The sequence below is a fragment of the Bartonella sp. AA81SXKL genome (assembly GCF_042196945.1).
In the GTDB taxonomy this organism is placed as follows: Bacteria; Pseudomonadota; Alphaproteobacteria; order Rhizobiales; family Rhizobiaceae; genus Bartonella.
In genome coordinates this window covers 115,344-173,014 of record NZ_JBHIRH010000001.1, presented here as the reverse complement: position 1 = coordinate 173,014, position 57,671 = coordinate 115,344, and the positions used below count along the sequence as shown (strand labels likewise).

The following is a 57,671-nucleotide window of genomic DNA, read 5'->3' as shown; positions in this document are numbered from 1 at the left end:
AAGATTTTGTTATTACTGAAACACCTTATACGGGTGATGGGGTGATGATCAACTCCAGCTTTTTGGATGGTTTAACACCCCAACAAGCTTTTGAAGAAGCTGCTAAAAAGCTTGAAAAACAAATGCTCAATGGGCAACCGCAAGGGAAGAAAACAGTGCAATTTCGTTTGCGTGATTGGGGGATTTCACGTCAACGTTATTGGGGGTGCCCCATTCCGATGATCCATTGTACAACTTGTGGGGTTGTTCCTGTTCCACGTGCTAATTTACCAGTTGTGTTGCCTGATGATGTTACTTTTGATCAACCGGGCAATCCTCTTGCGCGGCATGAAACATGGCAAAATGTTACTTGTCCTTCTTGTGGTCAACTTGCCAAACGCGAAACCGATACCATGGACACATTTGTTGACTCTTCTTGGTATTATGCACGCTTTACGGCTCCTTTTGCGCAGGAACCTGTTGATAAACAAGCAACAGCTGAATGGTTGCCTGTGCAACAATATATTGGTGGAATTGAGCACGCGATTTTGCATCTTCTTTATGCGCGCTTTTTTATGCGTGCTATGAAATTGGTCGGTCATGTGACGGTAGATGAGCCTTTTAAGGGGCTTTTTACTCAAGGTATGGTGGTGCATGAAACCTATCGAGATGATCAAGGGTGGGTTTCTCCAGCGGATATTTCCATTTTTGAAAAAGATGGAAAGCGGTGTGCTTATAAATTAACCGATCAAAGTGAAGTGACAATTGGTTCGATTGAGAAAATGTCAAAATCAAAAAAGAATGTCGTTGATCCTGATGATATTATCGCATCCTATGGCGCTGATACTGTGCGCTGGTTTGTGTTGTCAGATTCTCCTCCCGAGCGGGATGTCATTTGGACAGAATCTGGTGTTGAAGGTGCACATCGCTTTGTACAGCGTGTTTGGCGCCATGTGGCTGTGAGTGCTTCTATTTTAAAGGATGTGGCGCCTTGTGCAGGGCATCAGGGGGCGGCTTTGGAACTCTCAAAGGTCGCACATCGCACGCTTTGCGCTGTAGAAGATGATTTGGAAAAATTCGCTTTTAATCGGGCTATTGCACGCCTTTATGAATTCTTGAATATTATGGCGCCGTTGTTAAATAGGATAGAAAGTGTTGACGATGAAATGAAAGCTTCTTTACGTCAAGCCATGGATTTTTTTCTTGCTATGATTGCACCAATGATGCCCCATTTAGCAGAAGAATGTCATGCTGCTTTAGGGGGGAAAAAATTAATATCTGCGCTTGCTTGGCCTGTTTATGATCGTGCGTTAACCGTTGCGGAATGCTATACTTTGCCAGTACAAATTAATGGTAAAAAACGTGGTGAGGTGAGCGTTGCAGCAACTGCTGATGAGGTGATGATTAAAGAAGCGGTTTTGGCTTTAGATTTTGTAAAGGCACAGCTGCTTGAAAAGCCTGTGAAAAAAATCATTATTGTTCCACAAAGGATTGTGAATGTCGTTCTTTAAAAGTTTTCTGCTTGTTGTTTTAGCTTGTGTCTTTACACTGTTGTGTGGATGCAAAGTTGAACCGCTTTACCGTCAAGAGTTGCAGAGTGCAATGACAATGAATTCTGCTTCTGGGCACTCTTCTGAACAATTTTCTTTGGGGTTAGCGCAAAAGCTTGCTTCTATTGTTGTGGAAGAACCTTCGGATCGTTTTGGTCAAATGGTGCGCAATCATCTGCTGTTTCTTTTGTATGGAAATGGTGGTAAACCTTCTCTACCTGCTTATCGATTGGCATTGCAGATATCCGTCTTTACAAGAGAATCGATGCAGATAGAGGTTGATTTCGAGAAAAAGAGAAAGGGACGACCTTCTGTTGGAACTGTTATGAGCAGAGCTTCTTATACTTTGCAGGATATGAAAAATACTCTTGTTGCAAAAGGAACAGCAATGATGAATGCATCTTTTGAGCGACTTCGTCAAGAATATGCAACGCTGCAAGCAGAAGAAGATGCAAAAAAACGTGTTGCGGAAGAGTTGGCTGAACAGATCCTTTTATTACTTTCAAAAGATCTTTACAATAAAAATTCTAGATATTAAGCAATATTTTGACCTGTTTTTTTCCAGTCGTCGAGGAATATTTGCAACCCTTTGTCGGTGAGAGGGTGTTTGACCAGTGCTTTTAAGATTGCTGGTGGAACTGTTGCAATGTCAGCACCACTGAGTGCTGCTTCTTTGACATGATTAACGGTGCGGATTGAAGCGGCCAAGATTTGTGTTTTAAAGTTATAGTTATCATAAATTGTGCGAATTTCATGAAGCAGTTCACTTCCATCATTTCCACAATCATCAAGTCTACCAATAAAAGGTGAAACGAATGTTGCACCTGCTTTGGCGGCTAATAAGGCTTGATTGGCAGAAAAACAAAGTGTGAGATTTGTTTTTAGTCCTGCTGCTGTGAGGGCTTTACAGGCTTTTAATCCATCGAGTGTTAAAGGAAGCTTGATACAAATATTGTCGGCAACCTTTGCTAAAACAGCTGCTTCTTTCATGATGCTTTCAAATTCCGTTGCTGCAACTTCAGCAGAAACAGGTCCGCTAACGAGAGCACAAATTTCTTTTGTAACATCAAGAATATTGCGTCCTGATTTTAGGATAAGAGAGGGATTGGTGGTAACACCATCAACAAGGCTTAAATTCTGTAACTCTTGAATTTCTTCGATATTGGCGCTATCCACAAAAAACTTCATATCTAACCTCTTCTTTTTAGCTTTTATCTTATTTTTTGTTATGCGCTATTGTTGACTGTAAAAGCAAGAGAAAGAATTAATATCTGTGTAAAGAACAAGAATGCTATGGTGTTAATCATGTACCCGTTTTCGGTAAAGAAATATGATTTATCGTTTCCACACCCATTTCATAGTGTTACTCGTGATAAGGCATAGAATTCATTGCGTATCAACATTTTTGCGTATTGGCATCTTTGCGTAGCGGTGTTTTTATATTTATGGAAATAAGCTAGCATTATCAAACACTTTGCTCATTTCCTATTTGCGATTGCTCTTGATATTTGAGAGAGCATCATAAGATACCTCCCTTTTTCAGGGGGGACATTTAACCTCATTTTTGATAGAAGCGAATGGATTTATTTTATCGTAAAACACCATTGAAGAAGGCATGTAAATTTTACACATGAAGTGTTTTTTTATGGTCAATACATTGATTTATTCTGTGTTACCCATTCTTCAACAATACGCTTTTGTGCTACTTGTATTGTTGCTTGATTCTCAATCAAGCTGAAAGATGTACGCATGTGTTTCCACGTTTTGGCACAAAGCCAAGGTGAATATTGTAACGGTTCCATTTGCGATATTATTCTCCCTGTAATTAAAATCATGGGAGACTCTCTCATTAATAAGGATTTACAAATGTTCCTCGATGGGGTTGAAATGAGAAAAATTCATCGTATTGAGGGTTTTATTACAATAGGTAAAATGATGATTATATCTTTATAAATCAGTTTGTTGAAGATAAATTGAGATATGAGGCGGTAAAAAAATAAACGTGTGTGTTGGGAAGAAGTTACACTATGGGATAGCTTTGTTGAAGAGCGCACTTACAATATCATGTTGAATGCTTATAGTGATGAGCTTTATTTGCACAGAAGAATGGCGCTGTTTTTTTTGCTATAGAGTTTTTTATTATAGACGATGAGATTGGTTTTTTTATTGGCACTTTGGTGATGAAATGAGTATTAAAAAGAATTTTTGTGAGAAAAATGTTGTGATAGGGGGGAGAGATTGAATCCTGCAATGAATTTTATAAGAGTGTTTAAAGATAAGGTGTAGACCTGTTGGTGCTCAAGAGGTCGTAGATTGGTTTAAAAGATGCATTCAAACGTGATAGAGGAAGAGATTGTATCTGTATTGGTTCCTCTTCCTGTTGCTCACGCTTATAGTTATAAAGTTCCCTCTTCTATGGAGGTGAACGTTGGTTCCTTTGTTCGGGTTCCGGTGATGGGGCGTGAGCTTTGCGGTTTTGTTGTGGATGTTGGAGAGAAGACAGCAGATGGGCAAAGGTCTGGTTTGGTGGCGCGTGAAAAATTACGCTCTCTGCTTCATGTTTTTGATTGCCCCCCATTAAAGGCAGAAATGATCACATTTTTGCGTTTTGTTAGTCGCTATACAATGGCGCCTTTTGGTCTTGTTGCACGATTGGTTTTGTCTGTACCGGCTGCTTTAGAGCCGGAAGCGCAGATGCTGGGTTTGCGATATTGTGGTGGAAATGTAGAACGTCTCACACCAGCGCGGTCACGGGTTTTGGAATTGGTGCGCAGTGAGAAGATATGGACACGTTCTGGTCTGGCACATGCGGCTGGAACTTCGGTTTCTGTTGTTGAAGGTTTAAAAGCGCTAGGAATTTTTGAAGATGTTAAGGTTCCTGCTCCTGATCTTGTGGGCATGCCTGATCCTGATTTTTGTTCCCCTCAGTTGCAGGGAGCGCAAAATGAAGCAGCAACAATGTTGCGGGAAGGTGTTTTATCTTCTCAGTTTCAAGTTTTTTTGCTTGATGGTGTTACGGGATCAGGAAAGACAGAGGTTTATTTTGAAGCGGTCGCTCAAGCCTTCAAAGGGGGCAAGCAGGTTTTAATTTTATTGCCGGAAATTGCTTTAACACAGCAGTTTTTAGATCGTTTTTATGCACGCTTTGGAGCTGCGGCAGCGGAATGGCATTCTGATTTGACGCCACGTCGTAGAGAGCGCGTTTGGCGGCAAGTTGCAGAAGGGCGGGTGCGTGTCGTTGCGGGGGCTCGTTCAGCGCTTTTTCTTCCCTTTCATGAGCTTGGCTTGATTGTTGTCGATGAAGAACATGATAGCGCTTATAAACAAGAAGAGCGCATTTTTTACCATGCGCGTGATATGGCTGTTGCACGGGGCTCTTTTGAGCGTTTTCCTGTTATCTTATCTTCAGCAACACCGTCGATTGAAAGCCAAGCCAATGTTTTAAGAGGGCGTTATCAAAAGGTACATTTACCTTCCCGTTTTAAAGAAGTAGCACTTCCACAGTTGCGGGTGGTTGATATGCGCCAAGGAGGGGTGCAAAAGGGGCGCTTTATTTCTTTTGCTCTTGAAAGGGCTTTAAAACAAACGCTTGATAAGGGCGAACAAGTTCTTCTTTTTCTTAATCGTCGTGGTTATGCACCTTTAACTTTATGCCGAATTTGCGGACATCGTTTTCATTGTACTGATTGTTCAAGTTGGTTGGTAGAACATCGTGCGCAAGGGCAACTGAAATGTCATCATTGTGGATATCATGAACCACTTCCTCAAGCCTGTCCTGAATGCGGGACATTAGATCATCTCGTAGCTTGTGGACCGGGTGTGGAAAGAATTGCAGAAGAAACACAAATGCTTTTTCCTCAAGCGCGATCATTGATCCTTTCAACGGATCTCAAAGGAGGGATTGGGCAGTTGCGAAGCGAATTACAAGCCATTGCCAATGGCGATGTGGACATTATTATTGGAACACAGTTGGTTGCTAAAGGACATCATTTTCCCAAGCTCTCTCTGGTTGGTGTTATTGATGCTGATCTTGGTCTTGCCAATGGCGATTTACGCGCAAGTGAACGTACCTATCAGCTGCTTTCTCAAGTTACCGGAAGAGCAGGGCGTGTGGGATTGAAAAGTTTAGGATTATTGCAAACTTATCAACCAGATCATCCGGTCATCAAAGCCTTACTTGCATGCCAGCCAGAAGATTTTTACACACGTGAGATTGCAGCACGTCAGCATTATCATTTGCCCCCCTATGGGCGGCTTGCCTCTTTGATTGTTTCTGCACAACAGCGCCAAGCAGCAGAACATTATGCGCGCGCATTGCGTCAGGCAGCGCCACGGGAAAAAAATATCTCGGTTATGGGACCAGCAGAAGCGCCTTTGGCTTTGGTTCGGGGACGTTATCGTTTTCGGCTTTTGTTGCAGGGACAGCGTTCTTTTGATATACAAGGGTTTATACATGCAATGCTTAGCGGTACACCCAAAATGCCCAGTTCCGTTCGGGTTCAAATTGATATTGATCCGCAAAGTTTTTTCTAAAACCAGTATCGCATAAAGTAAAGATCTCTTTGCTTAAGGTGCTTTACTTGAACTCTTAGTATTATTCAGAATAAGCATCCAGGCAGCAAAATATGATATATGTACATTGCATTAAGTAGAGCCACGGGAAAAAATATCTTTGTGATAGAACCAGCAGAAGAGCCTCTCTTCTTTGAGGGCGCTATCATTTCGGCTTTTACTCCTTTTTTGTGTTAGGGACAGTATTCTTTTGATAGGCGGATTCTTTTTATAAGGGCTGAAAATGCTTAGCTGTACACCAAAAGTATCCAATTCTATTCGGGTTCAAATTAATATTGATCTATGCTTCTTCTAAAATCAGTGCAATATAGTGCCATATAAAGTGAAGCTACGCGGGCTTAATGAAGGGCGTGATTTTGATAAAAAAATTTGAAAAGAGAGAATTTGTCGATATTTGAAGCTTATCCGGTATGAAAAATGATATATTATCATTATAAATCAATGTGTTGTATATTTAAAGAGTGTGCTTACAAGAAAATATTACTTGGTGAAATTTTTTAAAAGGAGTGGGTATTTGAAGAAAAAAGATCAATGTTTTCTTTAATTTTTAGGAGGATATTCATTGTTTTTTTCTTTCTTATCAGTTTGAAATAATAGACTTTTTCAATCGCAGCTGCATCTCATTAAAGGTCTTGTGGTGATAAAGGGAGTGTTTTTTAGAGAAGAAGTGTTTTATTATGGTGGCAAGGGCATTTGAAGAAAAATCAAAGAGAGTGAAAAAATCGCTCAGAGAATGTCAAAAAGAGGCATAAAAAAACTGTGATGCCATCCTGTATATCTAAAAAAAATGCTTTTCAAAAATATTTTGAATATTTTATTAAAATTTTTAAAAAGCAGCGATTTGTAGTGTTGCGAGTCGGCTATGTCTATGCTAGAAACCAAGTGATTTTTGTTCTAGGTTTTAAGAAAAAGATTCTTAAGATTGAGAATGTCTGTTTCATTTCATCTGATAACTATCAGAGAGTCGCTCAAGGGAAAGAGGCGGTATTTCGTGTCGGATTCATTTTCTCTCATACCGCTGCCGTTGGTAGATCAACGCTATGCGCAAGCGCTTTTTGATTGCGTTCAAGAAGCCGGAAACGTTGAAAAGGTTGAAAAGGCAGTAGAGGATCTTTTGCTTGTTTTGGAGCATAAGGATTTAAAACGCTTTGTGCTTAGTCCATTCTTTTCAGTTAAAGAGCAAATTAAGGTGATGCAATCTGTTTGTGCAAACATCAAATTTGCTGATAAAAATGCAGGGCAGGTCATTGGTAATTTTTTACGCGTTATTGCCACAAACCGTAGGCTTAGTGCTGTATTTGGTATTTTACGTGCTTTCCAGCATTGTGTTGCACGCGCTCGTAGGCAGGTTACTGCGCAAATTGTTTCTGCGCGCCCCTTAAGTTCTCAACAAAGACAAGAGTTGTGTGAGGCTTTGGAAGGTGTTGTTGGAGGAAAAGTCTTGCTGCACATCATTGTGGATCCAACAATTCTTGGTGGATTAATCGTTCGTGTGGGGTCGTCTCAAATTGATACGTCTCTTCTCACAAAATTGTCTTCACTTAAGCTTGCATTGAAAAAAGAGGTCAGCTGATGGATATTAGACCATCTGAAATTTCAAAAATTCTAAAAGAGCAAATCAAAAACTTTGACCAAAAGGCTGAGGTTTCAGAAATTGGTTGGGTTCTCTCTGTAGGGGATGGTATTGCTCGCGTTTATGGTTTGGATAATGTCCAAGCAGGGGAAATGGTCGCTTTTCCAAACGGTGTGCGTGGTATGGCACTCAATTTGGAAGTTGATAATGTTGGTGTGGTCATTTTTGGCTCAGATCGTGATATTCGTGAAGGTGATTGTGTAAAGCGGTTAGGCGCTATCGTCGATGTTCCTGTGGGCCCCGCTTTGCTGGGACGTGTGGTTGATGCGTTGGGAAACCCTATCGATGGGAAGGGTCCCATTAAAGCAACGGAGCGTCGTCGTGTTGATGTTAAGGCGCCAGGGATTATTCCGCGTCAGTCAGTGCATGAACCGATGTCGACCGGATTGAAAGCGATTGACGCACTTATTCCTATTGGACGGGGGCAGCGTGAATTGGTGATTGGTGATCGCCAAACAGGAAAAACAGCAATTTTGCTCGATACATTTTTAAATCAAAAACCTTTTCATGAAAAAGGGGCTGGACGAGAGCAAGACAAAGTTTATTGTATTTATGTGGCTATCGGTCAAAAACGTTCGACGGTGGCACAATTCGTTAAAGTTTTAGAAGAACGTGGAGCGCTGGAATATTCTATTATTGTTGCAGCGACCGCTTCTGATCCAGCACCACTGCAATTTATTGCACCTCTTGCTGGGTGTGCTATGGGTGAGTATTTCCGTGATAATGGGCAACATGCTTTGATTGGTTATGATGACTTGTCAAAACAGGCGGTGGCGTATCGTCAAATGTCTCTTTTATTGCGTCGTCCTCCAGGTCGTGAAGCTTATCCGGGAGATGTTTTCTATCTTCATTCGCGTCTTTTAGAGCGGGCTGCGAAGTTGAATGCGGAAAATGGATCTGGGTCATTGACAGCTTTGCCGGTTATTGAAACGCAAGCAAATGATGTTTCTGCCTATATTCCTACAAATGTGATTTCGATTACTGATGGGCAAATTTTTCTAGAGACTAATTTATTTTATCAAGGAATTCGTCCTGCTGTAAATGTTGGTCTTTCTGTGTCGCGTGTTGGTTCTGCCGCACAAATTAAAGCGATGAAGCAAGTTGCTGGCTCGATTAAAGGTGAATTGGCGCAATATCGTGAAATGGCAGCTTTTGCGCAGTTTGGCTCTGATTTGGATGCGTCAACCCAGCGTCTGTTAAATCGGGGTGCGCGCTTGACAGAGCTGTTGAAGCAGCCGCAATTTTCTCCACTCAAAACAGAAGAACAGGTGGTGGTTATTTTCGCGGGTGTGAATGGCTATCTTGATGCTTTGGCGGTTTCTGATGTTGCGCGGTTTGAGCAGGGACTTTTGGTGCTTTTGCGTAGTGATTATCAAGATCTCTTAAAGGCAATTGCTGAGCAAAAGCAAATAACAGATGAGCTGAAAGATAAGTTGATAACTGTTCTTAATACTTATGCGAAAAATTTCTCGTGATGAATTGATGGAATGCTTGAATGGCTTCACTAAAAGATCTTAGAGACCGTATCGCTTCGGTTAAAGCAACACAAAAGATTACCAAAGCTATGCAAATGGTTGCAGCGGCAAGGTTGCATCGTGCTCAAGAGGCAGCGCAGTCTGCACGCCCTTATGCGAAGAGAATGGCTGATATTTTGACCAGTGTTGCTGCTGATGTAGATGGTGTTGATGCGCCTACTCTTATGCGTGGTACGGGGCGCGATGATGTGCATCTTTTGGTGGTGTGTACTGCTGAGCGCGGTTTGTGTGGTGCTTTTAACGTGCAAATTGCTCGTCGTGCACGTGAACAGATTAAGGCATTGTTGGCGGCTGATAAAATAGTAAAAATTATCACTGTGGGTAAAAAAGGCGCGGATATTTTATCGCGTGATTACAAAGGCTTGATAATTGATCATATCGATTTGCATGCTGTAAAGCGAATTGGTTTTGCAGAGGCAGTGATGATTAGTCAACGGATTGTTGATTTATTCAATGAAGGTGCTTTTGATGTTTGTACGCTGTTTTATTCTGAATTTGTTTCCGTAATTAATCAGCGTCCAACAGCTTTGGATTTGATTCCAATGGTTGCTCCAAAAGCAGCTGTTGGGGCAATAGATATTGTGGAGCAAACCGATCATAACAAAGGTTCACAATCGATTGTTTATGAATATGAACCTGATGCTGCGTCTCTTTTAGAGGCTCTTGTACCACGTAATCTTTCGGTGCAAATCTTTCGGGCTTTGCTAGAAAATGTTGCTGGTGAAATGGGCGCCAAGATGACAGCTATGGATAATGCATCGCGCAATGCGGGTGAAATGATTAGTAAATTGACGGTGGCTTATAATCGTCAACGTCAAGCACAGATTACGACAGAATTGATCGAAATTATTGCGGGCGCTGAAGCGCTTTAAATGGAGAAGGTAAGGATTGATGGTAAAAGCAGTAACCTCAAGCAAAGGAACAGAAAAAGGTGAAAAAAAGAAACCAGCTGCTCGTTCCGGCGTGAAAAAAGCCGCTTCGAAATCTCAAGTGGATGTAAAGGCTTCCTCTGTACCTGCGCGTGATGCAGCTAAAGATACACCTGTAAAAAAAGATACATCCGCAAAAAAAGAAGAGCATGCAAAAGGCGCTGTTGGTGAAATCAAGCAGATTATTGGTGCTGTCGTTGATGTGCAATTTGAAGGTGAATTGCCAAATATTCTCAACGCTTTGGAAACAGAGAATTTAGGCAATCGCTTGGTATTAGAAGTTGCGCAGCATTTGGGTGAAAATACCGTGCGTACGATTGCTATGGATACGACTGATGGTTTGATGCGGGGCCAAAAGGTTGTGGATACAGGCACACAAATTAGCGTTCCTGTAGGAGAAGCAACGTTGGGACGTATTATGAATGTGATTGGGGAACCGGTGGATAATGTGGGACCAATCGCTTCAACCAAAACACGTTCTATTCACCAAGAGGCACCTGAATATGTTGAGCAATCGACTGTTTCGGAAATTCTCGTAACCGGTATTAAAGTCGTGGATTTGTTAGCCCCTTATTCTAAAGGGGGTAAAATTGGCTTGTTTGGTGGTGCTGGTGTTGGAAAAACCGTTCTCATTATGGAGCTTATAAACAATATTGCAAAGGCACATGGTGGCTATTCTGTATTTGCTGGTGTGGGAGAACGTACACGTGAAGGAAATGATCTTTATTATGAAATGATCGAAAGCCGCGTGAATGTGAATCCAAAAGAGAATAATGGTTCAACGGAAGGGTCAAAGTGTGCCCTTGTTTACGGGCAAATGAATGAACCACCAGGAGCGCGTGCGCGTGTGGCTCTTTCAGGATTGACAATTGCGGAAAGTTTCCGTGATGAAGGACAAGATGTTCTCTTCTTTGTGGATAATATTTTCCGTTTCACGCAAGCAGGAGCTGAGGTATCTGCTCTTTTAGGGCGTATTCCTTCTGCTGTTGGGTATCAGCCTACCTTGGCAACGGATATGGGGGCGTTGCAAGAACGTATTACCAGTACAAAAACAGGCTCTATTACTTCCGTTCAGGCAATTTATGTTCCGGCAGATGACTTGACGGATCCGGCGCCGGCAGCATCTTTTGCTCATTTGGATGCAACAACTGTTCTTTCGCGCTCTATTGCGGAAAAGGGGATTTATCCAGCGGTTGATCCGCTTGACTCTTTCTCGCGTATGTTGGATCCATTGATTGTGGGGGAAGAGCATTACACTGTTGCTTGTCAAGTGCAAACCATTTTACAACGTTATAGAGCGCTTCAGGATATTATTGCTATTCTTGGAATGGATGAACTTTCTGAAGATGACAAATTGCTGGTGGGGCGGGCGCGTAAAATTGAACGTTTCCTTTCGCAACCTTTCCATGTTGCGGAAGCCTTTACTGGTTCGCCGGGGAAACTCGTTCCTTTGGAAGATACAATCAAAGGCTTTAAGGGGCTTTGTGCTGGCGATTACGATGATTTGCCAGAAGCTGCTTTTTATATGGTTGGTTCGATTGATGAAGCACTTGAAAAAGGAAAGCGTCTCATGGCAGAGGCTTCTTAGTAAGAAGCTTCTTATTCAAGAGAAAACTGTCATGGGTATTTTTCGTTAAAAAGGACGAGTCGTTGGAGAAAACGGAGAGTCCTTATATCGGGTATTGTGGAGACTTTTGTGGAAAACAATAGAGAAGAGCATTTTTTATTTGAGCTTGTATCGCCTGAAAAAATTGTGTTTTCAGAGCAGGTAGTGTCTGTTGTTCTTCCTTCAGCCTCAGGTTATTTGACAGTTATGGCGCATCATGCGCCATTGGTGGCAAGTATTGTGTTGGGCAGTGTTCGTGTTCGCACCTCTTTGGGTGAAAAATTATTTGTTGTATGCGGGGGCGTTGCAAATATTACCTTTTCAGGTTGCTCTTTATTGGTAGAGCACGTTGTGGCTGTAGAGAATCTTTCTTTTGATGTATTAGAACAGCAGATTTTGCAGATTCAAGCGACGTTAGAAGGAGGGACAAGTGATGAGGACAATCATAAAATAGAGGCTTTTTTTCAGCAGTTGTCAGCTGATGGTGTTGTGTTGATAGAAGCGTAGCAGAGTATACAGGAAAAGATGACATGAGCGGAAAAAAGAGTACGGTTGTGTCTGCTAAAAGGAGTGCAAAACCTTTTCCTCATCCTGGTCGTGTCTTTGCGGGACCTTTGCCAAAGTGCTTTGTTTATATTTTTGCTTCTCTTATTTTGCAATGGGCTTATGGTTTAGGGGCTAATATTGTTCAGTCTAACATTGTCCATCTTACGGGTGATTTTCATGCAACTTTGGCCGAGACGACATGGCTGGTAGCGGCTTATATGGCGCCAAATGTGAGTGTAGCGATTATGTTGATCAAAATCCGCTATCAATTTGGGCTGCGCGCTTTTGCTGAACTGTCAATCCTTGGCTTTGTTTTGGTTTGTGTGTTGCAGCTCTTTGTTACGGATTTGCGTTCTGCGCTAATTATTCGCTTTTTTGCTGGGATTGCTGCTGCGCCTTTGGCTTCGCTTGCGCTGCTTTATATGATGGAGGCTTTTGCTCCAGCAAAGAAGTTTACTGTTGCTCTGAGTTTGAATTATATGAATGCAGCTTTAGCAGCACCTTTATCACGTTTGATTTCTCCTGATTTGCTGGAAAATGGTGGTTTTTCCAGCCTTTCCGCTCTGGAAATGGGGTTGGTTCTTATCAGCTTGGTCTGTATCTATACTTTACCTCTTACTCCTGTTGTGCGTAGTAAGGTTATTCAAAAATTAGATTGGATAAGCTATGGTTTGATTGCTCTTGGTCTTGGATTAAATGCTGTGATCATGTCTGTTGGTGTATTGTATTGGTGGTATGAAGCGCCATGGATTGGTTGGGGGCTCGCACTTGCTATTTTCTCTTTGGCTGTTGCTATTATTATTGAGCTTAATAGAGAAAAACCGTTGATTGATCTCCGTTGGATTTTCAGTAAAGAAATGATACAATCTGTTTTTATTTTATTGATTTTTCATGTTTTTTTGTTGGAGCGATCCAATTTGCCCGTCGGTTTTTTTAATCTTTTTGGTTTGCTCAATCGTGAAATGGCGCCCATGTATCTTGCGGTGACATTAGGGATTCTGTTAGGGGGGGCTGTTTGTGTCTTTTTTTTACGGGCGGGGCGTGAAGATTATTTTTATTTGTTATCTTTGGGTTGTTTGGCACTTGGCGCTTATTTAGATAGTCGTGTCAATCATTTAACGCGTCCGCAAGATATGATGTTGAGCCAAGGATTGGTGAGTTTTAGTTATGCACTTTTTTTGCCTCCTGCTCTTTTCAAAGGGTTTGTGATTGCTGGTGAGCGAGGGCCGCGTTATGTTTTGAGTTTTATTGCTGTTTTTTTGCTAACGCAAGTGACAGGGGGATTGATGGGATCGGCTTTTTTTGGCACTCTACAGTTTTATTTTGCTCATAAGAACTTTGAGTCTTTAACACAAAATATTGTTGTGACGGATCCGCTTATTTCTGGTGAGATAAATACTTTATTTTCGCCTTCTTATGGTGCTTCTGTTCCCCATGGCTTTGGAAGTGAGCAGGCGACTTCTCTGTTGATAGAGAAATTTAAGTTAACAGCAAATATTTTTGCTTATGATGACGTTTTTCGGCTTTATTTTTATATTTCAATGGCTGTATTCGTTGTTTTTCTTGTTACAATGGTTGTTAAGTCATGCTCTTTGCGTGCGTTAGAAAAGTAGAGTGATGTTATAGAAGAGGGGTGCAAAAAATGATAAAAGCATTACGGTCAAAAGCTACGATTGTTGCATTCCTATCGGGCATTACGGGTGTTTTGCTAATTTTGTGGGCTTGGAGACTTCCTCCTTTTGTAAATAACATTCAAATAACGGATAATGCTTCCATTAAGGGTAATGTTACTCTGGTGAGTTCACAGATCTCTGGGGTGATTGCACGGATTTATGTGCAAGATTATCAACGTGTTGAAAAAGGAATGCTGCTCTTTGAGCTTGATGATTCTCTTTTTCGTCAGCAGCTTGCACGGGCACAGGCTGTTCTCGATTCAAAAAATGCAAAACTGGCAAGTATTGAATTGCAAGCTCAGATTTTACAGGGAGAAGTTAATGCTGCAGAAGCGGAATTAGCGCGTTCACGAGCATTCTCTAATGTTGTTTCTGATAGTAAAAAGTTAGGCTTTGGTGATGCGGCAGTTTCTGTTTCTCGCCCTCTTTCACAACTCTTGGCAGCCCTAGAAACAAAACGACAATTGCAAAAACAATTAAATCTTGAACGGCAAAGTTTACAGTCAGAAGTTTCGGGAGCGAAGGTGAGTGTTGAGTTGGCAAAACTTAATCTCGATCATACAAAGATTTTATCTCCTAGAACAGGCTATGTTGGATTGGTTGGCGCTAGGGTAGGGCAATATGTTATGCCGGGGACACAATTGGTCTCTGTTATTTCTGATGATATTTGGATTATTGCTAATTATAAGGAAACGCAACTTTCTCAGATGCGTGTGGGACAACCGGTTGTTTTTTCTGTTGATGCATTGAACAACAAAAAGTTAACAGGGCGTGTGGTTCGTTTTGCACCTGCTACAGGCTCAGAATTTTCATTGTTAAAAACGGATACGACAATTGGTAATTTTATCAAAATTGCGCAACGTATTTCAGTACGGATTGCTTTAGATCCTGGGCAGGAAGGGATTGAAAAACTCATTCCTGGCATGTCCGTGGTTACCTATGTAGATACTTCGCAGCGAGTCGATTCTGGAGGATGAAATTTTGGGTTTTTTCAGTTTAATTTTTGCGTCATTTACTTATAGCAAGTGGTTGTTTACGTTGGAAGATTTCGTTTGGTTTGCTATACTACATGTTTTAAAGCTCTTAGGCTTCTTATACTTTTATGTCATGATGTAAAATAATGTTCCTTAGAATATTAAAGCGCATGCATCTTTACTCATTTCCATTTCTTTTGAACTAACTCAGTAGGGGGATGGAGTATTGGAAGCTTTGCCTGTGGTTTTGCACAACACTGTCCTTTGAGGTGTGGTGTCACCGCATGTTTGGAAGATGGGGGTAGGGGGATGCCAGATAAAAAACTGGATTATAGACTGCTCGGATGGGTGGGAAACTTATCCTGTTGGGAGAGGGCATAAAGTTAGGAGGAAGACGTAAAGTTTATATTTTGTAAACCATAAAAAATGCCCGCTTTGAGTCGGGCATTAAAAGGGAAGGTTATTGGTTGTGTTATTAATTTTTACGGATCAGCAAGAAGCTTACTAAAACGACTCCTGCTGCTAATGCGAGGGTTTTTTTAGGATTTTCTTTCGCTTTTTTCTTTAATTCTGTAGCATGTTCGTTGAGGTGATAAAGTGCGTGACGGCCTTTTTGTTTCCATGTATTAAACAGCTCAGAAATGTTTTCAAAGCTATCATTTTGAAAACTCCAATGATTTACGGGGACCAGCTCTCTTTTTAATTGTGCTATACGTTTTTTAATTTTAGCATTTTTTCTATGGGGTGAAAATAGACACATTTATTGACTCCTTCATGTGTTAAATTGTTGTGTGACAGTTGGAATTGTGTTTGGGGTTTTGCTATAACGGCTTGAAAATTGAAAGGTTGCATTGATAATGCCGTGCGTGGGTGAGATGAGAGTTAAGAGTTTGGGTTTAATGAGGCATTTCTTAATGTACTCGAGTTCATTTCGTGATGGTGTTTGTTAAGGATGTAAGGTAAAAATTTTTACAAAATGGTGTAAGATTCATTCATAAAAATGGTGGGCGATGTCTTCATTTTTTTGTTTGTTTAAAGTGTTGGGATAGCTTTTGGCACTTGAAATAGTTTATAAGGAGTTTTTATCTACCTATTCTCTTGTGGCTGTAGGGAGTGGTATTGATTGATTCAATTAAGAAGATTTAAAATGATGAAATCTTATGATATTTGGGTTTTCCATTCAAATTTGTAAAAAATAGATTATTATAAATCAATATGTTGGATTAATTTGGTGATGTCTTTCATGCATTTTTAAAAATAGCGCTTTGATGGGTGTTATTTGTTGTGTTGTAAAACACTGTTTTGTGATGACATTGATGTCAGGTATCGGCATGCAACTTAAAAATACAGTATTGTCTCTGTTTTGTTTCAGTTTCTTTTTGAAGCAACCAAGTGTAGAAGTATAAACTTGAACAGAAGTAGTAGAACTTATCCGGTACGTCTATAGAATGAATACACCTATGAGTTGTATTGCATCAGTGTTAGTAGGTCGAACCTTTTGAGAGCAATCTGTTAAGATTGGTGGGCGGTGTAATTTTCGTCCTTTGAAGCGCGGAGGAAATCAATGTAAATAATGATTGATAGCGCAGGTTTTAAAAATTTGAGGACTTGATGAGTACGACCTATTTTTTATCTAAACCACTTGAGCGTCGTCGATCTGTTGGTGTTGCTGTTGGTGATGTGATCATTGGGGGGCAGAGCCCGATAGTTGTACAGTCGATGACCAATACAGATACCGCTGATGTTGATGCAACTGTTTCTCAAGTAGCTGCTCTTTGGCAAGCTGGCTCACAATTGGTTCGAATTACTGTTGATCGCGATGAAGCGGCGGCGGCTGTACCAAAAATACGGGAGCGATTGGAGAGGTTAGGATTTTTTGTACCATTGGTTGGGGATTTTCATTATATTGGTCATAAGCTTTTATTTGAGCATCCTGCGTGTGCTGAAGCGCTTGCAAAATATCGCATCAATCCTGGAAATGTTGGTTTTGGTGCAAAAAAAGATCGTCAATTTGCAGAAATTATTGAGATTGCTTGTCGGTATCATAAACCTATTCGCATTGGCGTGAATTGGGGCTCTCTTGATAATGCGTTGTTAACACGGCTTATGAATGAAAATGCACAGCAAGAAAATCCTTTATCGGTTGCTGAAGTGATGCGGGAAACAGTTGTGCAGTCGGCTTTGCTTTCGGCTACTTTAGCAGAAGAGTTAGGGTTGGGGCGTGATAAAATTATTCTTTCTGCTAAAGTGAGTGATGTCCAAGATCTTATTGCTGTTTATACCACCTTGGCGGCGCGTTGTGATTATGCTCTTCATTTGGGATTAACGGAAGCTGGGATGGGAACAAAGGGCATTGTTGCTTCTTCGGTGGCTTTGGGTATTTTATTACAGCAAGGGATTGGCGATACGATACGAATTTCCTTAACACCAAAACCTGGTGGTGATCGGACACGAGAAGTAAAGGTGGGGCAAGAACTTTTGCAAGTGATGGGTTTTCGGCAATTTTTGCCTGTTGTTGCGGCTTGTCCTGGTTGTGGGCGCACAACCTCAACGGTCTTTCAACAATTGGCGCAAAAAATTGAAGCAGATTTATACAAAAATATGCCTGTTTGGCGTAAAAAATACCCTGGCGTTGAAAGTTTGAAGGTTGCTGTGATGGGATGTATCGTCAATGGACCGGGGGAATCAAAGCATGCGGATATTGGAATATCTTTGCCTGGAGTGGGGGAAAGTCCTGCGGCACCTGTTTTTATTGAGGGACAAAAGGTAAAAACTTTGCGGGGTGATCACATTGCTGAAGAATTTGAAGCACTTTTGAGTGATTATATTCATACACGCTTTGGGCAAGGTTGAGGTAAAAATCGCATAAGGTTGAAGTAAAAATGGTGTGTCGTTTTTTTTAACAAGCTGTCTTCAATGTGAAGATGGCGCTGTTGTATGCTGCTGCTTTAGCTATGGTCAATACTGTTGTTGGTTGCTTATTATTTTAGGTAAAACCAGATGATATGCCTGTTTTAGAATCAGAAGCTTATGAAAGATATTAATGAGTTTGAGTGTGTTAAGACTATTAAGCAAAACGATATGAATACTTTAATAGATCCGTAAATGTTGTTGCTGGTTTTTTGGCTGCTCTTGAGACAGTAAAATATTTAACGGATTCTTCAAATATCAAATTATAGAAAGAACATTGTTTATTGATTTTTCAGGCATTTTCCCAGCATTTTTTGGGGTATCAAATTGATAGGATTGGAAATCCTTATAGCGATTATAGTCCTATTTGTCGTAAAATGTAAGCTTTTATATTGATATAAAATGATGTATACGGGTGCCTTTTTTGGCGTTATTGGGGGAGTGCATGACAAGTATATTAGCGTTTGGCTTTTTATTTAACGGTATAAGGATTTTAACCGGCGCCTTTATTGTCTTTTATATGCTTGAAAAAGGCTTAACGCTTATTGATATAGGTGTCATTAAGTCGTTTCAGGCTTTTATTATGATGGTTACCGATATTCCTCTGGGATATTTTGCTGATCGAAAAAGTTATAAAATATCGATCGTTTTGGCAGCGGCTTTTGCTGCCACATGGCTCTTTCTCATGGGATTTTCTACAAGCTTTTATGGTTTTCTTTTGGCAGAAACTTTTAATGCCTTATCGCTGACATTAATTGCTGGAGCCTATAATGCTTTACTTGTTCAATATGCAAAAGCAAAATTGACATCTACTAAAAAAGTGCTTGGTTCCAGCTCTCAATATAATTATATCGGCATGTTTATATTCAGTTTAATCGGCGCATATTTTGCTGATTATTCTAGCCAATATATATGGTATATCGCGGCGTTTTTAATGTTTATGACGACACTATTTGGTTTGTTTTTTCTTGATGACTTGAAGGGGGAGAAAAAACCAAATAAAGCGAATTCTCTCATTTGTGAAGCTAAGGAGATATTGTCTATTTTTATTAAAGTTCCTTATATCTCTTTATGCTTTTATTTTTCATTGATCTTTTTCAATATATTCTCGCAGTATTGGCAGTGGATATTTAAAGATTATGATATTAATGTCACTTATTTTGATCTTGGTGTGACATTTTCACTGATATTGTTCTCTCAGCTCTTGGCTAGTTTTCTCTTTACAAAACTAAGTGAAAGAGTGAATTTTATTTTACTACTGTTTCTTTCGGCTTCACTGATTTTTACCGTTGCTTTCTTTGAACCAAGAAAAGAAATGGCTGTCATTTTAGTTTGTATGATTTTTTATCTCATTAAGTATACATATCTTCGTGTAGAAGTTGTTTTGCATGATAGTATTAGTGATCATTTCAGGGCTACATATGAATCTTTCTTGTCAACCGTTGGGAGATTTAGCTTATTGGTATTTTTTTACATGAGTGCGTATATGGTCAATATATTTGGCTTTTTCTCACTCGTTTATATTTTTGCTATTTATTTATTGATTTACTTGTTGGCAGTACTTTTTTTAGAAGGAACTCTCAAAAAAGTTCAGTGAAAATATTAACTTATTACGATACGTGTTTTATAGGGTTTCATAGTGGGGCAAAGCTTTGATTTATTAAGGCGCATCGTTGTTTTTGCATGTTGAATGAGAAAGCTGAATAGTGTCAGTTATTCTTATTTAAAATCTATGTATGTTGAAGCAATCAAAGTCATCTGCTTGTACGTTATAAGTGGGCTTGGCATAATAATCATTAAAATGGCATAACAATCATTACAAAAGAAATAAAAATGCTGCTCATGAATATTACACAAAGGGTTGCTGACAAGATTGGACGCTGATAAAGAACATGATTGTGCCGGATTATATACTTATTAAGGAATGGTGATGGAGCAGTTTTCTCATTTTCATTGGTTCCTTACTGGTAACACTTTATCTCATTAGAGCTAATTTAAGCAGTCGGACAATTTATAGCCTGTTCAAATAGGCTTTCCTCATGACTGATTTTATTGTTGATATATTTAACGCGTTTTATTGCTGTTTTCTTTAAAATATCAATTATCTTGTTGAGATAATTTTTTACGTTGTACATTCTCATTTTTGAGTATTTTCTCTTTGATTGTGGCGTTAGCTCTGTATTTTCTGATGTTAGAAAATTTCTGATCCAGATAATAAACTTATCTATGGAAACTTTGAATGACATCCCCCCTCTTTGAGAGGGAATAAAACCAAGTACAGAAATATTGTTGAGTACAATTTGCTACAAATAAGCCACAAGAAACCAGCACATATTGATATATTTGATAGGAATCTGTTAAGCCGTACAAATTATGGTTATTATAAAGGTAAAGCGATGAAATCGTTATCCATAACGTGTGTTGTAACATTTATAACTCTTTTTTCTGTATTGGTATTGTTGGGATGTACGCGTGTAGATAGTTTAGAGCAGTACAATAAACTTTACGAAGAATATATAAGTGAAAAATACGAGGCTTTTGAACATTTTCAAAAGCAGGAACAAGCAAGAAATTTCGTCTATAGCCGTGGTTATCAAAATATAGCGCCCAAATTTGATATTATATGGCATCGACACATACTTATTGTTTTATGTGGACGCTTTGTTAATTTATTACGCAGTGATTATAATGAGGAGATGTCATGGGCAATGCTACCCAATGTCATAAGCAGTTTGCGTTATGACTATAATTGGAGAGAAAGCGATTTTATCTGGGCTTATAATATGTCTATGAATTCTACCGACCCCATGATTGATTATGCGAAAAAATTTCTTAATTCTTCAAGTGGAAATGGTATTAGCCCAACAACACAAATTATTGACCTTGTGTCTAGTATGAGAGCTGGTCATGATGACAATACTAAACAAATAGCGCGTTTTTGCAGAGAACTCCACACGATATATGATATGATGAAACCAAGAGGAATTTACAAATGATATTGAATGGGTAATGAGAAAAATTCTCTCGAAGGGTATTAAATGGCTATAATACTCTTGATAATTGCGGCATTTTCTTGGCCATGTTGCTTGTTTTTTTATTATGGCTTCAAAAGGTGGCCATATTTTCCAGCGTTGGCAACAGGCATAGGTTCACTTACAATGATGCTTTTCATCTTAATAAGAAAATTGCACTTAAAGGAGGAAATTTGCACTTGGATTGAAAAAACGACTTATCACAAATTAGATTGCGCTATTATATATAATAATAAGGACTTTTTTATCTTTCTGTTGCAAAGATCATTCTCTGTTTAATCTTATCAATTCTCTTTTTGTGTGATGAATTGAATAAACGAGATAAAGAGCGTGATGAATTAAAGTTGTACAGTGATCATGATTATTATTAAATTGAAGTTATTACACACTTTTGTAAATAAAAATGTTTCTGCTTTTGAAGGAGCATGCCGACACAATCATTCACTTTGCTAGCCCCTAATGTTGCGACAGCCCTTGGCTTTTAAGACGGTTCATAAGAGGCATTTTTTTAGTCTTTTCTTTGATGTTTTGCCCTACGCGGCTTTTCCCGCTTGTGACGTGCAAGCAAGTGATTTTGATTGATTCAATATACACAGATTTGAAATGAGAGAATCTTACGGTATTCAGGGTTCTTATTCAAGTTGAACAACCGCAAATTATCATTATAAATCAATGTATTATATCTTTCCAGTTTAAGAGAAGAGAGATCGGTAATAATACTGCTTTGGTCTTTCGTTCTATTGAAATTAGTGGTTTTATTTATCCTGTTATGCTATAATATACTGTCATTTGAGGGGTGGTGAAGGTATCCTGTTTGATACATTAAGTATTTTAAGAAGTACATGGTGAATATTCTTAAGTCTTGCTTATCGCGTCTTTAGTTTAAGTGAATCGCATGTGTGGAAAGCGAGAGAAACCTACTCGGTAGGACACTAGACTGTTTACAGAGCAGATTGTATTAAAAGACTTTGTTCTTTGAGGGTGGCATAAAAATCAAAATAGCCATTATGTTCATTTTTTTCTGATATTTTAAATACGAGCTTCAAAAAAATAATGCTTAAACTAAACAACGAGCATTTTTGTAAAAGTGTTTTTAGAGAGCAAGCAATACACGACTGAATTTACAGAATGTAACCATATTTGATTTTTTACAACAAGATAGCGTGGAAAGGCATAAAAATTACGACTCTTTACTGAGGGCAGTGTACTCCTAGGGTTGGCAATAAACAACAGATGACTTTGATAAGGCTACAAAGCCAATCGGCATTTTTATTGTTTTTTGCGGGTTTATAAAATGCCTTGTTGTATACTTATTCTGTTTATTTTTGCCTTATCGTTAGAAGATTAAAGACATAAAGGAGAAAACGAGTTTTCCTCTTTCCGGTTGTTTTTTATTCGGCTTTAAAGCATCCACTGTAATATCTTTTAAAACATGGTGATTACGCATTTTCACATTTTGTTTCTTTTAGTCTTTAATGGAAGGCATTTTTCATGCAAAATAGGATACCCAGAATGCATTTGTGTTATAAATTCACGCGGCTTGTTTTAATGAAATTCCTCTCAAGATTTGTCGTACCCATTTCATGATAAGGACTATAATGGAGATTAATAGTAACGTTTCTTGGAAAAGTCTATTATGCATTCAATAAATATGACGGTGTACACTATGTACAATAGGGTGGATGAAGTTTAATTTTGGCGTATTGCACTAAAGTGTGCTGCTTGTTGGAGGGGGAGTGCTTTAGCGCCAAAAGGATGTAAGAATGCTTCTGCTTTACTGATGAGTATATCTCGCTTTTTTTGGGTTTCTTTAATGCCGTAAAGATGAACAAAAGTGGCTTTTTGTGCCGTTTCATCTTTCCCAGCCGTTTTTCCTAGGGTTTGCGTGTTGGCGGTGACATCAAGAAGGTCATCGGTTAATTGAAAGGCTAAACCAAGATAGGTACCAAAATCAGTAAGCTTTTCGGTTAATTCTTTAGATGCATTGCCAATGATGGCACCTGCTTGGCAAGCAAAGCTTATCAGGGCTGCTGTTTTCATGTGTTGTAGAGTTATGATGTCAGTACTTTCTTGCGGTCTTTTTTCAGCTTCAAGGTCCAGCATTTGTCCACCTAACATACCGCCAAGTCCTGCCGATTGTGCAAGAGACGTGATCAGCTTGATTCTAATATCTGTAGATAGATTACTAGCTTTATGGGCAATGATTTCAAAGGCAAATGTTAAGAGGGCATTGCCTGCTAGAATTGCTGTTGCTTCATCAAATGCTACATGGACAGTGGGTTTTCCACGCCGGAGTATATCGTTATCCATAGCGGGAAGATCATCATGAATGAGCGAATAACAATGGATACATTCTAAGGCACATGCAACATCAAGAGAATGTTCTACAGGGACGTCAAAAAGTGCAGCACTTTGAATTACAAGAAAAGGACGCAAGCGTTTTCCACCGTTCAGCACACCATAGCGCATGGCTTTGATTAAGTTTTTAGGGCGTGAAATTTCACCATTTTGGATTTGATCACTTAACAGGGTATCAAGCCGTTTTTCAACGGTGTCTCTATGTTTTGCAAGAAGGGTGGTAAATTCGTGCATTCTTGCTTCCTTTGTTTTTACAAAAATGAAATTATGAAGTTTAAAGAGAAAGGTTGTCGCTTTTTCTTGTTTTCATAAATTGGCGTCGTTTTTTATTAAAAATCAACTTCTCTTTTTATCCGTATCTCTACTGTATGCGCAAATCCCTTTTTAAACCAAATAAAAATTGAATGAAGGGCTTATAAAAAAGCTTTCATTGGTGTATAAAATTTTTAAATTTTGCAGTGTTTTTGATATTCATTTGATTATTGTGACACCATTTTTGATAACAGGAAGGTCATTTTTGGTAAGAGGAGGATCATTTTGACATTGCCTCTTCTTTTTTATCAGTGTATAATATCCTCAAATTTTATGGTGTTTTAAATGAAGCATTGTCATTTTTGACATTGCTTTTTCTGTTTTAATGGATTTGGAGTGTCTTTTTATGGCTGTACCTAAACGAAAAACCTCTCCAGCGAAGAGGGGCATGCGCCGTTCGGCTGATGCTCTGAAGGCGCCGACTTATATCGAAGATAAAAATTCTGGTGAATTACGTCGTCCTCATCACATTGATTTGAAAACGGGAATGTATCGTGGGCGTTCCGTTTTAGTGGTTAAAGACTGAGCGTTTTCTTTCTTTTCCAGTGGTGAACTTCTTTTATTTCGTCGATCAATGCACGCTTGGGGCGTGCATTTTCGCTTTAAGATCAATGTTGGGGTTCCCTTGCGTCGCCCTCTATTGATATGGAAAAGGGAATGTATCGTGGGCGTTCCGTTTTAGTGGTTAAAACTTTAGCGTTTTCTTTCTTTTCCAGAGGTGAACTTCTTTTATTGCATCGATCAATGCACGCTTGGGGCGTGCATTTTCGCTTTAAGATGAATGTTGAGGTTCTCTTGCATCGTCTTCTATCGATGTGGAACAGGGAATGTATCGTGGACGTTCTGTTTTAGTGGTTAAAACTTTAGCGTTTTCTTTCTTTTCTAGTGGTGAACTTCTTTTGTTTCATTAATGAATGCATTGGGTAAGATGCGTTTTTCACTTTTTCTTGAGAACATGTGTGGGATAAAGTTGTGCTGTAGAGAAATGATTCTATTGTGGGAGATGATTTTCTTGTTTTCTTGAGAGGCTATAAAGGGCTACTTGTATCAGTGTCTTTTATGATGACTTCGTTAAGAGCTTGGGTATTGATATAAGTTAGCTCAGTAATAGAATCATTTTGTATCGCACTTAATCTTTATTGACTATAGAGAGAATCCTATTAGACCGTAAAATATCATCGTTTAAGGCGGTTGATCTATGTAAGGATTTAAGCATATCGGTGTTTTCCGGTGTTTTTTATGAGAATATTTAAGGCAATGGTTTGTCTATAGGCTTATATTGTGACATGTGATTCTCCTTAAAAAAAAATAGAGATCGACATCACATTGATTTATAAAGATCATTTGTTGTTTTGCGCCTTGAATGGAAGGTCTATCGTAGGATTTTCTCATTTCAAATTTTTCCCTATGTTGAATCAATGATAATCACTTGCTTTTCGGTCACAAGTGGGGCTGGCATGTGGGTGAAAACTCTATAAAAAAGGAAAAATGTTTATAATGAATATTTTCAAATGTAAGAATTGTTGTAACATTGGGGTTAAGTGTATGCTGATGCCAGCGCGCTTTCTTATGAGCAGAAAAGAGAAAACCGTTACAAGACAGAAGGTGTACACATTCAATAATCTTTAGTACTTTTTATGATAAAAGTGCATGAGACTTTTCTATGAATATCACGCTGTATTTTCATGTTTTTGAACTAAGAATTGTCTATATATTTTTCTTATTTTTGTGAATATAAGGGATTTGTTGCGAACAGCTTGTAAAAATAAGTAAACTTAAAACCAGATATGTTATGTGTGGGGGTGAGCAAAGTATTTTATCAAAGCCGGTACGATTCTCCAGTTCATAGCTGGTTTATGAATGATTTTATAGTGTTGCTTACCTAAGTTTATGATTTTTTTTGTTATCTGTTCATCACTAGACAACATATTGATTTATATATATAATTCATTGTTTTTCATATTGAATTAGAACCCCGAATAACGTAAGATTCACTCATTTCAAATCTCTCTATCTAGAATCAATCCAAACCACTCGTTTGCACGTCACAAGTGGGATGAGTGTGTGGATAAAATTTGTATAAGAAAGAACTAAAAATGGTTCTTATGAAGAGTCTTAAGAGCCAAGGGTTGTCACAACATTGGGGGCTAGCAAATATAATGATGGTGCCGGCTTGCTTCTTCACAAACGTAAAGATGGTGGTGCTCAATGGCTTTATCGTTATACCATTCATGGTCGGCGCCGTGAAATGGGCTTGGGTGCCTTGCGAGATGTTTTTTTTTAACAAGCCCGTGAATTGGCAACTGGGTGGTGGGCTGTTTTACGTGAGGGGCGTGATCCCATTAAAGAACGTGAGAAACAAAAGCGTGAGGCAATGCGCAATCTCCATTATTTAAAAGATATCGTGTTGGATGCTTTTGAAAGCCGTAAAGCTGAATTAAAAAATGATGGTGAGGCTTGTGATTGGTTTTCACCCTTACACCTTTATATTCTCCCCAAATTAGGCTGTCTGCCTGTTTCAGAGATTACGCAAACAGAGATACGCAATACCCTTGCCTCTATTTGGCATGCAAAAGCTGGAACAGCTCAGACAGCACTGAAGCGTCTTAATCTTTGTCTTAAACATGCGGTTGCATTGGGTGTGGATGTTGATTTACAAGCAGTGCAAAAGTACGCGCGCTCTTAGGCAAACAACGTCATAAAACCACTCATAGACCAGCAATGGATTGGAGAGATGTTTTTGCCTTTTATCAGTTACTCTGTAAAACATAACATAACTGGCTTTGCGTTTGCTTGTCCTGATAGGCGTTCGTACTAATCCTTTGCGTCATATTCGTGAAGATCAGATTGAAGATGATAACTGGACAATTCCTGCTGAGAATATCCAATCTTTAGCAGTCTGTTTGAAACAGAGATTAAGACTTTTAAGAGTTCTATGAATCATTCTAGATTTTTTGTGTTCGATTGGAGTAAGAATATTGCGTATATCTCCTCTGAAATAGAAACCTCATTTGGGAAAAATATGAAATTGGAAGGGCAATGCCAACGTTCATTTTTATTGTGATTTTTTAAGTTAGTTTTACAGCTTTCAAAAGTATTTGGAATGCCTTTTACAGAATGGAGATGATGGTTTTAGTTCATGCTTTTTTTATCGCGTTCTTTAATGGGGAATGCTTCTCATGCAAAATAGAGCGCCCAAGACAAAATATCTTATGTTGTACCGTCACGCATTTTTTTTAAGCAATATTTTTCAATATTTGTGGCATCCATTTTATGACGGTGTTTTTGAATGTTACAATGGTTTTGTAGAAGGGGATAAATGGTAAAGTTTCGGTGTAGTGTATAAACGGCACTATGATCTTTACGCTTAAATAAAAAAGCAAGCCCCGCCCTTACACATCTTGCCAGATTCCAATGTTGGTATATCCTTTGGTGCTTGAGACAGTGTCTCGCTCTTTTTGTACAGTTTTTACCCACAGATCAGCTCCGCTTGTGATTGACAAGCAAGTGATTTGATTAATTCAACATGAGAGAAATTTGAAATGAGAAATCTTACCATATTCAAGATTCTAATTTAATATGAATAATGCTAGATTATGATGATTAATCAGTTTGTTATCTATGAAGAAAGAAAATAAGGAGGAGGAATTTGTCGAAAAGTTAGATTGTTTATAGATTGGCGCTGGTTAAGAAACTTTGTCCTTAAGGGTAGAGAGGATGTTAAAAAATAAAACCAGCTTTTCGCTGGTTTTATCGAAATATCATCATTATGATGAAAGAGTGTATTATGCAGCGTAGACAGCTTTACTGTTTTCATCTGTTTCTTCTCTCTCAGTTTTAAACTCGCGTTCCGGCTTGTTGGAGAGATGCATCTCTATGAGATTGATAGCTTCTGTTTCAGAAAGACTATTAATAACCGCAATTTCGCGGGCCATTCTTTCAAGAGCAGCTGTATAAAGTTGGCGCTCAGAGTAAGATTGTTCAGGCTGTAGATTAGAGCGGAAAAGATCACGGACTACTTCGGCGATACAAATAAGATCTCCTGAGTTGATTTTAGCATCATATTCTTGTGCACGACGTGACCACATGGTCCGTTTAACGCGTGCTTTTCCGCGTAAAACTTTTAAGGCACGTTCGACAGAATCACTAGCAGATAATTTACGCATTCCAACGGAAAGGGCTTTTGCAATGGGGACTTTGACATCCATCTTATCTTTCGCGAAATGAATGACAAAAAGTTTTAATTTATGTCCTGCAACTTCTTGATCTTCAATCGCTATAATTTGTCCTACTCCATGCGTAGGGTAGACGATATATTCAGAGGTTGCAAATTCTTTGGTCTTGGAAGACGTTCCATGTTGGGATGCCATATTTTAGTTTACTCCCTTATGATCAACAAATGTATCGGAAAACAGGTTATAAACCTGAGGGTTGAGTTTTCTTTAACCAAGTATATTGTACCAATTAAGTGAGCATAAAAGCCGAGTACTTTTAAATCAAAAAAAAAATACACCGCTTTACTATAACAAGCAAAGAAAAATACTTAGAAAGATGATCATGTTAAAATAACACTAACATCAAAATTTAAAAGAATCAATCATTTCGCTTAAGGATTTTTTATTTTTACAAGAGAAGTCTTTCAATCGTTGAAGGAGGAGAGTGTACACTTTATCATTACTCTTCGCCACTTCCTGGATTTTCTGAAAAATACTTTTCTAATTTATTTGGAACACCATCCATTTCTTTTGCTTGAGGAAGAGGATCTTTTTTGGTGGTTAGATTAGGCCATTTGTTTGCATAATGAAGATTGAGTTCTAACCACTTTTCTAACCCTGGTTCTGTATCAGGTAAAATCGCTTCTGCTGGGCATTCTGGCACGCAAACACCACAATCGATGCATTCATCGGGGTGAATAACAAGCATATTTTCCCCTTCATAAAAACAATCAACTGGGCAGACTTCAACGCAATCCGTATATTTGCAGTGAATGCAGTTGTCGGTTACTACGTGGGTCAAGATCAAACTCCATTTGTTACTTTAATTCTCTTTAGAGGAAAGTGTGTGCGTGTTTTTATGATTGGTGAGTTGATCGCGTAGTACAGCTAGTTTCGCAAAAGGTGAATCAGGATTAAGGCGCTTTTCTTTTTGAAAGGGCTTATGATTTGCATGTTTCCCTTGGGATTTGTGGAACTTATGAGAGCGTTTTGCTTGTGATGGTGCTTTTTGAGGGGAATTTTCATTTTTGTATTCCGCTTTTTTTACAGCGTTCTTCGATTTATTTTGCCACTTATTTCCTAATTTATCACGTTTTTTTTGTGCATGGTGGGGAAATTGATGCTTATAATGCCATAACAAAATAACTTTATCTTCTTCTGTAGAGCGAGGGGATTTGGCAAAATTCCCAACAGGTTCAGCTGTTGGTAAACGATTGGTTTTATGGAGATGTTTTTCAATACCAGAGGATGAAATGTTTGGGTATGAGATATTTTTTTCTTCTCGTGTTGTTTCTAAATCGCTTATTGTTTGCCATTGACTTCCAACGCATTCTGCTGCGGGAACATCTTGCATTGTCTCATTGACAGGGGAAGAGGCTTGGTGTGCAAGGAGATTTTGTTCAAAAACAGTATTGCTTATGCTGTACGATTGATAACCAAGTCCTTTGAGGATTTCTTCCATATCATTTCCATTGGCCCCAAGAATGGACATCATGGCTGGTGTAACAAAAAAACTTTTTCCATCATAGGCGCCATCTGGTTTGGGATCACTTCCTTGTTTCCAATGAAGTGCGGGACGGATGAGATTGGCAAGACGTTCTAAAATATCAATCCGTACAGCACGTTGTCCTAAGATTCGGTAGCCGGCTAATTGATAAAATTGGCGGTTATAGGTAGAGTCAACCATCAAAGAGGTTCGACCAGCAGATAATGCTGAAAAAATTTCACCCAAACCAGTTTGATCTTGTCCCGCATTTTGAAGATTCCACAGGAGAGTAATGGCTTGAACCGGAGCAGGTTTAAGCATTCCGGCAACATAGATATGAAAAGCGCCAAAACGCACGCCTAGACGCCGAAGAACGGCACGTGATTCTTGCGCAAGGTTTTTGACAATGTCTAAGACTTCGCGGCGTGGTAAAATCCCTAAAGAGTTAAAAAGTTGTAAAGCAAGACTGTTTGTTGAATCTGTTAAATTATCAGCATTGCGCAAATCAAACAGGGGTTTTAAAGTCGTTTCAAAATGAAAGGTGACAAAGCGTTCTAATCGTTTCACAACGTTATTGCGGGATTCTTCCGTGAGTTGTTCATCTGCTAAAACAATTAGTTTTGGTTTGAAAAAATCTTCTGTTGCTACAAGTTGTCCTACGGGTTGACCAATCCAGCGCACAATTCCATCAGAACTGAGGGTAAAATCTCCATTTGCACAAGCACAAAAACGTGTCGCGCGTTTGGAAAAAGCAAGAATCAAATTCTCATTCTCTGTTGAAATTTGCTTCTCAGCTATTTGATCGGTACTGTTTTTGTTGGCATAAAAACGAAAACCTTCAAATTTACCCCTTCCGTGTTTTTCAATGAGAATATCATCTTGAAGAATCTCATTCTGTTGAACAATCTTGCTATCCATGATCATTTTCTTTCTCAGTGTGACACTGGTCAAAAGCTTTTTGCGACAATTTCATAATGGTGCTCTTTCTTTAACACGTTTGTTGCGTTTGCTTCAATCACTCTTGTCATTTTTTGCTGTTTCTTTGCGCCTTTAAAACTTGAATGATTCTTTTTTCATTCAGTTTTCATTCAGTTTGGATGCTTTATATTTGCAAATTACACTTATTAGTTGTATTGTAAAGCTAAAAGCATAAATAAATTCTTCGATTTAAAAGGAAACGGAACCGATTATCAAAAAACGGCATTTCTTTTGCATGATCACTTTAATTTTTTTGCTGTTTTGTCATGAAAAGTGAAGAGAAAGTTTTTTCAAATATTTCATAGGCTAAAAGGCATATTGTAAAGGCATTTTGCAGGTGAAATTGTGTCTTATGACAAGAAGTTTTACCATGACAGTAAAAAAAACAATTGCGATTATAAAATTACACGTTAAAGTAGTGGTCACAGAAGTTAACAACTTTTGCGTTCTTTTTAAGCGAAGAACAATGATGTCGTTGCCAAATCAATTTTGATAATTTTAATCGCAAGGGGTTATTATGGGTAATCTTTCAAATGCTGTTTATAAAAGCAGCAAAAATTATAGCGATGCAGACAAAAGCTTAGGACGTAATATGATGCGTTCTGCTATGCAAGCACCTTATCTTGAACGACAAAAAGAGCATGATTTGGCTCTGCGGTGGAAAGACAAACGTGATGATGACGCCATGCATCAAATTGCAGCGGCTCATATGCGTTTAGTGATTGCTATTGCTAATCGCTTTAAACGTTTCAAAATGCCATTGGGGGATTTGGTACAAGAAGGGTATGTGGGACTATTGGAAGCAGCTGCACGTTTTGAACCTGATCGGGAAGTGCGTTTTTCAACATATGCAACGTGGTGGATACGCGCTTCTATTCAAGATTATATTTTGCGAAATTGGTCAATCGTTCGAGGGGGAACGAGTTCTTCGCAAAAAGCACTTTTCTTTAATCTTCGGCGTTTGCGTGCAAAACTGATACAAGATGATAGTGCTTTGTCAAAACAGGATATTTTTCGCACAATCGCTGAAAAACTCGGTGTTTCCGTGCGCGATGTTGAAACGATGGATTTTCGTTTTTCCAGTTCTGATAATTCCTTGAGTGTTTCTGTTTCTGAGAACAGTGATAATCCCATTGCTAAGATGGATGTTTTGGTGGATGATAGTCCTCTTCCTGATGCTTTAATTGAGCAAGTCATTGATGGTCAACGGCGTACACAATGGCTTTACGATGCGTTGCAAATTCTCAACGAACGGGAGTTGGAAATTATTCGCTTTCGTCGCTTAAATGAAGAGGGTGCGACTCTCGAAGTTTTGGGTGAAAAGTTAGGAATCTCGAAAGAGCGCGTGCGTCAAATTGAAGCTAGGGCTTTGCAAAAATTGCGTTCTGCTCTCCTTACGATTCATTCAGAAGATGCTTACGATATATAAGCAGTGAAAGGCTTTTTGGGGGGAAAGAGAATATATTAAGTGGGGGCATATGAGAATATGATAAAGTCAGTTTTAGGGGATGTCCGGATTTGTTTAGAAATATGCCTCCTTGGGAGCGCTACTACAGAGGAAGATAGGGGGCTGTTAGTTGGAGGAAATATATATCAAACGGAGACCTATAAAGGTATGATGAAGTTGGATTTTAAAGTGTTCCTCTTTATTTTCGAATATGCTTTAAGGGGGAGGGCGTGATACAGACAGAAAAGAATCAAAACTGTAACAGATGAGAAGAAAGGCTTATTCTGTAATAATTTTCACTTTTGTACCTGCCGGTAAAGTTTGCGTTGGTGAGAGGGCGTTGAGGATGCGAAAGAGTTTTTCTTTATATGGTGTGTATTGCATTTTATCTGCAAGATTTGCAACGGTTTCTCCTTGTTTAACACGGACAACACGGATTTTTAAGGGCTGCAATTTTTTTAACTGTGAAGATGAAAGAGAATGAAAGCTTTGTAGCGTTTTTTGGGCAACCTCTGCAAAATTTCGAGAATTATGTGGAGCGGCCGTCAAAAAACGAAAGATGTGGTTGTTGAATGGAATGACAACCACATCAAATTGCCATTGATCATTGGTAGCATGGGCCCTTGCTCCAAGTAAATTTTGGCTTTGGGATTCTTGACGCATAAATTCTTGATTGGGGAGCCCTTGAATTGTGATGGGGCGGATAGATGATTGGTCTAGACCGATAATCCAGCCACTTTTCAAATAATCACTCGCAGATATTTCAGCAGGATGTGGAATAGCGTCAAAACGAATCGCAATTTTATCTGGTCCACTGGCCCAAACAGTATGTGCTGAATGTTCTATTGTAAAATTGTTTGGAACAGAAAAAGCTATGCGCAATTGTGGGTGAATAAATTGGTTGCCTCGTACAAAACCTGTATAAAAGCCTCCTCCAAAAATTATGCCATCAATGCTTTTGAGAAAAGAATCGTGATCAGATATTTTACTATTCCCTTTACTGATTTTACCCGCTTTTTTTATCGCAAGCCGAATGCGTTGAGGGGTAGTTGGGTGAGAGGCTAGAAAATCTAGAGAGGCATTTTGGGAGCCAGAGATATTACGAAAAGCACTATAGGCTTCCATTGTTTGAAGAAAGCGTGGTGAAGCAAAAGGATCATATCCTGATTGTTGGAGCATTTCGAGCGCAATGGAATCAGCTTCCAGCTCTTGATTGCGGGAAAATTGCGCGAGTTGTTGCTTGTTTTGCATAGGGTTATGAAGTTTTTTGCCAATAGAAGAAAGAAGACGTGAAGACATGTGATTTGTCATCTTTAATTGGGCTTCTTTTTGCAGGCGTAAAATGCCATGATTGGCTCTGATATGTGCTATCTCATGGGCTAAAATGGCTGCAACTTCTGAAGAATCATTGGCTAATGCCAGCATACCACGAGTGATGTAGATCGAGCCGTTGGGGAGCGCAAAAGCGTTGATAGTTTCTGAGTTTAAAATTGTTACAGAATAGCTTTGATGAGAACTATGGGATGCAACTGCCAGTTTACGGACAATCTTTGCTAAAAGGTGTTCAAGTTTTGCATCATGATAAGCGCCACCATACATTTGCAAAATACGTGGGTGTTGCAGAGCGCTTAATGTGACATAGATATTGTGGTTGTTGGTACGTTTGATCGTTTTAGAAGAAGTGGAAGAAAACCTATCATTTTGAGAAAAGGGTGTATGACAAGCTGAAAGGAGAAACGTTAAACTTATGAAAGTTGCTTTATACAGGCAAGAGCGAAAAAGAAAATTGCGGTGAAAAATGGGGTGCGTTGGACCATGGTGCACATTATTTCTGCGGAGTAATTTGGCAAATTGCATTTGTATCTTTATATCGTATGTTTCTTTAAGAAAGGCATTAGGGATAAGGATTCGTTTGGCTATATCACGCTTTTTGTTTATAAAAAATGACTCTCACTTATAAAAAGATGCACTGTAAAGAAAATTTTGTGAAAGGCAAAGTATGGCATGACAACATTTACGATATTATTAAATGGGGATGTTCATATCACTGATCGTTTGCTTAATCAAATTCAAAACAGTCGGGTAATTGCTGCTGATGGTGGTATGCGTCATGCGGCAGCGCTTAATGTGACGCCTGAGTTGTGGTTAGGGGACTTTGATTCATCAGATGAGAACTTAATACGTCAATATAGTCATGTTCCGCGTGAAGTTTTTCCCTCTGATAAAGATATGACAGATAGTGCTCTGGCATGTGAAAGAGCGTTGCAAAATGGCGCTAAAAAGCTTATTTTGTGCGGTGCTTTGGGAGGGGAGCGAAGTGATCATAGCCTTTCTCATATGACGCAAGCGTTGATGATGGCTGAAAGGGGTATTTCAGTGTTGTTGACAAGCGGTTTGGAAGAAGGTTGGCCGGTTTTGTCAAAACCTTGTTCGTATGATTTGCCTAAGGGATGTTTGTTTAGTATTATCGGTTTTTCTGATTTAAAAGGTTTAACTCTTAAAGGGGTAAAATGGCCAGTTTGTGACAAAAATGTGTCATTTGGCTCTTCTTTAACACTTTCTAACCGTATTTGTGGAACCTTTTCTTGCCATTTAGGTTCTGGAAAAGCTATATTGTTAGCGTCTGTGCCTATTCCATAAAGCTCTTCCAATATATTTTGAATAAGGCAGGGGGAGGACTAGTGATTATAAGTGCCGACATAAACGATATATTATGTATTGATCTTGAGAAGGAAAGGTTTTGATATGTTAAAATCAATTTTTAAAGTGGCAGTTGTTTCAGCCATTGGTTTCAGTTCAGTTGCTTGTACCACAAACGATGAACGCGTTGCACGTTACGGCGTAGGAGGAGCAGCAATCGGTGCTTTGGCTGGAACTGCTATTGCTGGAAGTACGCCTGGAGCAGCACTTACCGGTGCAGCATTTGGTGCTTTGGCTGGAACAGTAACAGGTGCAGCTGCAAATCAAAGAAAACAACAAAGACAGGCATCACAATTGTGCACGTATCGCGGTCGTAGAGGGCATGTTTACCAAGCACCTTGTGGACAGAGAGTTCCTGTACGGCAATTGTGTGCTTACCGTGATGCAAGAGGGGTGATGTATAAAGCACCTTGTCCGCACCGCGTTCGTTAATGGCGGTGCCGCTTCTGCGGCTTGACCGCATTTTCTTAAATTTTGGAAAAACGCCTTTGCTCAATCAAGCTTCTTTATCGGTTGAGCAAGGGGCGCGTATTGCGCTGGTCGGCCGTAATGGTTGTGGAAAATCAACTCTGTTAAAAATTGCCGCGGGAATATTAGAGCCTCATGGTGGCGAAATTTTTCGCCACCCGCGAGTGACGCTCCGTTATGTTTCACAAAATCCGGATTGTTCAGGATTTGAAGATATTAACGCTTATATGGAAGCGGGGCTGGACGATATATCTGATGTCCAGTGGATCAATACGCTTCGCACAAATTTAGGGTTTTCGGGGGCGGAAAAATTGGAAACGCTTTCGGGAGGCGAAAAGCGGCGTGTTTCATTGTTACAGGCCATTGCTGCAAAACCCGATATTTTGTTCTTAGATGAACCAACCAATCATCTTGATTTACCAACCATTGAATGGCTGGAAGCTGTTTTATCTTCTTTGCGTTCAGCGATTGTGGTGATTTCCCATGATCGGCGATTTTTAGAAAATGTTACGCGGTCAACGGTATGGCTTGATCGTGGCACAACCAAAAGACTGGAAAAGCGTTTTTCAGAATTTGAAAGTTGGCGTGATAAGGCGTTGCAAGAAGAAGCCATTGAGCAGCATAAATTGGGGCGCCAAATTGCTCGTGAAGAGCAATGGTTACGTTATGGCGTAAGTGCACGGCGTAAGCGTAACGTACGGCGTTTAGGCGAATTAAACAACTTAAGACAGCGTCATCAAACCTATAAAGGGCAGCCTGGAAATGCACTTTTGACAGCAGCGAAAAGTCATGAGTCTGGGCAATTGGTGCTTGAAGCAAAGAAAATTTCAAAATCCTATGGTGATCGCATTATCGTGAAAGATTTCTCTTTGCGCATTCAGCGTGGTGATCGAATCGGGTTGGTAGGACCCAATGGTATCGGAAAGACAACGCTCCTTTCTGTATTAATTGGGCAAGAAGCCGTGGATGGTGGAACGGTGAGGCATGGCTATAACCTCTCTATGGCATTGCTTGATCAGCAACGTATTTTAAATGAAGAAGAAACTTTAGCGCATTATTTAACGGGAGGAAGAGGTGATACTCTTGTGATCAATGGGCTGGAGCGGCATGTCGTTTCTTATATGAAAGACTTTTTATTTTTACCGGAACAAGCTCGCACTCCCCTTAAAGAATTTTCAGGGGGAGAAAGAGCACGCCTCATGCTTGCACGACTTCTTTCTCGTCCTGCAAACTTTTTGATTCTTGATGAACCGACCAATGATTTGGATATGGAAACTTTGGATTTGTTGCAAGAATTTATTGCTGATTTTGCGGGGACAGTATTGTTGGTCAGCCATGACAGAGACTTTTTAGATCGTACTGTAACGCATATGTTGGCACCTCAAGGTGATGGTCATTGGGTTTTGTATGCGGGCGGCTATAGTGATATGATGGCGCAAAACCAGCATGCTCTTCGCTTACAACGCAAAAGAACAGAATTATCGCAGCGTAAAGCACCTTCAAAATCTCATGCGGGAGAGCTTTCAAAACAGGATACATCAATAGATCATAGCTTGATAGGGCGAGAGAAAAAAACACGAAGTAAATTGTCTTATAAGCAGGTTTATGCATTGGAAAAATTGCCTGAAGAAATTGCTGTTTTACAGGACGAAATCAAAAAAATTGAGCAAGAGCTCTCTGATCCAACCCTTTATTGCCGCGATAAAGAACGTTTTGAGCGTTTATCAACAGCGTTGGAAAAAAAGAGAAATACTTGCACACAAAAGCAAGAAGAATGGCTAGAACTTGAAATTTTACGCGAAGAAATGGAAGCGTGTTCACGATAATATCTAAAAAACTTTAAAAGATTTGTATTGCATCATCGCTTTTCTTTGATTTGTTACAAGAGTTTGTGGCTGATTTAGCGGGAACAGTGCTGTTGACGAGTTATGGCAGAGACTTTTTAGATTGCACTGTAACATATAGCATTTCAAGGTGATGGTCATTGGGATTTCTATACGGGGGAGCAGTGATATGATAGCGCAAAACAAGCATGCTCTTCGTTTACAAGGCAAAGAAACAAAACTACCTTTGCCGTGAGTTTTTTCAAAATTTCGTATATGGAAGTACGCCAGTTCCATTGCATACTTTGCCAGTCCCCAATGTTGCTACAGCCCCCTTGGAACTTGAGAGCATTCATAAGAAACATTCCCTTATCTTTACCTTATATCCTAAATACACCAACCTTGCTTATGACGGAAAAGCAAATGATCTTCATTGATTCTAACGTGAGAAGTGTTGTGATGAGGAAAGCTTACTGTATTCGACGTTATGATTTAAGTTTAAAAATGATGATTTGTTAGGATAAATCAACGTGTTATTATAACATTTCTAGGAGGAGAAAATGATAGCAATTAAAACAAAGCGAACAATTTCTACATTGATCGGTTTAGAAGATGCAGCTGAACTGTCTTCTTATTCCCTCCGTAATGCGAATCATCTGCGTCCTTTTGAACCTGTTAGATCTGATGGTTACCACAGCCTAACAGCTTGGGAAACACGAGCTAATGCATTTGCTTATGAAAGTGCACAAGGACAAGCATACCGATATGCCGTACGATTAAAAAATGAAAACACAGTCATTGGTGTTGTGAATTTTACAAATGTGGTTCGGGGTGTTTTTCAAGCTTGTCATCTTGGTTTTTCTCTTGATGAAAAACAACAAGGTAAAGGTCTTATGTTTGAGAGTTTATCGGCTCTAATACGGCATATCTTTCATGTTTATCATCTGCATAGAGTGATGGCAAATTATAGACCTGAGAACATAAAAAGCGAACGTTTATTAAAACGCCTTCATTTTGAAAAAGAAGGCTATGCCAAAGACTATTTGATGATTTCTGGAAAATGGAGAGATCACATTCTAACCTCTCGAATCAATGATCTGTATGAGTCGGTTAATAGATTCGAATAAAGTTTTATTAAAAGTTCTATCAAGGGGCTTTTTATCAAATGTGTAAATATGCCGAATTTCTGCCTATCCTAAAAGATAAAGATCCTTAACCAGCTCTTCTTTTGTAAACAGCTCAGACTCTCATTTAGCGGATTTCAACTGCTGACCGCTTTCATATGTTTCTTTTTGTAGATAATGAATTGATTTATCATCATAATTCATTTTGTTCAATTTGAAGGAAGAGAGTCCTCAATATCGGAAGACTTTCTCATTTCAAATTTATTGATGTTTAATCATAAAAACACCTCTCTTGCACATCACAAACTGGGTTGGCATAGGTTGGCATACAAGTGAGGGTTTATGTGGATAAAAATGATTGAAGAACAAGAATAAAAATTCTCTGTATAAATCCTTTTAAATGTGAGGGCTGTTGCAATATTGTGTATTCTGTGATCGATAGTCTCGTTACAAGTTACACAAACGGCTTATTGTTTGGGTGAAATTTTTATACATTCATTTGTTTTTTGCCATTTTTTTTGTATTTTCTTTTCTTAAAAAAATTTCCAATGTTATCAATGGTTTTAATTCATACCAAGCGCATTTTTATAAAGTTCAATGATTGCTTCTTCTTCCATTCTTTCATGCTCTTCTTTTTTACGCAGCCGTATAATGCTTCGAACAGCTTTACTATCAAAACCAGAGCCTTTAAGTTCAGTGTAAACGTCTTTAATATCATCAGAAATGGTTTTTTTCTCTTCTTCTAGTCGTTCAATACGTTCGATAAAAGAGCGTAATTGGTTTACGGATATAGCGTGTGTTTGATCGGTTACTGTATCGTTCATTGTATTTTTCTCCAAGTTATATATTTTAAGTTGTTTTTCGACGACGAATTTATGTTAAAAAAGCTTGAAAACAATAAAGTAAATCAAGCTACACAGCTTTTTTACAAATTGACTTTAAATATTTTGTAAAATTTTTAAGATATATGCATTGATAAAAGGGCTATAAAAAGAAAAATATAAAAATATACGTTTTAGACTTGAAAAGCTTTTGAAAAAGAAGTGTGTAATTTGTTTTGAGAATTTGACATTATAGAGGAAGTTTTGTGATTTTAAAAAAACGATATTGGGTGCTTCAGAAAGGATTTAAGGTTTTTTTCTTGAGCATTTTGCTCTTGTTTCCCCTTGTTGTTTTTGCAAAAGCTGACTTTAGGGTTTGTAATACAACCCAACAGTCTGTAGGGGTTGCTCTTGGATATCGTACATTTTCAGGATGGGTGAGCGAAGGTTGGTGGACGGTACCCGTGACGGAGTGTAAAACCTTAATTGAGGGGCCTCTTGCTTCACGGTTTTATTATTTTTATGCGGAAGGGGCACAAAAAAAGGGGAACTGGGCAGGCTCTGTAACCATGTGTGTGCAAGATAGCCAATTTACCATTCAAGGCGTTCATGATTGTTTCCCTCGAGGATATCAAAAGGCTGAATTTAAAGAAATCGATACCGGAAATCAAACCAGTTGGATGATCCAGTTGACGGATGAGTCTTTGTTAAACAATTCAGTTATACCTTCTCTTTCAGGAAATTCTCCACCGTGAAACGTGCACGTAAAGTGAAAATTATTGCGACTCTTGGTCCTTCTTCTTTTTCTCGTTTGATGATTGAGAAGCTTTTTAGGGCAGGAGCAGACGTTTTTCGTCTTAATATGAGCCATACTGATCGTGATATGATGGGTGATTTGGTCAAGTCTATACGAGAAGTTGAAAAAACAGTTCGACGCCCCATTGGTATTTTGGTGGATCTTCAGGGGCCAAAACTGCGTGTGGGGCGTTTTGCTAAGGGTCAAGAAGATTTGCGTGTTGGACAAAACTTTACATTAGATAATCGCGATGTTCTTGGTGATGCACAGCGTGTTTTTTTCCCTCATGAGGATGTATTTTCGGCGATTAAACCAGGGGACCGGTTGTTGATTGATGATGGAAGGGTGGAACTGCGTGCGCAAGTTTGTGATGGTCATTCTGTACAGTGTCGCGTGGTTGCTGGAACCCGTATTTCTGATCGAAAGGGTGTCAGTTTTCCCGATACAATTTTGCCTTTTGATTCAATGACGTCAAAAGATAAGGAGGATCTTCAGGCTCTTTTACAGCAGCCTGTTGATTGGGTTGCTCTTTCTTTTATTCAACGTCCAGAAGATATTATGGCGGTGCGTCAGTTGACGAAAAGCAAGGTGTCTTTGATGGCTAAAATCGAAAAGCCTCAAGCCTTGGAGCATATAGAGAAAATTATTGAGGTATCCGATGGTATTATGATTGCACGGGGTGATCTTGGAGTGGAAATGCCTTTGGAAAAGGTCCCTGCACTTCAGATGGAGCTCATAAAAGCTTGTCGTTTAGCAGGAAAGCCTGTTGTGGTGGCAACACAGATGCTTGAATCAATGATTACATCTCCTGTTCCGACACGCGCAGAAGTGTCGGATGTTGCTACAGCAGTTTATGCAGGAACAGATGCGGTGATGTTGTCTGCTGAATCTGCTTCTGGTCGCTATCCTGAAGAAGCTGTGCTTATGATGGACCGAATCGCGCGACAAATCGAACAAGATCATACTTATGCCGCTCAGGTTGGAGCACAACATCCAGCACCAGAATCAACAGGAACGGATGCGATTTCTCTTGCTGCACGTCAGATTGCTGAAACACTTGCGCTATCCGCTATTATTGCTTATACGGCTTCAGGAACCACCGGGGTGCGTGCCTCTCGTGAACGCCCTAATAGACCCATTATTGCTTTATCGCCCATTGTGGAAACAGCACGGCGTTTGGCTTTAGTTTGGGGGCTTCATTGTGTGGTCACGCAAGATGCACGGAGTTTAGAGGATATGGTTGATCGTGCAGCAGCCATTGCATTTCAGGAAGGTTTTTGCAAAGGGGGAGATCGCTTCCTTGTGACAGCTGGGGTTCCCCTTGGAACGCCCGGTGCGACAAATCTCTTGCGTATTGCCTCTGTCTCCCAAGATGGAACGAAAGGGATTTGAGCCGTTTACGCATGGTGTTTTTTCATGCGCCTTTGAACAGGCTTTAAAAACAACGGGTGTGCGCCTCTTGTGAATGCCTCCATAGACCCATTATTCTTTTATCTCCTATCGTAAGATAGAAAGGTATTGCGTTAGGTCGTCCAGTTTGGGGATGGGAGCAGATGCGGTGATGTTGTCTGTTGATTTTGTTTTAGTTCTGAGGAAGCTGCTTTTACGGTAGGCATTTAATGGGAGCTCCTCCTTTTATTTCATTGAGGCATATTGGGGATTGCTTTATTGATGTTTATACGAGCGAGATGTTTATTGATAATGAGAATTTATTCTTTTTCTTTTTGGATAAGAGCCTTGAAATTGTTCTCATTTTAAACTTTTGCCAACAGAATTGAATAAAGTTAAAATTATGTGCCTAAAAAATCGTACTGGTATGTTATGAGAAAAAGTGATGGGTGAATGTGTTTTTAAAATATGCTTTGTCGAAGCATTTGCAAAATATTGATTTATAATGATAATTTATCGTTATTAAACTTGAATTAGAACCCCGAATTCCGTAAAATTCTCTTCAATTTATTTATGTTTTGTTAATCATAACTCTTTGTTTGCACGTCACAAGCGGGTGGGGCATGTGGGTAAAAAGTGTACAAAAATGCCTCTTATGAATCGTTTTACGAGCCAAGGGGGCTATCGCAATATTGAGGGCTGACTATAATGATGATGCCGATTTGCTCTTTCTTTTATTAAGCTTGGAGATTTTGAGGGGTGGGGAGAGAGGTATGGATGAATTGTTTGTTTGTTATAAGGATAAAGATGTCGGTAGAGAATGTTTTCAAGAGCTATTATTGTTGTTTATAATGTTTGAGCTTGTATGAGATTAACATACTCTTCGAGTTTGACTTTTTTCCTGCTCTAAAGGATGAAAATACTTAATTCACGCTGGTTTATAAATGATACGGTTCTTTTCGGTGGGTTTCATCGGATGGACATTTCAGGTGCAAAGACTCCATGGTGCTTGTATTATCAAGTGGCGGTGTTTTACGGTATAATAGATAAGGTTATTTTTTAATATATATTGAATATGCTTGATATTATCTAGGGGAAAGAATTTTTTGGCATGCATTCATAGGGAACATGAATATAGCTCTTTTTTTCGAAGGGTGCTTTATTTGTTTGTTGCTGTTGTCATTTATATGATTTTTTTACAATGATGTTGGTTTTGTTATCTTATTGCGCGGTTAAAAGACATCTCATTTGAAATGTGGTGATATAAGGCAGCTTCCTTGATATAGGAAGTGTTTGTGCGGAGGTGAAATATTCAGGGTAGGGCTTTCTCGTTGAGGTTTAAGTTAATCCCATAAGTCGTGAGTAGCTGGAATCCTTCCTATAAAAAACCAGACTGTTTACACACTGGTGTGGGTTTAAGAATTTTTATCCTGTGAGATGTGGCGGACAAGTCAAACCTCTGGTTTATTACGCGCTGATGTACTTTTTAGAAATCTTCCTGTTCTTGTTCTTGAATGTTTGTGCAGTTTTGATCATCTTTGAGCAATTGGTTGGTGAGATTTTCAATGCGTTGTGTGGTGTCACGCATAATTTTCCCCATGGTGCGGTCTCTTTCGTTGTGGAGTCGTAAAAGAGTATTGTAGTCTTCTTGTAATTTTTTATTTTCTCGTTTTATTTCTTCCATTTCATCGATAATCATTATGCCAGCCATAACCGATAAACGATGGTCGCCAATTTCACCAAAATTGTTCTTTAAATGTGTGATATATTGATCCAATTGAGCAGCAAGCGCAATAAGACGACGTTCTTGTCCTTTGTCACAAGCCATGCGATAAACTTTACCATCAATGGTAACGGAAACAGTTTCCATACATTCAAACCTTTATCTATCAATGACAACACGAATTGTTTCCATTGCTTTAATAAGACGTTTGGAAACTTCTTTGTTTACGGACTCTAAGCGTTCAATTTGGGCTTCAGCTTTGTCAAGCGCTTGGGCAAGATGGCTGCGGTCAGCATTCATTCGTTGGATTTCTTCTTCCCATTCGTTATTTTTATTAATAACCGCATTGCGGTTTATTATGGTAATCTCTAAAGTTCTAAGTGCCTTTTCTAGGTGCTCTAAAGCATCTTGTAGAACTGTAGTCTCTTGGTTCATTGCCTTTATCCTTTGGGTAATTGTATCCTTTATCAATGTGTTATGCAAAAACGAATCACTTTCACTCTTGTGTTGTGTGCATTTTATTTTTAAGTATGTAGGATATTTTAGCAAGCAAAGCAGGGGATAGATATAAATTAAAAGCTGGATTTTTTGCGCGTATTGGCATAAATGACATGGATATACAGAACGCGTGAGGGGAATGTTATTAATATTATTGAAGTGGTGGCAAAAAGTCTCACGCTAATGGTTAGAAAATAGTATTTCTTGAGAATTTTAAGAGAATACGGAAAAAGCAACAGAATAACGTATTTAACGAAATGGTCGATTATTCATGACAAACACCCACCAACAGAATCAGATGGCCAATGCTATCCGTTTTCTTGCTATTGATGCGATTGAAAAAGCAAATTCTGGTCATCCGGGCTTGCCAATGGGAGCAGCCGATATTGCTACGGTTCTTTACACAAAATTTCTTGCTCACGACCCCAAAAAACCTCGCTGGCCTAACCGTGATCGTTTTGTGTTATCAGCAGGACATGGGTCTATGTTGCTTTATGCTCTCTTGTATCTTTCTGGTTATGAAGATATTGGCATTGAAGATCTCAAAAATTTTCGCCAATTAGGAGCAAAGCTTGCCGGGCATCCAGAATATGGGCATGTGGCAGGAATCGAAACAACGACTGGTCCTCTTGGACAAGGGTTGGCTAATGCCGTGGGGATGGCTCTTGGAGAGCGTTTGCAAAATGCCCGTTTTGGTGATCTTATCAACCATTACACTTATGCGTTGGTGGGCGATGGATGCCTTATGGAAGGGATATCTCAAGAAGCACTTTCCCTTGCTGGTCATTTGAAACTCAATAAGCTTATTGTGTTGTGGGACGATAATAATATTTCTATCGATGGAGAGATTTCCCTTGCTGACAGTACAGATCAGATTGCGCGTTTTAAGGCATCTGGTTGGGAGACACATAAAGTCAATGGGCATGATCAAGCAGCAATTGCGCGGGCTATTGAGGCGGCACAAAATTCCGATAAACCAACTTTGATCGCTTGTAAAACAACAATTGGCTTTGGAGCACCCAATAAAGCGGGTACCAATAAAGTTCATGGAGCTCCTTTGGGCGCACGAGAAATCACTGAAACCCGTATCGCGTTAGGGTGGGATGCTGAGCCTTTCGTTATTCCAGCCGATATTCTTGATAATTGGCGCTTGGCTAGTCTCAATGCTGCTAAAAAACGCCAAAAATGGGAAGAAAAATTTGCTGATCTTCCTGTTTCAGAGCGTGTGGAGTTCGAAAGATTGATGCGGGGCGATCTCGTGGGCGGATTTGATGGTGCTATTGATACTTATAAACAAAAACTCGTTGAAGAGCGCCCTGTTGTTGCTACGCGTAAAGCTTCGGAAATGGCTCTTGAAGTGATTAATGAAGTCGTTACTGAAACTATTGGTGGTTCGGCTGATTTAACCGGATCTAATAATACAAAAAGCAGCCAGATGAAAAGTATCTCTGCTGAAGATTTTTCAGGGCGCTATCTGCATTATGGAATTCGCGAACATGTAATGGGAGCTGTGATGAATGGTCTTGCCCTTTATGGCGGCTTTATTCCTTATGGGGGAACCTTTTTATGCTTTTCTGACTATATGCGTCCTGCTATGCGTTTGTCTTCTCTCATGGGGTTGCGGGTGATTTATGTCATGACTCATGATTCTATTGGTCTTGGTGAGGATGGTCCGACCCATCAACCCGTGGAGCATTTGGCTTGCCTGCGTGCAATGCCTAATCATTTTGTGTTCCGTCCTGCCGATGCTATGGAGACAGTCGAGTGTTGGCAATTGGCTTTGAAAGCACGCGGGACACCTTCTACCTTGGCTTTGAGTCGACAAAATCTACCGCTTTTGCGTCAGGAGTATGAAGAAGAAAATCTCTGTATGCTTGGTGCTTATGAATTCCTAACAGCTAGCGATGATGCACAAGTGACGCTGTTTTCTTCTGGTTCAGAATTGCAAATTGCAGTGGAGGCACATGCGGTGTTAGAAGAAAAAGGCATCCCAACGCGTGTGGTTTCTGTGCCTTGTTTTGAACTTTTTTCTCAACAATCTCTCTCCTATCAGCGTGCTCTCATTGGAGATGCACCGATTAAAGTTGCCATTGAAGCTGCCGTCGCCCAAGGATGGGACCGTTTTATTGGCTGTGATGGTGTGTTTATTGGTATGGAGGGCTTTGGGGCAAGTGGAACAATTGATGCCCTTTATGCGCATTTTGGTATTACTTGGGAAAATGTCGTTGCCACCGTTGAAAAAGAGCTGGAAAAGATCAAAGAAGAAAAGACAAAGTGACAGCTTGTGTTGTCATGAATGGGGTGGTTTTAGGGCATCATATTTTGTGCATTATTGTGGATAAGTGAGTGAGTGATCAAGATATTGACAATGTGGGAATTAATGATTTGGGATTGGTGAAATACCCATTTATTGTGTTTTAAATGTTGTGCTTAAAAAATTTATGAGGAAACATGTGAAATGACAGTTCGTGTTGCAATTAATGGGTTTGGTCGTATTGGTCGCAATATTTTACGTGCACTTGTGGAAAGTGGACGACAAGATATTGAAGTGGTTGCAATTAATGATTTGGGATCGGTGGAAACAAATGCCCATTTATTACGCTATGATTCAGTTCATGGGCGTTTTCCTGATATCGTTAAGGTGATAGGGGATGCTATTGATGTGGGAGGTGGTTTAATAAAGGTATGCGCAGAGCGTGATCCTGCTCAATTGCCTTGGAAAGATTTGGATATCGATATTGCTTTGGAATGTACGGGTATTTTTACTGCGCGTGATAAAGCAAGTGCTCATTTAGATGCGGGGGCAAAGCGTGTTCTTATTTCTGCGCCTTCTGAAGGAGCAGATCTTACGGTCGTCTATGGGGTTAATCATCAATCTTTAAGCAGCGAGCATCGCGTTGTTTCAAATGCTTCTTGTACAACCAATTGTTTGGCGCCTGTTGCACAAGTTTTACATAACACGGTGGGCATTGAAAAGGGCTTCATGACAACAATCCATTCTTATACGGGTGATCAACCTGTGTTGGATACAATGCATCGGGACCTTTATCGTGCACGTGCGGCAGCTCTTTCTATGATTCCTACCTCAACAGGAGCGGCAAAAGCTGTGGGATTGGTCTTGCCAGAATTAAAGGGATTGCTTGATGGTGTATCGATTCGTGTTCCGACCCCTAATGTTTCTGTGGTTGATTTGACATTTATCGCTAAGCGTTCCACAACAATCGAAGAAATTAATACAGCTATTGCTATTGCTGCACAAGGTCCTTTGAAGGGCATTTTGGATTATACAGAAGAGAAACTTGTGAGTTGTGATTTTAATCATAATCCTCATTCAGCTATTTTCCACAATGATCAAACAAAAGTGATTGATGGTAAGCTCTGTCGCGTTTTGGTTTGGTATGATAATGAATGGGGCTTTTCTAACCGTATGAGTGATACGGCAGTGGCTTTTGCTAAGACAATATAAGAGGACCTCAGGGTCCTCCTTTTTATAGGGAAAAGTCTCATTTTTGTGCAATTTTGAGAAAAACAGATAGAGGCTGTTGTTCTCATGCGCTAGAGAGAAGAGGCTATTGAAATATTGATGATGTGTTTTGTTTTAATACTGGGTCAATACGTGCTTTTAAAACCTGCATGAAAGAGTAAACTTTGAAAAAGTAAGATATGAACGAGACACCTTTTGAGAAAACGTTAGGAAACAGGAGATGTAAATTCTTTTGCTTAGAAGTAAAAGGAAGCTTTAATAGAGATCAAGTTGAGCCAATGCATTTGTTTGCCACAATGGGATATGAAGATTAAGAGCAATGAGTGGCTTTTGTACATTTGATGATGAAAGCTTTGGCTTTTCAAACAGAGGGTGAGAGATGGGCTGTCGTGGGTCTCTTGTAAAAGCAAAGAGGGGATAAGTGGAAAGAAAAGTGGGCAGGGTTGTTGGATGCGTTTTTATTTGAAACAATGGAAAGTGAAGAGGAAGCAGTGATGGGGTTTCGTACACTTGATGATGTTGATGTCACTGGAAAACGTGTTCTTGTGCGGGTGGATTTTAATGTGCCAATGGCGCAGGGTAAGGTCTGTGATACGACACGCTTAGAGCGGCATAAAGAGACACTCGTTGAGCTGCAAAAGTGTGGTGCTAAACTTATTCTGCTTTCTCATTGTGGTCGCCCCAAAGGAAAGGTAGAGCCAGAGTTTTCACTCCGTCCTGTTGTGCAAGTGCTGGAAAAGATCATTAATCAGCCGGTTGCTTTTGCTCCTGACTGTATCGGTTCGACGGTGCAGGTTGCAGTTGAGTCATTACAAAATGGTGGTGTTTTACTGCTTGAAAATGTTCGTTTTTATGCTGGTGAAGAAAAGAATGATTGTTCTTTTGCAGAAGCTTTGGCTCATAATGGAGATCTCTATGTTAATGATGCTTTTTCAGTTTCTCATCGTGCCCATGCTTCGGTGGAGGGAATAACGCATTTGTTGCCTTCTTATGCAGGGCGCTCTTTGCAAGGTGAGATGCAGGCGTTAGAAAAAGGACTTGGCAATCCAACACACCCTGTGGTTGCCATTGTGGGAGGAGCGAAAGTTTCCAGCAAGCTTTTTGTGCTCAATCATTTGGTGGAAAAGGTTGATCATCTCGTGATTGGTGGGGGCATGGCTAACAGTTTTTTAGCAGCGCAAGGTGTGTCTGTTGGTAAGTCACTGTGTGAACATGCATTGATGGAAACGATAAAAAAAATCATTAAAAAAGCGCAAGAGTGTCACTGTACCCTTCTGCTTCCTCAGGATGCTGTCGTTGGATTTCGCTTTGAAAAAGATGCACCGCATCGTCTTTATGACATTGAAGATATTCCACAAGATGGCATGATATTGGATATTGGGACGCGCTCTATTGCGCATATCAATGCTGCGATAGATGAAGCTGCTACTCTTGTGTGGAATGGACCCCTTGGTGTTTTTGAGATGTCTCCCTTTGATAAGGGAACCATTGCCGTTGCACGCCATGCAGCAGAACGTAGTTTGACGGGAAAGTTGGTTTCAATTGCGGGAGGGGGCGATACGGTTTTTGCCCTTAATCATGCCGGTGTTGCCAATGATTTTACTTATCTTTCGACTGCTGGAGGAGCTTTTTTGGAATGGATGGAAGGAAAGACCCTTCCTGGTATTCTTGCCCTTATGCAGGCTTAAAGGGCTTCTTTGAAGGGGAAGGTTAAAGAAAAACTATACGGTCGTGTAGAGTGTTTTGATAGTGTTGCGCATTTTTAGAAATTAAGACAAAATAAAGAGGAATTTTTTATGAATGAACGGCTTGAAGATATTGCACTTGCTTTGGTGCATGCGGGTAAAGGTATTTTGGCGGCAGATGAAAGTACGGCGACCATTGGAAAGCGTTTTGAAAGCATTGGTGTTGAATCCAATGAAGATAAGCGCCGTGCTTATCGTGAAATGCTTTTTAGTACAAAAGAAGCGATGGAAAACGCCATCTCTGGGGTTATTTTATTTGATGAAACCATTCGGCAAAAAGCATCTACTGGGAAAATGTTGACGGATCTTATTCGGGATTCAGGCGCTTTGCCAGGGATTAAAGTTGATACCGGTGCGAAACCCTTGGCTGCTTTTCCCCAAGAGACAATTACCGAAGGGTTGGATAGTCTTCGTGAGCGGCTAAAAGACTATTATGCTTTGGGAGCACGTTTTGCTAAATGGCGTGCGGTAATTGCTATTGATGAACACACTTTGCCAACAAGAGGCGCCATAAGACAAAATGCACAAGCTCTTGCACGCTATGCTGCCTTATGTCAGGAGTTCAATATTGTGCCCATTGTTGAGCCGGAAGTGTTGATGGATGGACCATCGTGTGGGCATTCAATTACACGCTGCTTTGAGGTGACACGCACTGTTTTGCAGGCTGTCTTTAAAGAATTGTTTGAAGCTCGTGTTCTTTTGGAGGGGATGATTTTAAAGCCCAATATGGTGATTGATGGAAAGGATGCTCGCAAGGCTTCTGTTGAAGAAGTTGCTGAAAAGACCATCCAAGTGCTTAAACAGACTGTTCCTGCCGCTGTTCCCGGAATTGCTTTTCTTTCTGGAGGGCAGTCTGATCAGGAAGCAACGGCGCATTTATCTGCCATGAATTCTTTGGGCGTATTGCCTTGGAAATTGACCTTTTCCTATGGACGAGCATTGCAAGCAGCTGCCTTAAAAGCATGGGCAGGAAAAGATGAAAATATTGCTGTTGCACAGAAGGCATTTCGTCATCGCGCTCGGATGAACCATCTTGCGGCTTTGGGACAATGGACAAAAGAACAAGAAAAAGCGTGCGCTTGAAGGACAAGCTCTGTTTTTAAATGCGGAGAGATTTTTCATGTTTCTGCGTGATTTTTTGCGCCCTCATCATGATAAGAATGGCGGGGACATTTTAGGCTTGAAAGCTTTCTCAGAGAGTTTTTTCCTTGGACCTTTTAAAAGTCTTTAATGGGTGCTATCGAGAGATAAGATTGCGGGAGAGGTGCAATTTCGAGAAGGGGAGATAATGCTAGGAAATTTGTGAATGCACAGCACTTTAGTATGGTGTCGTTCATGGGTGGGCACTTACTTCTTGAGTGAAAATCATAAAGCTCATACTGTATTGAAGAGTTTGATATTGTGATATTTTCTCTTTTTCATGTTATCATTACTTGTCATCAGCAGAATTTATTTGATTGCAGTTTCAAAGGTGGATTAAGCGGGTAGATTAGAAAGTTGCGATTTCTGAGCGGATTGGAATACAGATTATGAAGCTTTTCTGCGTCAGGATAGCTTCCTCTTCAATGGGGGTAGTTTTCTATTGGCGAACGAATTGAATAACTCTTGCGAAAGAAAATAGATTTGCACCTCAATAAAACACCTATTTTTTCGTTAAAATGGATAAATTTTTCTTGTATTTTTTGATGATATAATTGAAAGTAACTAACTTCATAGCATCTTGGCTTAAAACGGGGGGAGTTGTGGACGGTATATCTTCTAAGAATACAAGCATCAAAAGAAAAAATCGATACGCAGAACAGAGCTTTTCTGCAATTATGATGCGAAAATTGTGCAATATGGTGCGTGGGGTATTCGAAGGGATCTTTACAGTATTTACTTTCATAATTTTTATTATCTTGCTCAACATACGTGGGCCGGTTCATACCGCATTAAAAGTCTTTGGGTCGGTGAGTGGAATAGGGTGCTTTTTATTTTTTTTCGGATATCTTATAGAACGCCGCGAAGCAGCAGATGAAGCCGCTATATCGTACGCATTATTCTTAACAATTCTTGAAGGCGTTTCTTCTATTTGCTTCCTGTCTGCTGCGTGGGGTTACGACGCTCTCTTATTCCGTTTAGCACCTCCTGGGTATATTCTTATTCTTCCTGAATAAATAGAGTGCACTTTGTTTGCATACAAATCAAAATGAGAGGCTGTCTGCCTCTCAAATTCTTAATAATCGCTCTCCAAAATAATGACATCAGACCCGCTTTTAATGAAGGGACTAACAAGCCTTGGGTCCTTAAGCCTCAAGGCAACCCTTTACAAGTTGCGCCTAACTGCATCCTTGACCTTAAGATACCCAAACGGCTTATTTTGTTTTTAACATGTATGATATAAGGGGAAAGCTTCTCATCGTGCCTAAATGGTAACTTATCGTGTGTTAAATGGAAAAATGAGAAAAAGCATCTTTATGCAATATAATCCAATTATAATTTTTTGATTTAAGCATAAAAGACTTAAAGTCTTCTACAAGACTGATACGATAAAAAGGGGAAAATCGCCTATATTGAGCAACTAAGTCGTATTTTAGGTGCTCTTGATATAGCTATATCACCAAATGGTTTTGAAGACTTATCCTTTTAGCTCTATTCACTAAAAGGTTATTTTGAGGGGGCTTGGCTAATGAATGTAAAGGAAAATTAGCATGTAATATTTCGCTTTTCTGGTATAGATGCTGAATGAGTTAATTATCTAGAGGATCACTGAAGAGGGAGCGCTAAAAAATGATGAAAATCCTCCGTACTTCGGTGAATTCGTGGTTGAAGATATAATCGTAAAACTTGGCTTATCTGTTCCTGAAACAGCTGAATGGTTTGAAATGGTTAGGGTGTCAGTTCTGCATACGCTTAGCTCGCTATACAAAAAAATTATGATTTAGTGCAAGCTTTAAAACATAAAGACCCTAAAGATATATCCTCTTTGTACATGTTCTTATCATCGTTAAAATGCCTTCTTAAAGCACGACAGGGGGGGCTATAAAATTGAGAGCTGTAAAATATATGGGGCTCTTGGAGGGGGTGAGAAGATGGTGTTTAATCGAAGTACTCTATCCTTATTTTTATGGGCTATGACTGAAAGAGAGAGCTGGAGAGACGATTTGTGAGTAAAGAGAACGTCGTTTTGAGGTTGCGTGTCTGCAAGAGCAGAACAGTGGTCGTGGTGATATTTACAAACAATAAATTTGATAAAATTTTACGATTTTGCCAAAAGCCAGTTTATTATAAACGCTGTTTCTCATGTGCTCTCACACAAAAGTTATAAGAAGCCCAAAAGTGCTAAAAAAATCTTTGCTCTTTTTCAATAAGACGGATCTGTAAACAATATTCAAAAAGTGTTCGTGTTTTTGAAAGAGAATAAAAGGATACTCTTGCAATAGAGAAGTGTATTTGTGAATTACAATTTGTCATGATTTTCGGTAAACACTATTGTTTAGAGCGGTGAGAGAGGGCAAATTTTTAATATTCAGTTTTTTTAAAGAGTGTGGTCAGTCTTTAGGATAGAGCTTGTGTCCCTAGAACCCTATCAAGTGTGAGCCGCATAAGGGTCTCAAGCAAGTGAGCACCTATTATACTTTTTGCCAGCGTATACTCTTTTGTCAGCGCCCCAATGTTTTGACAGCCCTTAGAATGTAAAGGGGCAAGAGAGGTATTTTATTCCTTTCTTGTACCGTTTCACTTCACACGCCAACTCTGCTTGTGATGAGCAAGCAAGAGATTTTGTTTGACTTACTATGAGGGTTTGACATGAGAAAATCCTATGGTATTTATGATCTTTCATGAAAAACAATGAATTATCCTTATAAATCACCGTTATGGCGCTGTTATGAAGAGAACTCCTTGCTCATCTTAATAGTCCATAGAGATTAACTTGGTATCATTTTACATTCTGTACACAGAAGTGTCTTTATAAAAATGCTCTATCTTGCGCAGAAAAAAGAAAAACATCTCAATGCTTGCCTTTCTTTTTTCCATGAGAGATTTAAATTGATAAGCCTGTCTGAAAAAAGTGCTGTTTATGCCTTTAAAGATACGGCTCTTGTATCATGATCACTTACTCAGGTGAAAATTGGAGTTTTGCGAGGTAAGCGTAAACGCCATTTTTTGCCACAAGTTCAGCATGCGTTCCTTCTTCAACAAGGGCGCCTTTATCCATCACAAGAATACGATCTGCTTTTAAAATTGTTGCTAAACGATGTGCAATGACCAAGGTTGTACGATTTTGCATCAATCCTTCTAAAGCGTCTTGCACCAACTTTTCACTGTTTGCATCTAAAGCAGATGTTGCTTCATCAAGCAGCAAGAGGGGTGCATTTCTTAAAATTGCCCGCGCAATACCAATGCGTTGTTTTTGTCCCCCAGAAAGCATGGTACCGCGTTCTCCTACTTGCGTATTCAAGCCATCTGGTAAAGCTTGAATAAATTCAAGTGCATTAGCCGCTTTAGCGGCAACAAGGATTTCCTCTTCATGGGTATTTTCAGTTCCAAAAATAATATTATCACGCAATGTTCCATCAAAAATGGCGACATCTTGTGGAACATAGGAAATTGCACTGCGTAAATCTTGTAAAGAAAGGCGATTAATTTCCATGCCATCCAACCGAATTGTTCCACTTATTGGATCATAAAAACGAAGGATCAAAGAAAAAATACTGCTTTTTCCTGCTCCGGAAGCCCCAACAAAAGCAACCGTTTCGCCTGCTTTTACAGAAAATGAAAGCGAGCGTAAAACCTTCTCTTGTGGTCTAGAAGGATAGGTAAAATCAACCTGATCAAAAACAAGTTCACCTCGAACAGGTTGCTCTAATGATAAAGCATTTTTAGGAGCTACAATAGTAGGTTGTTCTTGTAACAATTCGGCAAGCCGTTCAGCAGCGCCTGCTGCTTGGATTAATTCTGCTCCCAGTTCCGATAATTGCGCAAAAGTAGAAGCTCCAAAAACCGCATAAAGGACAAATTGCCCTAATGTCCCTCCTGTCATCGTTCCATTCAAAACATCACGCGATCCAATCCATAAAACAGCAACCACACTGCTAAAAACCAAAAAAATTGCAAACCCCGTAAAAAAGGAGCGCAAGATTACAGAAGCACGTGCTGTTTGAAAAGCACGTTCTATCAATTGTGAAAAACGTATTGTAACGAGTTTTTCAGCGGTAAAAGCTTGCACAGTGCGAATAGCACTTACCTGCTCTGTAGCAACAGCATTGGCATCTGCGAGACGATCTTGCGCCGCGCGGGTACGAGAGCGAACTTTACGTCCAAAGACTACCAAGGGAATGGCCACAACAGGAATAGCAGCTAAAACCAACAAAGACAATTTAGCATTGGTGATCACCATCATTACGACGGCTCCGATCACGATAATCAGCTGACGCAATGCGGTAGAGGCGGTAGAGCCCACAGCTAATTTTATTTGTGTGGTATCTGTTAGAAGCCTTGAAACAATCTCTCCTGAATGTGATCGATCAAAAAAAGCAGGAGAAAGTTTCATAATATGGACAAACACATCACGCCGTAAATCGGCAACAATCCGTTCTCCTAAGGTGATAACACAGTAATAACGGGCTGCTGAAGCAAATGCGAGAAACAAGGCTAAGATAAACAAAATTCCAAAGTAAAAATTGATATGTCCATGGCTTGAAGTAGAAAACCCATGATCAAACATTTGGCGGATAGCCACAGGCAAAGCTAATGTGACAAGAGCAGCAACAGATAACGCTAGAAAAGCAAAGATAAACAACCAACGATAGCGCAAAATATAGGGAAAAAAAATTGCAAGCGAAGAGAATGAAGATTTCTTAGGGGAAGACTTTGTCGATTTTTCTGAACGATAACGTAATGTCATAAAATTTTGCTCACTGTATTGGATTTGTAACACTTGATACAATGATGTATCTTGAACACTTGTTTTTTGATGCGTGCTCAGTTATAGAAATAAATACTTTAAATCAATGTATCAAAAAGACAAAGGAAGTGCACTTAAAAAAACAAATAAGTGCTATTTCATTCTATAAACGCAAAAGGTTTGACGCATGAAAGCGAATATTCACCCCAATTATCATAAAATTACCGTTGTTATGACGGATGGAACCCAATATACGACGCGCTCTACTTGGGGAAAAGAAGGCGATACTCTTAATCTAGATATTGATCCAAGAACGCATCCGGCATGGACAGGTGGCTCCCAAACACTCGTAGATCGTGGTGGTCGTCTTTCTAAATTCAAAAATCGTTTTGGTAATATTGGCATGTAAAAGCCTCCTTTTTATGGGGTACAAAGGTTTTAAACAAATCGATTGCAAATGGATGGATTTTTTATCCTATCAAAGAGTGCACTTTAAATATTAATTCAAAAACGCATCCGACATAAACAGATGGGTCTTAAACACTTATAAATCATTGTGGTTGCGTTTTTAAATTCAAAAATCATTTTGAATATATGCATAAATCCTTTCTTCCCTAGAGTATAAAGACTTGAAATAAAATAATTGTAAACTTTTCTTCTTTTTTTGGAACTGAACATACCCATGGAGAGGAAATTTTGGCCGCTTCTAAAGCTGCCAATGCATTTGAATTTATTCAAGCTTTACCAGATGGCTTGAATACGCAAGTAGAAGAACGTGGTACCATGCTTTCTGGGGGGCAAAAACAACGCATTGGTATTGCACTGGCGATTTTAAGAAATGCAGCCCTCTTGTTGCAAGCCGGCACCATCATTATATTTGCCAACTCGTGGATGTTGCTACAGCCCTTGGCACTTGAGATAATTTATTATAGGCATTTTAAGTCCTTTCTTAATAGTTTTTTTATTCACGCGAGCTCTCCCCACTTGTAAAGTGCAAAAGGCATGGTTTTGATTGGTTCACCATGGAACATGGTTTGAAATGAGAGAATCCTACGGTATTCGGGATTCTCATTCAACATATAAAACAATGAATTATTATTATAAATCAAAATGTTGCTACTTGATGAAGTAACATTTGCTTTAGATGCAAACAGTGAAAAGTTGGTGCAAGATACCTTAGAAGGATTGATACAAAATCCTAAATCCTGGTCATTGCACATCGTTTGGCAACAATTTTAAAAGCTGATCGTATTCTCGTGATGGATAAAGGCGCTTTTGTGGAAGAAGGAACACACAATTCATTATAAAAAATAATGTTTATGCGCATTTGGCTAAACTGCAATTCTCATCTGAGTAAGTAATCTTGATACAAGAGCAGTATCTTTAAGGGCGTAAACAGCACTCTTTTCAGACAGGCTTATTAATTTGAAACTCTCATGGAAAAAAGAAAGGCAAGCATTGAGATGCTTTTCTTTTTTAACGGGCTGTTCTTTTTTCTGCGCAAGATGAAGCATTTTTATAAAAATACTTCATCTGTGTACAAAATATAAAACGATATCCAGTTAAATCGCTATGGACTATTAAGATGAGCAAGGAGTTCTCTTCATAACAGCACTGTCACGTTGATTTATAAGGATAATTCATTGTTTTGCACGTTGGATGAGAGCTTCTAAAATTATAAATTTTCTTATTTCAAACCTATGTATGATGAACCAATAAAATCATGTCTCTTACATATATCAAGCGGGGAAGTCTGTATGGTGTAAAACACTTGAGAAAGAACAATGCTTCTTATGAATCCTCTCAAGTTTTAAGGGCTGTAGCAATATTAGAGGGTGGCAAAATGTGTGATGGTGCCGGCTTATGGAAAAAGAGCCGATAAATGGGCTGAGAGATGTTTTTTATCGATTTTACAAAACAGAGCTAAGAGGGCACGCAGCTATGTTTTGCTGTGTTAAGATTTTTAGTATTTTTTCCCATATTTCATAGATCATGCATTGTGAGGTTTTAAAAGGCTTTTCTTTAAAGCGTATAAAACACAATAGCAGTATAATAAAATACAAATCGTTTGCATTTATCAATACAACTATCTATATTTTGTATACTAATTTTGTTAAAACATAATATGTGGTATCCCGTGAATCGCATATACACATAATGACACAATACCGAGAAGTCGATGGGAAGGTTACACAAACAAAAAGAGGGAAATAATGGATGAAGAAATAAAAGAGGTAATTGATAATCCGATAAAGGAAGAAACTAATAACTCCCGAATGATAGTCACCATCAAGTTCATTTTTAAATGGGCGGTGAAGATTGTAGGATTCATCTTTATGCTTGTATACACCTTGAAGCAGCTGTGGTTTTTTGGGGATTTTCAAAGGAGGCTTTTTTAATTGTAGCAATGGTAATAGTGCTTTGTGGGGTGGCTGTAATGCTGGCATTTGTAAATTATCGTAACAAGCAATTAACTGAACAATTTGAACAGAAAGTTCGAGGGTGCGAGATATATGAAAAGATTATTGCAGAAGGGGAACAAAGGCTTTTTGAAAAAACGCAAAAAATATCAAAGGAGTGGGTTGAGCAATGGGATGAGGGAGTAAGGCAATGGGAAAGGGATATACTAGAGATAAAAAATCCTAGAGCAGGCATGAAAGCTCATGGGAACAGACCTTCATTGGTAAAGAATATTTGTGCGCAAGGGGAGAGAGAATTGTCTTTATTGTATAAGGAGGCACTCGAAACAGAACTGACTGATGAGCAGATTGAAAAAATATATAATCTTTTGAATACAACACTTTTTGAGCAATATTATGTAAAAGCAGGAAAATTCATGGAAGAGAATGGAATTTCTCTGAAAGGATTTGTTAATACTCATACAAATAAAGAATATTATAAACCTACAATGTTATTGCTTCATTGGTTGTTGTACGTTCTTGATGATGTGATTATAGCTGAATGCAAACAGCAAAAAGAAAAACTATCTAAAAAGAAGAATGAAAAGCAAAAATTTGCAGATACTTTGTGGGACAACATATCTATAATTCCAGACATAAAGAGATAGAGAAAATGTTAGAGCACAGGAATTTTTTGTCTGATCAATGTGCACCGTTACTATGTTGTAAAAAGGATGTGCTGTTGTTATTGTGTGATATTTCCGATGGTTATAAAAAGGTGAGAGAGACTTTTATTTACTATAAGAAGCTCATTAAAACAGTAAAAAAGGGCTATATGGCTTTTGATAAGGGGTGCTCTTATACCATAGTTAAAGATACAATCAATACGTGTAAAGATAATGATGCAAGTATGGGACCAGATTCTTCCATTGTTGAAGGGACTCTAACGTTTAAAAAGGCTTACGCATCAGGTGCTAGAAGATGGTTGAAATCATCAAATGAGAAATGTGATAACCGGTTGATTTTTGGGGAGCAGCTCGTTGGAATAGGAGATTCACAAAAAAATTAAAGATTATCTTT

The 57,671-nt window shown here is 39.3% G+C and carries 42 protein-coding genes and 2 pseudogenes (1 of these 44 only partly in view); 33 read left to right on the top strand and 11 right to left on the bottom strand.

From position 1 onward, the window contains the following. Window positions 1-1,490, top strand: partial view of a leucine--tRNA ligase gene (gene leuS / locus ACFINZ_RS00840; RefSeq protein WP_375683944.1) — the 3' portion only. The gene continues 1,153 nt to the left of window position 1, outside the view; only the last 1,490 of its 2,643 coding nucleotides appear in the window; the start codon falls outside the window, past its left edge; its stop codon occupies window positions 1,488-1,490. After that, window positions 1,477-2,067 (top strand): hypothetical protein, encoded by a 591-nt coding sequence (locus ACFINZ_RS00835; RefSeq protein ID WP_375634402.1) that lies wholly within the window; start codon window positions 1,477-1,479, stop codon window positions 2,065-2,067. The genes leuS and ACFINZ_RS00835 overlap by 14 nt, the downstream gene beginning before the upstream one ends. On the opposite strand, the gene fsa is transcribed toward ACFINZ_RS00835, so the two are convergent. Continuing rightward, window positions 2,064-2,717 carry a fructose-6-phosphate aldolase gene (gene fsa, locus ACFINZ_RS00830; RefSeq protein WP_375634403.1) on the bottom strand — a complete coding sequence of 218 codons (654 nt, stop codon included), beginning with the start codon at window positions 2,715-2,717 and terminating at the stop codon, window positions 2,064-2,066. The genes ACFINZ_RS00835 and fsa overlap by 4 nt on opposite strands. Before the next feature lie 561 nt (window positions 2,718-3,278). Here fsa and ACFINZ_RS00825 point away from each other — a divergent pair. From ACFINZ_RS00825 to ACFINZ_RS00785, 9 genes are all read left to right on the top strand, one after another. Further along, window positions 3,279-3,482 carry a hypothetical protein gene (locus ACFINZ_RS00825; protein ID WP_375642912.1) on the top strand — a complete coding sequence of 68 codons (204 nt, stop codon included), beginning with the start codon at window positions 3,279-3,281 and terminating at the stop codon, window positions 3,480-3,482. Between the two features lie 372 nt (window positions 3,483-3,854). Then, window positions 3,855-6,062 (top strand): primosomal protein N', encoded by a 2,208-nt coding sequence (locus ACFINZ_RS00820; RefSeq protein ID WP_375633459.1) that lies wholly within the window; start codon window positions 3,855-3,857, stop codon window positions 6,060-6,062. Window positions 6,063-7,092: 1,030 nt separating this feature from the next. Continuing rightward, a complete protein-coding gene (atpH, locus tag ACFINZ_RS00815; protein WP_375621019.1) occupies window positions 7,093-7,674 on the top strand; it encodes an ATP synthase F1 subunit delta in 582 nt (193 codons plus the stop codon). Next, window positions 7,674-9,209 (top strand): F0F1 ATP synthase subunit alpha, encoded by a 1,536-nt coding sequence (gene atpA / locus ACFINZ_RS00810; RefSeq protein ID WP_026500438.1) that lies wholly within the window; start codon window positions 7,674-7,676, stop codon window positions 9,207-9,209. The genes atpH and atpA overlap by 1 nt, the downstream gene beginning before the upstream one ends. Before the next feature lie 20 nt (window positions 9,210-9,229). After that, entirely contained in the window at window positions 9,230-10,141 is a 912-nt protein-coding gene (locus ACFINZ_RS00805) for a F0F1 ATP synthase subunit gamma (RefSeq protein WP_375628700.1), read from the top strand. 19 nt (window positions 10,142-10,160) lie between these two features. After that, window positions 10,161-11,786, top strand: a complete 1,626-nt coding sequence (gene atpD, locus ACFINZ_RS00800) for a F0F1 ATP synthase subunit beta (protein ID WP_375633457.1) — start codon at window positions 10,161-10,163, stop codon at window positions 11,784-11,786. Between the two features lie 108 nt (window positions 11,787-11,894). Then, entirely contained in the window at window positions 11,895-12,311 is a 417-nt protein-coding gene (gene atpC / locus ACFINZ_RS00795) for an ATP synthase F1 subunit epsilon (protein WP_375633456.1), read from the top strand. Between the two features lie 23 nt (window positions 12,312-12,334). After that, the gene (locus tag ACFINZ_RS00790) at window positions 12,335-13,963 is read left to right on the top strand and encodes an MFS transporter (RefSeq protein WP_375633455.1); all 1,629 of its coding nucleotides are present in this window, start codon (window positions 12,335-12,337) and stop codon (window positions 13,961-13,963) included. 29 nt (window positions 13,964-13,992) lie between these two features. Further along, window positions 13,993-15,000 (top strand): HlyD family secretion protein, encoded by a 1,008-nt coding sequence (locus ACFINZ_RS00785; protein WP_375617840.1) that lies wholly within the window; start codon window positions 13,993-13,995, stop codon window positions 14,998-15,000. A 472-nt stretch (window positions 15,001-15,472) separates the two neighbouring features. Here ACFINZ_RS00785 and ACFINZ_RS00780 read toward each other — a convergent pair whose 3' ends face one another. After that, window positions 15,473-15,757, bottom strand: coding sequence for a hypothetical protein (locus ACFINZ_RS00780; protein ID WP_375611728.1), 285 nt, complete (start codon window positions 15,755-15,757; stop codon window positions 15,473-15,475). Between the two features lie 851 nt (window positions 15,758-16,608). On the opposite strand from ACFINZ_RS00780, the gene ispG reads away from it, so the two are divergent. The 3 genes from ispG (at window position 16,609) to ACFINZ_RS00765 (ending at window position 20,903) form a co-directional block, all read left to right on the top strand. Continuing rightward, window positions 16,609-17,850 carry a flavodoxin-dependent (E)-4-hydroxy-3-methylbut-2-enyl-diphosphate synthase gene (gene ispG, locus ACFINZ_RS00775; protein ID WP_375680183.1) on the top strand — a complete coding sequence of 414 codons (1,242 nt, stop codon included), beginning with the start codon at window positions 16,609-16,611 and terminating at the stop codon, window positions 17,848-17,850. Window positions 17,851-18,352: 502 nt separating this feature from the next. Then, window positions 18,353-19,504 (top strand): MFS transporter, encoded by a 1,152-nt coding sequence (locus ACFINZ_RS00770; protein ID WP_375676702.1) that lies wholly within the window; start codon window positions 18,353-18,355, stop codon window positions 19,502-19,504. Window positions 19,505-20,303: 799 nt separating this feature from the next. Next, the gene (locus tag ACFINZ_RS00765) at window positions 20,304-20,903 is read left to right on the top strand and encodes a hypothetical protein (protein ID WP_375617843.1); all 600 of its coding nucleotides are present in this window, start codon (window positions 20,304-20,306) and stop codon (window positions 20,901-20,903) included. Between the two features lie 1,725 nt (window positions 20,904-22,628). Here ACFINZ_RS00765 and ACFINZ_RS00760 read toward each other — a convergent pair. Beyond that, window positions 22,629-23,531 (bottom strand): polyprenyl synthetase family protein, encoded by a 903-nt coding sequence (locus ACFINZ_RS00760; RefSeq protein WP_375633452.1) that lies wholly within the window; start codon window positions 23,529-23,531, stop codon window positions 22,629-22,631. A 424-nt stretch (window positions 23,532-23,955) separates the two neighbouring features. On the opposite strand from ACFINZ_RS00760, the gene rpmF reads away from it, so the two are divergent. Continuing rightward, entirely contained in the window at window positions 23,956-24,135 is a 180-nt protein-coding gene (gene rpmF / locus ACFINZ_RS00755) for a 50S ribosomal protein L32 (protein WP_005774555.1), read from the top strand. A gap of 1,614 nt (window positions 24,136-25,749) precedes the next feature. Beyond that, a pseudogene (locus tag ACFINZ_RS00750) lies at window positions 25,750-26,497 on the top strand (tyrosine-type recombinase/integrase); the annotation flags it as partial. Window positions 26,498-27,394: 897 nt separating this feature from the next. Here the strand turns inward: ACFINZ_RS00750 and ACFINZ_RS00745 are convergent. The 3 genes from ACFINZ_RS00745 to ACFINZ_RS00735 form a co-directional block, all read right to left on the bottom strand. Next, window positions 27,395-27,979, bottom strand: coding sequence for a CarD family transcriptional regulator (locus ACFINZ_RS00745; protein WP_273790499.1), 585 nt, complete (start codon window positions 27,977-27,979; stop codon window positions 27,395-27,397). A 304-nt stretch (window positions 27,980-28,283) separates the two neighbouring features. Beyond that, window positions 28,284-28,625 carry a ferredoxin FdxA gene (gene fdxA, locus ACFINZ_RS00740; RefSeq protein ID WP_015856977.1) on the bottom strand — a complete coding sequence of 114 codons (342 nt, stop codon included), beginning with the start codon at window positions 28,623-28,625 and terminating at the stop codon, window positions 28,284-28,286. A gap of 21 nt (window positions 28,626-28,646) precedes the next feature. Continuing rightward, on the bottom strand, window positions 28,647-30,227 hold the full coding sequence (locus ACFINZ_RS00735; RefSeq protein WP_375701115.1) for a hypothetical protein: 1,581 nt from the start codon (window positions 30,225-30,227) through the stop codon (window positions 28,647-28,649). Between the two features lie 577 nt (window positions 30,228-30,804). On the opposite strand from ACFINZ_RS00735, the gene ACFINZ_RS00730 reads away from it, so the two are divergent. After that, on the top strand, window positions 30,805-31,716 hold the full coding sequence (locus ACFINZ_RS00730; RefSeq protein WP_375613183.1) for an RNA polymerase factor sigma-32: 912 nt from the start codon (window positions 30,805-30,807) through the stop codon (window positions 31,714-31,716). A gap of 297 nt (window positions 31,717-32,013) precedes the next feature. Here ACFINZ_RS00730 and ACFINZ_RS00725 read toward each other — a convergent pair whose 3' ends face one another. Then, window positions 32,014-33,591, bottom strand: a complete 1,578-nt coding sequence (locus ACFINZ_RS00725; RefSeq protein ID WP_375634408.1) for a M48 family metalloprotease — start codon at window positions 33,589-33,591, stop codon at window positions 32,014-32,016. A gap of 147 nt (window positions 33,592-33,738) precedes the next feature. Between ACFINZ_RS00725 and ACFINZ_RS00720 the strand changes: the two genes are divergently transcribed. The 4 genes from ACFINZ_RS00720 (at window position 33,739) to rimJ (ending at window position 37,852) form a co-directional block, all read left to right on the top strand. Beyond that, window positions 33,739-34,374 carry a thiamine diphosphokinase gene (locus ACFINZ_RS00720; protein ID WP_375617849.1) on the top strand — a complete coding sequence of 212 codons (636 nt, stop codon included), beginning with the start codon at window positions 33,739-33,741 and terminating at the stop codon, window positions 34,372-34,374. 105 nt (window positions 34,375-34,479) lie between these two features. Then, window positions 34,480-34,866, top strand: coding sequence for a hypothetical protein (locus ACFINZ_RS00715; RefSeq protein WP_375633448.1), 387 nt, complete (start codon window positions 34,480-34,482; stop codon window positions 34,864-34,866). After that, window positions 34,866-36,728, top strand: a complete 1,863-nt coding sequence (locus tag ACFINZ_RS00710; RefSeq protein WP_375680767.1) for an ABC-F family ATP-binding cassette domain-containing protein — start codon at window positions 34,866-34,868, stop codon at window positions 36,726-36,728. The genes ACFINZ_RS00715 and ACFINZ_RS00710 overlap by 1 nt, the downstream gene beginning before the upstream one ends. A gap of 557 nt (window positions 36,729-37,285) precedes the next feature. Then, window positions 37,286-37,852, top strand: coding sequence for a ribosomal protein S5-alanine N-acetyltransferase (gene rimJ / locus ACFINZ_RS00705; RefSeq protein ID WP_375633447.1), 567 nt, complete (start codon window positions 37,286-37,288; stop codon window positions 37,850-37,852). 560 nt (window positions 37,853-38,412) lie between these two features. On the opposite strand, the gene ACFINZ_RS00700 is transcribed toward rimJ, so the two are convergent. Continuing rightward, entirely contained in the window at window positions 38,413-38,673 is a 261-nt protein-coding gene (locus tag ACFINZ_RS00700; protein ID WP_005774567.1) for a DUF2312 domain-containing protein, read from the bottom strand. Between the two features lie 263 nt (window positions 38,674-38,936). Here ACFINZ_RS00700 and ACFINZ_RS00695 point away from each other — a divergent pair, with 263 nt between their 5' ends. Together ACFINZ_RS00695 and pyk are read left to right on the top strand one after the other, a co-directional pair. Further along, window positions 38,937-39,425 carry a DUF1036 domain-containing protein gene (locus ACFINZ_RS00695; protein ID WP_375633446.1) on the top strand — a complete coding sequence of 163 codons (489 nt, stop codon included), beginning with the start codon at window positions 38,937-38,939 and terminating at the stop codon, window positions 39,423-39,425. Continuing rightward, window positions 39,422-40,858: a pyruvate kinase gene (gene pyk, locus ACFINZ_RS00690; RefSeq protein WP_375633445.1), complete on the top strand. Its 1,437-nt coding sequence runs from the start codon at window positions 39,422-39,424 to the stop codon at window positions 40,856-40,858. The genes ACFINZ_RS00695 and pyk overlap by 4 nt, the downstream gene beginning before the upstream one ends. A gap of 1,483 nt (window positions 40,859-42,341) precedes the next feature. On the opposite strand, the gene ACFINZ_RS00685 is transcribed toward pyk, so the two are convergent. Together ACFINZ_RS00685 and ACFINZ_RS00680 are read right to left on the bottom strand one after the other, a co-directional pair. Further along, window positions 42,342-42,725 carry a cell division protein ZapA gene (locus ACFINZ_RS00685; protein WP_375636496.1) on the bottom strand — a complete coding sequence of 128 codons (384 nt, stop codon included), beginning with the start codon at window positions 42,723-42,725 and terminating at the stop codon, window positions 42,342-42,344. A 12-nt stretch (window positions 42,726-42,737) separates the two neighbouring features. Further along, window positions 42,738-43,013, bottom strand: coding sequence for a DUF4164 domain-containing protein (locus tag ACFINZ_RS00680; protein ID WP_375617852.1), 276 nt, complete (start codon window positions 43,011-43,013; stop codon window positions 42,738-42,740). Window positions 43,014-43,347: 334 nt separating this feature from the next. Here ACFINZ_RS00680 and tkt point away from each other — a divergent pair, with 334 nt between their 5' ends. The 5 genes from tkt to ACFINZ_RS00655 all read left to right on the top strand — a co-directional run bounded on the left by tkt (window position 43,348) and on the right by ACFINZ_RS00655 (window position 50,461). Further along, complete coding sequence (gene tkt, locus ACFINZ_RS00675) at window positions 43,348-45,354, top strand: transketolase (protein WP_375697118.1); 2,007 nt, start codon at window positions 43,348-43,350, stop codon at window positions 45,352-45,354. 180 nt (window positions 45,355-45,534) lie between these two features. Then, window positions 45,535-46,542 (top strand): type I glyceraldehyde-3-phosphate dehydrogenase, encoded by a 1,008-nt coding sequence (gene gap, locus ACFINZ_RS00670; protein ID WP_375633443.1) that lies wholly within the window; start codon window positions 45,535-45,537, stop codon window positions 46,540-46,542. Window positions 46,543-47,054: 512 nt separating this feature from the next. Further along, window positions 47,055-48,248: a phosphoglycerate kinase gene (locus tag ACFINZ_RS00665; RefSeq protein ID WP_375633490.1), complete on the top strand. Its 1,194-nt coding sequence runs from the start codon at window positions 47,055-47,057 to the stop codon at window positions 48,246-48,248. A 108-nt stretch (window positions 48,249-48,356) separates the two neighbouring features. Continuing rightward, the gene (locus tag ACFINZ_RS00660; RefSeq protein ID WP_375633442.1) at window positions 48,357-49,388 is read left to right on the top strand and encodes a class I fructose-bisphosphate aldolase; all 1,032 of its coding nucleotides are present in this window, start codon (window positions 48,357-48,359) and stop codon (window positions 49,386-49,388) included. A 659-nt stretch (window positions 49,389-50,047) separates the two neighbouring features. After that, a complete protein-coding gene (locus tag ACFINZ_RS00655) occupies window positions 50,048-50,461 on the top strand; it encodes a hypothetical protein (RefSeq protein ID WP_375683948.1) in 414 nt (137 codons plus the stop codon). A 1,940-nt stretch (window positions 50,462-52,401) separates the two neighbouring features. Here the strand turns inward: ACFINZ_RS00655 and ACFINZ_RS00650 are convergent. Further along, complete coding sequence (locus tag ACFINZ_RS00650) at window positions 52,402-54,192, bottom strand: ABC transporter transmembrane domain-containing protein (RefSeq protein WP_375697119.1); 1,791 nt, start codon at window positions 54,190-54,192, stop codon at window positions 52,402-52,404. A 187-nt stretch (window positions 54,193-54,379) separates the two neighbouring features. Here ACFINZ_RS00650 and rpmE point away from each other — a divergent pair, with 187 nt between their 5' ends. The 5 genes and pseudogenes from rpmE to ACFINZ_RS00625 all read left to right on the top strand — a co-directional run bounded on the left by rpmE (window position 54,380) and on the right by ACFINZ_RS00625 (window position 57,660). Continuing rightward, entirely contained in the window at window positions 54,380-54,601 is a 222-nt protein-coding gene (gene rpmE / locus ACFINZ_RS00645) for a 50S ribosomal protein L31 (RefSeq protein ID WP_005774581.1), read from the top strand. A gap of 287 nt (window positions 54,602-54,888) precedes the next feature. Next, on the top strand, window positions 54,889-55,182 hold the full coding sequence (locus ACFINZ_RS00640; protein ID WP_375642901.1) for an ATP-binding cassette domain-containing protein: 294 nt from the start codon (window positions 54,889-54,891) through the stop codon (window positions 55,180-55,182). 120 nt (window positions 55,183-55,302) lie between these two features. Then, a pseudogene (locus ACFINZ_RS00635) lies at window positions 55,303-55,549 on the top strand (ABC transporter); the annotation flags it as partial. Window positions 55,550-56,497: 948 nt separating this feature from the next. Next, window positions 56,498-57,259: a hypothetical protein gene (locus tag ACFINZ_RS00630; RefSeq protein WP_375633437.1), complete on the top strand. Its 762-nt coding sequence runs from the start codon at window positions 56,498-56,500 to the stop codon at window positions 57,257-57,259. A gap of 26 nt (window positions 57,260-57,285) precedes the next feature. Continuing rightward, window positions 57,286-57,660 (top strand): hypothetical protein, encoded by a 375-nt coding sequence (locus ACFINZ_RS00625; RefSeq protein WP_375633436.1) that lies wholly within the window; start codon window positions 57,286-57,288, stop codon window positions 57,658-57,660. The last annotated feature ends 11 nt before the right edge of the window (window positions 57,661-57,671 follow it).

Excerpts from the sequence above, each read along its gene's own strand:
- ACFINZ_RS00835 (WP_375634402.1), top strand. The coding sequence starts at position 1,477 with ATGTCGTTCTTTAAAAGTTTTCTGCTTGTTGTTTTAGCTTGTGTCTTT.
- fsa (WP_375634403.1), bottom strand. The coding sequence starts at position 2,717 with ATGAAGTTTTTTGTGGATAGCGCCAATATCGAAGAAATTCAAGAGTTA.
- ACFINZ_RS00825 (WP_375642912.1), top strand. The coding sequence starts at position 3,279 with ATGTGTTTCCACGTTTTGGCACAAAGCCAAGGTGAATATTGTAACGGT.
- ACFINZ_RS00820 (WP_375633459.1), top strand. The coding sequence starts at position 3,855 with ATGCATTCAAACGTGATAGAGGAAGAGATTGTATCTGTATTGGTTCCT.
- atpA (WP_026500438.1), top strand. The coding sequence starts at position 7,674 with ATGGATATTAGACCATCTGAAATTTCAAAAATTCTAAAAGAGCAAATC.
- ACFINZ_RS00805 (WP_375628700.1), top strand. The coding sequence starts at position 9,230 with ATGGCTTCACTAAAAGATCTTAGAGACCGTATCGCTTCGGTTAAAGCA.
- atpD (WP_375633457.1), top strand. The coding sequence starts at position 10,161 with ATGGTAAAAGCAGTAACCTCAAGCAAAGGAACAGAAAAAGGTGAAAAA.
- ACFINZ_RS00790 (WP_375633455.1), top strand. The coding sequence starts at position 12,335 with ATGAGCGGAAAAAAGAGTACGGTTGTGTCTGCTAAAAGGAGTGCAAAA.
- ACFINZ_RS00785 (WP_375617840.1), top strand. The coding sequence starts at position 13,993 with ATGATAAAAGCATTACGGTCAAAAGCTACGATTGTTGCATTCCTATCG.
- ACFINZ_RS00780 (WP_375611728.1), bottom strand. The coding sequence starts at position 15,757 with ATGTGTCTATTTTCACCCCATAGAAAAAATGCTAAAATTAAAAAACGT.
- ispG (WP_375680183.1), top strand. The coding sequence starts at position 16,609 with ATGAGTACGACCTATTTTTTATCTAAACCACTTGAGCGTCGTCGATCT.
- ACFINZ_RS00770 (WP_375676702.1), top strand. The coding sequence starts at position 18,353 with ATGACAAGTATATTAGCGTTTGGCTTTTTATTTAACGGTATAAGGATT.
- ACFINZ_RS00765 (WP_375617843.1), top strand. The coding sequence starts at position 20,304 with ATGAAATCGTTATCCATAACGTGTGTTGTAACATTTATAACTCTTTTT.
- ACFINZ_RS00760 (WP_375633452.1), bottom strand. The coding sequence starts at position 23,531 with ATGCACGAATTTACCACCCTTCTTGCAAAACATAGAGACACCGTTGAA.
- rpmF (WP_005774555.1), top strand. The coding sequence starts at position 23,956 with ATGGCTGTACCTAAACGAAAAACCTCTCCAGCGAAGAGGGGCATGCGC.
- ACFINZ_RS00745 (WP_273790499.1), bottom strand. The coding sequence starts at position 27,979 with ATGGCATCCCAACATGGAACGTCTTCCAAGACCAAAGAATTTGCAACC.
- ACFINZ_RS00735 (WP_375701115.1), bottom strand. The coding sequence starts at position 30,227 with ATGGATAGCAAGATTGTTCAACAGAATGAGATTCTTCAAGATGATATT.
- ACFINZ_RS00730 (WP_375613183.1), top strand. The coding sequence starts at position 30,805 with ATGGGTAATCTTTCAAATGCTGTTTATAAAAGCAGCAAAAATTATAGC.
- ACFINZ_RS00725 (WP_375634408.1), bottom strand. The coding sequence starts at position 33,591 with ATGCAATTTGCCAAATTACTCCGCAGAAATAATGTGCACCATGGTCCA.
- ACFINZ_RS00720 (WP_375617849.1), top strand. The coding sequence starts at position 33,739 with ATGACAACATTTACGATATTATTAAATGGGGATGTTCATATCACTGAT.
- ACFINZ_RS00715 (WP_375633448.1), top strand. The coding sequence starts at position 34,480 with ATGTTAAAATCAATTTTTAAAGTGGCAGTTGTTTCAGCCATTGGTTTC.
- ACFINZ_RS00710 (WP_375680767.1), top strand. The coding sequence starts at position 34,866 with ATGGCGGTGCCGCTTCTGCGGCTTGACCGCATTTTCTTAAATTTTGGA.
- rimJ (WP_375633447.1), top strand. The coding sequence starts at position 37,286 with ATGATAGCAATTAAAACAAAGCGAACAATTTCTACATTGATCGGTTTA.
- ACFINZ_RS00700 (WP_005774567.1), bottom strand. The coding sequence starts at position 38,673 with ATGAACGATACAGTAACCGATCAAACACACGCTATATCCGTAAACCAA.
- ACFINZ_RS00685 (WP_375636496.1), bottom strand. The coding sequence starts at position 42,725 with ATGGAAACTGTTTCCGTTACCATTGATGGTAAAGTTTATCGCATGGCT.
- ACFINZ_RS00680 (WP_375617852.1), bottom strand. The coding sequence starts at position 43,013 with ATGAACCAAGAGACTACAGTTCTACAAGATGCTTTAGAGCACCTAGAA.
- tkt (WP_375697118.1), top strand. The coding sequence starts at position 43,348 with ATGACAAACACCCACCAACAGAATCAGATGGCCAATGCTATCCGTTTT.
- gap (WP_375633443.1), top strand. The coding sequence starts at position 45,535 with ATGACAGTTCGTGTTGCAATTAATGGGTTTGGTCGTATTGGTCGCAAT.
- ACFINZ_RS00665 (WP_375633490.1), top strand. The coding sequence starts at position 47,055 with ATGGGGTTTCGTACACTTGATGATGTTGATGTCACTGGAAAACGTGTT.
- ACFINZ_RS00660 (WP_375633442.1), top strand. The coding sequence starts at position 48,357 with ATGAATGAACGGCTTGAAGATATTGCACTTGCTTTGGTGCATGCGGGT.
- ACFINZ_RS00650 (WP_375697119.1), bottom strand. The coding sequence starts at position 54,192 with ATGACATTACGTTATCGTTCAGAAAAATCGACAAAGTCTTCCCCTAAG.
- rpmE (WP_005774581.1), top strand. The coding sequence starts at position 54,380 with ATGAAAGCGAATATTCACCCCAATTATCATAAAATTACCGTTGTTATG.
- ACFINZ_RS00630 (WP_375633437.1), top strand. The coding sequence starts at position 56,498 with ATGGGCGGTGAAGATTGTAGGATTCATCTTTATGCTTGTATACACCTT.